Origin of the sequence: Candidatus Planktophila dulcis (assembly GCF_002288225.1) — a bacterium.
GTDB classification, from domain to species: domain Bacteria; phylum Actinomycetota; class Actinomycetes; order Nanopelagicales; family Nanopelagicaceae; genus Planktophila; species Planktophila dulcis.
The window spans coordinates 1,198,309-1,254,232 of the sequence record NZ_CP016777.1; the positions used below are offsets into that span (position 1 = coordinate 1,198,309).

General features: G+C 47.5%; 59 protein-coding genes, 5 tRNA genes and 1 other RNA gene (1 of these 65 cut by a window edge). 23 read left to right on the top strand and 42 right to left on the bottom strand.

The window, feature by feature from the left end; translation table 11 throughout:
* Positions 1 to 96: 96 nt before the first annotated feature.
* From A1sIIA65_RS06190 to A1sIIA65_RS06205, 4 genes are all read left to right on the top strand, one after another.
* A complete protein-coding gene (locus A1sIIA65_RS06190) occupies positions 97 to 774 on the top strand; it encodes an energy-coupling factor ABC transporter permease (RefSeq protein ID WP_095676672.1) in 678 nt (225 codons plus the stop codon).
* A complete protein-coding gene (locus A1sIIA65_RS06195; RefSeq protein WP_095676673.1) occupies positions 771 to 1,076 on the top strand; it encodes a PDGLE domain-containing protein in 306 nt (101 codons plus the stop codon). Before A1sIIA65_RS06190 ends, A1sIIA65_RS06195 begins: the two co-directional genes overlap by 4 nt.
* A 95-nt stretch (positions 1,077 to 1,171) precedes the next feature.
* The gene (cbiQ, locus tag A1sIIA65_RS06200) at positions 1,172 to 1,888 is read left to right on the top strand and encodes a cobalt ECF transporter T component CbiQ (RefSeq protein ID WP_095676674.1); all 717 of its coding nucleotides are present in this window, start codon (positions 1,172 to 1,174) and stop codon (positions 1,886 to 1,888) included.
* Between the two features lie 3 nt (positions 1,889 to 1,891).
* Positions 1,892 to 2,638, top strand: coding sequence for an energy-coupling factor ABC transporter ATP-binding protein (locus tag A1sIIA65_RS06205; protein WP_095676675.1), 747 nt, complete (start codon positions 1,892 to 1,894; stop codon positions 2,636 to 2,638).
* On the opposite strand, the gene A1sIIA65_RS06210 is transcribed toward A1sIIA65_RS06205, so the two are convergent.
* From A1sIIA65_RS06210 to A1sIIA65_RS06220, 3 genes are all read right to left on the bottom strand, one after another.
* A complete protein-coding gene (locus A1sIIA65_RS06210) occupies positions 2,625 to 3,512 on the bottom strand; it encodes a DMT family transporter (RefSeq protein WP_095676876.1) in 888 nt (295 codons plus the stop codon). The genes A1sIIA65_RS06205 and A1sIIA65_RS06210 overlap by 14 nt on opposite strands.
* An 18-nt stretch (positions 3,513 to 3,530) precedes the next feature.
* Positions 3,531 to 3,603 (bottom strand) — tRNA-Lys (locus A1sIIA65_RS06215).
* 29 nt (positions 3,604 to 3,632) lie between these two features.
* Positions 3,633 to 4,598 (bottom strand): L-threonylcarbamoyladenylate synthase, encoded by a 966-nt coding sequence (locus A1sIIA65_RS06220; protein WP_223298520.1) that lies wholly within the window; start codon positions 4,596 to 4,598, stop codon positions 3,633 to 3,635.
* Positions 4,599 to 4,637: 39 nt separating this feature from the next.
* Between A1sIIA65_RS06220 and A1sIIA65_RS06225 the strand changes: the two genes are divergently transcribed.
* From A1sIIA65_RS06225 to A1sIIA65_RS06245, 5 genes are all read left to right on the top strand, one after another.
* On the top strand, positions 4,638 to 5,777 hold the full coding sequence (locus A1sIIA65_RS06225; protein ID WP_095676677.1) for a glycosyltransferase: 1,140 nt from the start codon (positions 4,638 to 4,640) through the stop codon (positions 5,775 to 5,777).
* Positions 5,778 to 5,791: 14 nt separating this feature from the next.
* Positions 5,792 to 6,499, top strand: coding sequence for an SIMPL domain-containing protein (locus A1sIIA65_RS06230; RefSeq protein ID WP_095676678.1), 708 nt, complete (start codon positions 5,792 to 5,794; stop codon positions 6,497 to 6,499).
* A gap of 89 nt (positions 6,500 to 6,588) precedes the next feature.
* Positions 6,589 to 6,661: transfer RNA gene (locus tag A1sIIA65_RS06235), tRNA-Glu, on the top strand.
* A 46-nt stretch (positions 6,662 to 6,707) separates the two neighbouring features.
* Positions 6,708 to 6,781, top strand: a tRNA-Asp gene (locus A1sIIA65_RS06240).
* 65 nt (positions 6,782 to 6,846) lie between these two features.
* Positions 6,847 to 6,920 (top strand) — tRNA-Phe (locus A1sIIA65_RS06245).
* Positions 6,921 to 6,943: 23 nt separating this feature from the next.
* Here the strand turns inward: A1sIIA65_RS06245 and A1sIIA65_RS06250 are convergent.
* The 18 genes from A1sIIA65_RS06250 to fbaA all read right to left on the bottom strand — a co-directional run bounded on the left by A1sIIA65_RS06250 (position 6,944) and on the right by fbaA (position 23,160).
* Positions 6,944 to 7,234 carry a DUF167 domain-containing protein gene (locus tag A1sIIA65_RS06250; protein WP_223298521.1) on the bottom strand — a complete coding sequence of 97 codons (291 nt, stop codon included), beginning with the start codon at positions 7,232 to 7,234 and terminating at the stop codon, positions 6,944 to 6,946.
* 14 nt (positions 7,235 to 7,248) lie between these two features.
* Positions 7,249 to 7,440, bottom strand: coding sequence for a DUF5302 family protein (locus A1sIIA65_RS06255; RefSeq protein ID WP_095530926.1), 192 nt, complete (start codon positions 7,438 to 7,440; stop codon positions 7,249 to 7,251).
* A gap of 9 nt (positions 7,441 to 7,449) precedes the next feature.
* Positions 7,450 to 8,490: an MraY family glycosyltransferase gene (locus A1sIIA65_RS06260; protein ID WP_095676679.1), complete on the bottom strand. Its 1,041-nt coding sequence runs from the start codon at positions 8,488 to 8,490 to the stop codon at positions 7,450 to 7,452.
* Positions 8,491 to 8,505: 15 nt separating this feature from the next.
* The gene (locus A1sIIA65_RS06265; RefSeq protein ID WP_095676680.1) at positions 8,506 to 8,703 is read right to left on the bottom strand and encodes a BldC family transcriptional regulator; all 198 of its coding nucleotides are present in this window, start codon (positions 8,701 to 8,703) and stop codon (positions 8,506 to 8,508) included.
* Between the two features lie 125 nt (positions 8,704 to 8,828).
* Positions 8,829 to 9,644 (bottom strand): DUF8083 family protein, encoded by an 816-nt coding sequence (locus A1sIIA65_RS06270; protein ID WP_095676681.1) that lies wholly within the window; start codon positions 9,642 to 9,644, stop codon positions 8,829 to 8,831.
* Positions 9,641 to 9,817, bottom strand: coding sequence for a DUF3073 domain-containing protein (locus A1sIIA65_RS06275; RefSeq protein ID WP_095676682.1), 177 nt, complete (start codon positions 9,815 to 9,817; stop codon positions 9,641 to 9,643). Before A1sIIA65_RS06275 ends, A1sIIA65_RS06270 begins: the two co-directional genes overlap by 4 nt.
* Before the next feature lie 42 nt (positions 9,818 to 9,859).
* A complete protein-coding gene (locus tag A1sIIA65_RS06280) occupies positions 9,860 to 11,248 on the bottom strand; it encodes a hypothetical protein (RefSeq protein ID WP_095676683.1) in 1,389 nt (462 codons plus the stop codon).
* 5 nt (positions 11,249 to 11,253) lie between these two features.
* Entirely contained in the window at positions 11,254 to 12,312 is a 1,059-nt protein-coding gene (gene purM / locus A1sIIA65_RS06285) for a phosphoribosylformylglycinamidine cyclo-ligase (RefSeq protein ID WP_095676684.1), read from the bottom strand.
* On the bottom strand, positions 12,312 to 13,799 hold the full coding sequence (purF, locus tag A1sIIA65_RS06290; protein ID WP_095676685.1) for an amidophosphoribosyltransferase: 1,488 nt from the start codon (positions 13,797 to 13,799) through the stop codon (positions 12,312 to 12,314). The genes purM and purF overlap by 1 nt, the downstream gene beginning before the upstream one ends.
* On the bottom strand, positions 13,796 to 14,101 hold the full coding sequence (locus A1sIIA65_RS06295) for a sterol carrier family protein (RefSeq protein ID WP_223298522.1): 306 nt from the start codon (positions 14,099 to 14,101) through the stop codon (positions 13,796 to 13,798). The genes purF and A1sIIA65_RS06295 overlap by 4 nt, the downstream gene beginning before the upstream one ends.
* Entirely contained in the window at positions 14,098 to 16,329 is a 2,232-nt protein-coding gene (purL, locus tag A1sIIA65_RS06300) for a phosphoribosylformylglycinamidine synthase subunit PurL (protein ID WP_095676686.1), read from the bottom strand. Before purL ends, A1sIIA65_RS06295 begins: the two co-directional genes overlap by 4 nt.
* The gene (gene purQ, locus A1sIIA65_RS06305) at positions 16,329 to 16,997 is read right to left on the bottom strand and encodes a phosphoribosylformylglycinamidine synthase subunit PurQ (protein ID WP_095676687.1); all 669 of its coding nucleotides are present in this window, start codon (positions 16,995 to 16,997) and stop codon (positions 16,329 to 16,331) included. Before purQ ends, purL begins: the two co-directional genes overlap by 1 nt.
* A gap of 5 nt (positions 16,998 to 17,002) precedes the next feature.
* On the bottom strand, positions 17,003 to 17,248 hold the full coding sequence (gene purS / locus A1sIIA65_RS06310) for a phosphoribosylformylglycinamidine synthase subunit PurS (protein WP_095676688.1): 246 nt from the start codon (positions 17,246 to 17,248) through the stop codon (positions 17,003 to 17,005).
* Between the two features lie 17 nt (positions 17,249 to 17,265).
* Entirely contained in the window at positions 17,266 to 18,147 is an 882-nt protein-coding gene (locus A1sIIA65_RS06315) for a phosphoribosylaminoimidazolesuccinocarboxamide synthase (RefSeq protein WP_095676689.1), read from the bottom strand.
* Positions 18,144 to 19,565, bottom strand: a complete 1,422-nt coding sequence (purB, locus tag A1sIIA65_RS06320) for an adenylosuccinate lyase (RefSeq protein ID WP_095676690.1) — start codon at positions 19,563 to 19,565, stop codon at positions 18,144 to 18,146. Before purB ends, A1sIIA65_RS06315 begins: the two co-directional genes overlap by 4 nt.
* A complete protein-coding gene (gene purD, locus A1sIIA65_RS06325; protein WP_095676691.1) occupies positions 19,566 to 20,810 on the bottom strand; it encodes a phosphoribosylamine--glycine ligase in 1,245 nt (414 codons plus the stop codon).
* Between the two features lie 3 nt (positions 20,811 to 20,813).
* Positions 20,814 to 22,097, bottom strand: a complete 1,284-nt coding sequence (locus tag A1sIIA65_RS06330) for an adenylosuccinate synthase (RefSeq protein ID WP_095676692.1) — start codon at positions 22,095 to 22,097, stop codon at positions 20,814 to 20,816.
* Between the two features lie 28 nt (positions 22,098 to 22,125).
* Complete coding sequence (fbaA, locus tag A1sIIA65_RS06335; RefSeq protein WP_095676693.1) at positions 22,126 to 23,160, bottom strand: class II fructose-bisphosphate aldolase; 1,035 nt, start codon at positions 23,158 to 23,160, stop codon at positions 22,126 to 22,128.
* A 388-nt stretch (positions 23,161 to 23,548) separates the two neighbouring features.
* On the opposite strand from fbaA, the gene acs reads away from it, so the two are divergent.
* On the top strand, positions 23,549 to 25,507 hold the full coding sequence (gene acs, locus A1sIIA65_RS06340) for an acetate--CoA ligase (RefSeq protein WP_095676694.1): 1,959 nt from the start codon (positions 23,549 to 23,551) through the stop codon (positions 25,505 to 25,507).
* On the opposite strand, the gene A1sIIA65_RS06345 is transcribed toward acs, so the two are convergent.
* From A1sIIA65_RS06345 to nth, 3 genes are read right to left on the bottom strand one after another with little or no spacing between them, the layout of a single operon-like run.
* Positions 25,491 to 25,961 (bottom strand): CvpA family protein, encoded by a 471-nt coding sequence (locus A1sIIA65_RS06345; RefSeq protein ID WP_095676695.1) that lies wholly within the window; start codon positions 25,959 to 25,961, stop codon positions 25,491 to 25,493. The two genes, acs and A1sIIA65_RS06345, sit on opposite strands and share 17 nt — an antisense overlap.
* Positions 25,958 to 26,479 carry a TlpA family protein disulfide reductase gene (locus tag A1sIIA65_RS06350; protein WP_095676696.1) on the bottom strand — a complete coding sequence of 174 codons (522 nt, stop codon included), beginning with the start codon at positions 26,477 to 26,479 and terminating at the stop codon, positions 25,958 to 25,960. The genes A1sIIA65_RS06345 and A1sIIA65_RS06350 overlap by 4 nt, the downstream gene beginning before the upstream one ends.
* A complete protein-coding gene (gene nth / locus A1sIIA65_RS06355; protein ID WP_095676697.1) occupies positions 26,476 to 27,174 on the bottom strand; it encodes an endonuclease III in 699 nt (232 codons plus the stop codon). Before nth ends, A1sIIA65_RS06350 begins: the two co-directional genes overlap by 4 nt.
* A gap of 17 nt (positions 27,175 to 27,191) precedes the next feature.
* Here nth and A1sIIA65_RS06360 point away from each other — a divergent pair, with 17 nt between their 5' ends.
* Positions 27,192 to 27,875, top strand: coding sequence for a Crp/Fnr family transcriptional regulator (locus A1sIIA65_RS06360; RefSeq protein ID WP_095676698.1), 684 nt, complete (start codon positions 27,192 to 27,194; stop codon positions 27,873 to 27,875).
* Here A1sIIA65_RS06360 and A1sIIA65_RS06365 read toward each other — a convergent pair whose 3' ends face one another.
* From A1sIIA65_RS06365 to A1sIIA65_RS06370, 3 genes are read right to left on the bottom strand one after another with little or no spacing between them, the layout of a single operon-like run.
* The gene (locus A1sIIA65_RS06365; RefSeq protein ID WP_095676699.1) at positions 27,876 to 28,334 is read right to left on the bottom strand and encodes a RidA family protein; all 459 of its coding nucleotides are present in this window, start codon (positions 28,332 to 28,334) and stop codon (positions 27,876 to 27,878) included.
* Positions 28,334 to 28,486, bottom strand: a complete 153-nt coding sequence (locus tag A1sIIA65_RS07025) for a hypothetical protein (protein ID WP_190277112.1) — start codon at positions 28,484 to 28,486, stop codon at positions 28,334 to 28,336. The genes A1sIIA65_RS06365 and A1sIIA65_RS07025 overlap by 1 nt, the downstream gene beginning before the upstream one ends.
* On the bottom strand, positions 28,486 to 28,941 hold the full coding sequence (locus A1sIIA65_RS06370; RefSeq protein WP_095676700.1) for a GatB/YqeY domain-containing protein: 456 nt from the start codon (positions 28,939 to 28,941) through the stop codon (positions 28,486 to 28,488). Before A1sIIA65_RS06370 ends, A1sIIA65_RS07025 begins: the two co-directional genes overlap by 1 nt.
* Before the next feature lie 14 nt (positions 28,942 to 28,955).
* On the opposite strand from A1sIIA65_RS06370, the gene A1sIIA65_RS06375 reads away from it, so the two are divergent.
* Complete coding sequence (locus tag A1sIIA65_RS06375) at positions 28,956 to 29,777, top strand: metallophosphoesterase (RefSeq protein WP_095676701.1); 822 nt, start codon at positions 28,956 to 28,958, stop codon at positions 29,775 to 29,777.
* On the opposite strand, the gene A1sIIA65_RS06380 is transcribed toward A1sIIA65_RS06375, so the two are convergent.
* Complete coding sequence (locus A1sIIA65_RS06380) at positions 29,761 to 30,498, bottom strand: glycosyltransferase family 2 protein (RefSeq protein WP_095676702.1); 738 nt, start codon at positions 30,496 to 30,498, stop codon at positions 29,761 to 29,763. The genes A1sIIA65_RS06375 and A1sIIA65_RS06380 overlap by 17 nt on opposite strands.
* A gap of 72 nt (positions 30,499 to 30,570) precedes the next feature.
* On the opposite strand from A1sIIA65_RS06380, the gene A1sIIA65_RS06385 reads away from it, so the two are divergent.
* A complete protein-coding gene (locus A1sIIA65_RS06385; RefSeq protein WP_095676703.1) occupies positions 30,571 to 31,896 on the top strand; it encodes a hypothetical protein in 1,326 nt (441 codons plus the stop codon).
* On the opposite strand, the gene gmd is transcribed toward A1sIIA65_RS06385, so the two are convergent.
* The 7 genes from gmd to ffs form a co-directional block, all read right to left on the bottom strand.
* Complete coding sequence (gene gmd, locus A1sIIA65_RS06390) at positions 31,883 to 32,863, bottom strand: GDP-mannose 4,6-dehydratase (protein ID WP_095676704.1); 981 nt, start codon at positions 32,861 to 32,863, stop codon at positions 31,883 to 31,885. The two genes, A1sIIA65_RS06385 and gmd, sit on opposite strands and share 14 nt — an antisense overlap.
* Complete coding sequence (locus A1sIIA65_RS06395; protein ID WP_095676705.1) at positions 32,860 to 33,792, bottom strand: GDP-L-fucose synthase family protein; 933 nt, start codon at positions 33,790 to 33,792, stop codon at positions 32,860 to 32,862. Before A1sIIA65_RS06395 ends, gmd begins: the two co-directional genes overlap by 4 nt.
* Positions 33,793 to 33,811: 19 nt before the next feature.
* Positions 33,812 to 34,906: an aspartate-semialdehyde dehydrogenase gene (locus A1sIIA65_RS06400; protein ID WP_095676706.1), complete on the bottom strand. Its 1,095-nt coding sequence runs from the start codon at positions 34,904 to 34,906 to the stop codon at positions 33,812 to 33,814.
* Positions 34,903 to 36,174, bottom strand: a complete 1,272-nt coding sequence (locus A1sIIA65_RS06405) for an aspartate kinase (RefSeq protein ID WP_095676707.1) — start codon at positions 36,172 to 36,174, stop codon at positions 34,903 to 34,905. The genes A1sIIA65_RS06400 and A1sIIA65_RS06405 overlap by 4 nt, the downstream gene beginning before the upstream one ends.
* A gap of 90 nt (positions 36,175 to 36,264) precedes the next feature.
* Positions 36,265 to 36,858, bottom strand: a complete 594-nt coding sequence (gene recR / locus A1sIIA65_RS06410; protein WP_095676879.1) for a recombination mediator RecR — start codon at positions 36,856 to 36,858, stop codon at positions 36,265 to 36,267.
* A gap of 11 nt (positions 36,859 to 36,869) precedes the next feature.
* Positions 36,870 to 38,618 (bottom strand): DNA polymerase III subunit gamma and tau, encoded by a 1,749-nt coding sequence (locus A1sIIA65_RS06415; protein ID WP_095676708.1) that lies wholly within the window; start codon positions 38,616 to 38,618, stop codon positions 36,870 to 36,872.
* A 67-nt stretch (positions 38,619 to 38,685) separates the two neighbouring features.
* An RNA gene (ffs, locus tag A1sIIA65_RS06420) (signal recognition particle sRNA small type) lies at positions 38,686 to 38,782 on the bottom strand.
* A gap of 72 nt (positions 38,783 to 38,854) precedes the next feature.
* Here ffs and A1sIIA65_RS06425 point away from each other — a divergent pair.
* The 3 genes from A1sIIA65_RS06425 to A1sIIA65_RS06435 all read left to right on the top strand — a co-directional run bounded on the left by A1sIIA65_RS06425 (position 38,855) and on the right by A1sIIA65_RS06435 (position 39,832).
* A tRNA-Ser gene (locus A1sIIA65_RS06425) sits at positions 38,855 to 38,942 on the top strand.
* A 111-nt stretch (positions 38,943 to 39,053) separates the two neighbouring features.
* Positions 39,054 to 39,479, top strand: coding sequence for a hypothetical protein (locus A1sIIA65_RS06430; protein WP_095676709.1), 426 nt, complete (start codon positions 39,054 to 39,056; stop codon positions 39,477 to 39,479).
* Positions 39,480 to 39,493: 14 nt separating this feature from the next.
* Positions 39,494 to 39,832, top strand: a complete 339-nt coding sequence (locus tag A1sIIA65_RS06435) for a hypothetical protein (RefSeq protein ID WP_095676710.1) — start codon at positions 39,494 to 39,496, stop codon at positions 39,830 to 39,832.
* A gap of 343 nt (positions 39,833 to 40,175) precedes the next feature.
* Here A1sIIA65_RS06435 and A1sIIA65_RS06440 read toward each other — a convergent pair whose 3' ends face one another.
* On the bottom strand, positions 40,176 to 41,594 hold the full coding sequence (locus A1sIIA65_RS06440; RefSeq protein WP_095676711.1) for an NAD-dependent succinate-semialdehyde dehydrogenase: 1,419 nt from the start codon (positions 41,592 to 41,594) through the stop codon (positions 40,176 to 40,178).
* Between the two features lie 93 nt (positions 41,595 to 41,687).
* On the opposite strand from A1sIIA65_RS06440, the gene A1sIIA65_RS06445 reads away from it, so the two are divergent.
* Entirely contained in the window at positions 41,688 to 44,027 is a 2,340-nt protein-coding gene (locus A1sIIA65_RS06445) for an amino acid permease (protein ID WP_095676712.1), read from the top strand.
* On the opposite strand, the gene tadA is transcribed toward A1sIIA65_RS06445, so the two are convergent.
* Together tadA and A1sIIA65_RS06455 are read right to left on the bottom strand one after the other, a co-directional pair.
* Positions 44,016 to 44,471, bottom strand: a complete 456-nt coding sequence (gene tadA / locus A1sIIA65_RS06450) for a tRNA adenosine(34) deaminase TadA (protein ID WP_420021973.1) — start codon at positions 44,469 to 44,471, stop codon at positions 44,016 to 44,018. The genes A1sIIA65_RS06445 and tadA overlap by 12 nt on opposite strands.
* A gap of 1 nt (position 44,472) precedes the next feature.
* Positions 44,473 to 44,994, bottom strand: a complete 522-nt coding sequence (locus tag A1sIIA65_RS06455; protein WP_095676714.1) for a tRNA adenosine deaminase-associated protein — start codon at positions 44,992 to 44,994, stop codon at positions 44,473 to 44,475.
* On the opposite strand from A1sIIA65_RS06455, the gene upp reads away from it, so the two are divergent.
* The 3 genes from upp to A1sIIA65_RS06470 are packed head-to-tail and all read left to right on the top strand — an operon-like array spanning position 44,993 to position 47,610.
* Positions 44,993 to 45,631 carry a uracil phosphoribosyltransferase gene (upp, locus tag A1sIIA65_RS06460; RefSeq protein WP_095676715.1) on the top strand — a complete coding sequence of 213 codons (639 nt, stop codon included), beginning with the start codon at positions 44,993 to 44,995 and terminating at the stop codon, positions 45,629 to 45,631. The two genes, A1sIIA65_RS06455 and upp, sit on opposite strands and share 2 nt — an antisense overlap.
* Positions 45,632 to 47,008 (top strand): NAD-dependent malic enzyme, encoded by a 1,377-nt coding sequence (locus A1sIIA65_RS06465; protein ID WP_095676716.1) that lies wholly within the window; start codon positions 45,632 to 45,634, stop codon positions 47,006 to 47,008.
* Positions 47,008 to 47,610, top strand: a complete 603-nt coding sequence (locus tag A1sIIA65_RS06470; RefSeq protein ID WP_095676717.1) for a DedA family protein — start codon at positions 47,008 to 47,010, stop codon at positions 47,608 to 47,610. Before A1sIIA65_RS06465 ends, A1sIIA65_RS06470 begins: the two co-directional genes overlap by 1 nt.
* Here A1sIIA65_RS06470 and A1sIIA65_RS06475 read toward each other — a convergent pair.
* Both A1sIIA65_RS06475 and A1sIIA65_RS06480 read right to left on the bottom strand, forming a co-directional pair.
* Positions 47,555 to 48,514 (bottom strand): DMT family transporter, encoded by a 960-nt coding sequence (locus A1sIIA65_RS06475; RefSeq protein WP_095676718.1) that lies wholly within the window; start codon positions 48,512 to 48,514, stop codon positions 47,555 to 47,557. The genes A1sIIA65_RS06470 and A1sIIA65_RS06475 overlap by 56 nt on opposite strands.
* A 12-nt stretch (positions 48,515 to 48,526) precedes the next feature.
* Positions 48,527 to 50,299, bottom strand: coding sequence for an ABC-F family ATP-binding cassette domain-containing protein (locus A1sIIA65_RS06480; protein WP_095676719.1), 1,773 nt, complete (start codon positions 50,297 to 50,299; stop codon positions 48,527 to 48,529).
* A 24-nt stretch (positions 50,300 to 50,323) separates the two neighbouring features.
* On the opposite strand from A1sIIA65_RS06480, the gene A1sIIA65_RS06485 reads away from it, so the two are divergent.
* Entirely contained in the window at positions 50,324 to 51,598 is a 1,275-nt protein-coding gene (locus A1sIIA65_RS06485; protein ID WP_095676720.1) for a kynureninase, read from the top strand.
* Complete coding sequence (locus A1sIIA65_RS06490; protein WP_095676721.1) at positions 51,595 to 52,389, top strand: tryptophan 2,3-dioxygenase; 795 nt, start codon at positions 51,595 to 51,597, stop codon at positions 52,387 to 52,389. The genes A1sIIA65_RS06485 and A1sIIA65_RS06490 overlap by 4 nt, the downstream gene beginning before the upstream one ends.
* Here the strand turns inward: A1sIIA65_RS06490 and A1sIIA65_RS06495 are convergent.
* Together A1sIIA65_RS06495 and A1sIIA65_RS06500 are read right to left on the bottom strand one after the other, a co-directional pair.
* Positions 52,386 to 52,958: a nitroreductase family protein gene (locus A1sIIA65_RS06495; protein ID WP_095676722.1), complete on the bottom strand. Its 573-nt coding sequence runs from the start codon at positions 52,956 to 52,958 to the stop codon at positions 52,386 to 52,388. The two genes, A1sIIA65_RS06490 and A1sIIA65_RS06495, sit on opposite strands and share 4 nt — an antisense overlap.
* Before the next feature lie 43 nt (positions 52,959 to 53,001).
* On the bottom strand, positions 53,002 to 54,423 hold the full coding sequence (locus tag A1sIIA65_RS06500) for a glycosyltransferase family 28 protein (protein ID WP_095676723.1): 1,422 nt from the start codon (positions 54,421 to 54,423) through the stop codon (positions 53,002 to 53,004).
* Between the two features lie 169 nt (positions 54,424 to 54,592).
* On the opposite strand from A1sIIA65_RS06500, the gene A1sIIA65_RS06505 reads away from it, so the two are divergent.
* Positions 54,593 to 55,924 carry the 5' portion of an aspartate aminotransferase family protein gene (locus tag A1sIIA65_RS06505; protein WP_095676724.1) on the top strand. It continues 75 nt past the right edge of the window, so 1,332 of the gene's 1,407 nt are visible here — the first part of the coding sequence; its start codon is at positions 54,593 to 54,595; the stop codon falls past the right edge of the window.

Below are 55,924 nucleotides of genomic sequence, written 5' to 3' on the forward strand. Positions count from 1 at the left end.
CGCCCCCACGCTCGTGGTTATTTCAACTCGCTTGGGCGTAAATTCTCGGTTAATCTTCTCTTCTTGCGAATCATTTGCATCTAGAAAGGGCTGACCATGCATATTCCTGATGGCTTCATCGACATTCCTACCTCTGTCGCCTTCGCTGGATTAGCTGCAACTGGTGTGGCTATCTCACTCAAGGGGGCTAGATCCTCCCTCGATGAGAAGACCGCTCCACTTGCTGGACTTACAGCAACATTTATCTTTGCTGTGCAGATGCTTAATTTCCCAGTCGCTGCTGGAACAAGTGGCCACTTACTGGGTGGAGCCCTTGCTGCAGTTCTTGTAGGTCCGTGGGCAGCATCGCTGGCACTGACTGTTGTCTTGCTGATGCAAGCCTTGCTCTTTGCTGATGGAGGATTAACCGCACTCGGACTCAACATCTTTAACATGTCCTTAGTCGGAGTGTGGGTTGGTTACCTCATTTTCATCCTCGTTAAGAAATTTCTACCAAAAAATAAGTCTTCAATATCAATCGCTGCTTTTCTTGCAGGATTAATCTCAGTTCCATGTGCTGCCGCAGGATTTGTCCTCCAGTATGCAATCGGCGGAACTGCAACATTCTCTATTTCACAAGTACTCACAGCCATGCTTGGAACCCACTTACTTATAGGAATTGGTGAAGGAGTTATCACAGCACTAGCTGTAGGAGCAGTAATGGCTAGCCGTTCTGATCTTGTCTATGGCTACAAAGGAACTACACATTTACTAGAGACGCGAGTAAATAAATGAAAAAACAAAATAAATTTATTATTGCTGGGTTTGCTCTATCGCTATTGCTAGCAGGGGTTGTCTCGAACTATGCATCCTCTAGCCCAGACGGACTTGAAAAAGTAGCTGAAGATATTGGTTTCCTTGATAAGGCCAAAGAACATACGAATTCAGATGGATTGCTTGCTGACTATGGAGTAAAGGGTGTTAAGAATGAACGGCTTTCCACGGGAGCAGCCGGGGTCATTGGTGTACTCGCCACCGCAGGTGTTTCTTCAGGGCTCTTCTTGATTCTGCGACGCAAGAATGGCGCAAGCAAATAGAGACTTTATCCTCAGAAAAGAGTCAGGTTCACTCTCATGGCCATCACCATGGCCATGATGTAGGTGAAAGGCTTTACATTCATCGCCATTCAGTTGTGCACTCTTTGCCTTCGCATGTAAAAATCCTCGCTGTTCTCTCTTTTGTGTTGGTCGTTGTATCTACCCCCATCACCTACTGGCCTGCCTTTGTGGGATTCCTAATCCTTGTGATTGCCTCCTCGCTAGCTGGAAAGATCTCAGTACTCACACTTTCAAAACGAGCTCTGATTGAAGTGCCTTTCATATTCTTCGCAGTTCTGATGCCTTTCGTTGGAACTGGCGAACGATTTGAACTCGGTCCTTTCAATCTCTATAGAGATGGACTGTTGGCTGGGCTTTCAATTGTTGCCAAAGGAACTTTGGGTGTCTTAAGCGCTGTCATCCTCTCAACAACTACTACTGCTCGCGAGATCTTGCGAGGTCTAGAGCGACTACGGCTGCCACTTATTATGGTTCAGATTGCATCCTTCATGCTTCGATACATCAATGTAATCAGTGATGAGATGGAACGAATGAAGATTGCACGACAATCTCGCGGTTTCGATGCGACAGGAATCAAGCATTGGAAAGTTATCGCTACATCGGCTGCAGCGCTATTTATCCGTTCTTACGAACGCGGGGAACGCGTGCATCTAGCCATGCTCTCTCGTGGATTTGATGGTGAGCTCCCACATACGGAAGTGAAATTTGTCGGTTACTCGACATGGTTGAGAGCACTGAGTATTCCTGCATTTGCACTGCTGATTTCCATCTTCTTTAGAATGAATGGATAAAACATGAGCAACCACCCGAGTTTACTAATCAATAATCTGGCATTTGCTTATCCTGATGGCAATCAAGCTCTCTATGGAGTAAACCTTCGTGTTGAGAAGGGAGAGCGAGTAGCACTCCTTGGGCCTAATGGCGCAGGTAAGACCACTCTTGTTCTGCATATGAACGGAATTCACCAGACTATGCAAGGTGAAGTCTTTATTGCAGGTGAGAAAGTTGATTCCAAAAATAAGGATTCCATAAGAAACATTCGCTCAAAAGTCGGAATCGTATTTCAAGATCCTGATGATCAGTTATTTATGCCAACAGTCGGTGAAGATGTTGCCTTCGGCCCTTACAACATGGGAGTGCGAGGTGATGAGCTAGAGGCAGTCGTTGACTATGCGCTGAAGTTAGTCGGTATGAGTGAGTTTAAGGATCGTCCTCCGCATCACCTCTCCTTTGGACAGCGCAGACGAGTCGCAGTTGCCACAGTTCTTGCGATGAAACCTGAAATCTTGGTTATGGATGAACCTTCATCAAATCTTGATCCGGCTAGCCGCAGAGAGTTGGCGGACATTTTGCGCTCACTCGATGTCACTATCGTGATGGTGACTCATGACCTTCCCTACGCACACGAGCTCTGTGAAAGAGCAGTGATTCTCTCTGGTGGAATCATTGTTGCAGACGATAAAACCGAATCAATATTGAAAAATGAAAAGTTACTTGGTACTCATCGACTTGAGCTGCCATTCGGTTTTACTCTTTCCTAAATCTGATTCGCTCTTGAGCAATCGCTGCACCTAGGAGAACTACCAAAGCGCCAACAGGTTCATGCCATGTGACTTTTTCATTGAGAAAGATCACTCCCACAATGACCGCCACAACCGGGGTCAAATACGTCACGCTACTTGCAATCGCACTTCCGGCTAACTCCATCACTTTGAAGTTCCAGATATAGGCAAAGCCACTGCCAAAAACACCGAGCGCGATCATTCCAAGGACTGGCGTCAGACGATATTCATCTTGAGCTATTCCATCAAAGAGATAGAAAGGCAGAAGTGTTGCCGCAGCTAGCGTCAGCTGTGTTGCAACAATAGATTCTGGTTTGGCCTTATAAGGAATCACATACTTGCGCGTATAGGGAAATGAAATTCCATAACAAGAAACTGCTGCAAGTAATACCAAGATTGCCCAGAGCGGATTATCACCAAGACCACGCCATGCGCCCAGAACAATCAGTACTCCAGTAAATCCGATGATGATCCCAACGAATTGAAAGGTTTTTGGTTTCTCTTCCCTATGAACAATAAGAATTGCAAGCAGCGTCATTAGCGGTGTGACCGCATTGATAATTCCTGCAAGAACTGATGTCACCTCTGTCTGAGCAAGTGCAAAGAGAACTCCAGGAATGACATTGAGCAGCATCGCAACTACCCATAAATGAAGAAGTAACTTCTTATCTGAAATCATCGCAGCGCCTTGGATCTTGGCATAGAGCACCAAAGAGAGCGCACCTAATGCGCAACGGCCAAAGGCAACGCCAAAGGGAGTAAGAAATTCAAGGCCTAATTTAATGAAGATAAAGGAACAGCCCCACACGAAGCCAAGGGCTAGATAGGCAGGAAGCCAAGACTTACTTTTCATATCGTGAAGATACATGTGTGGGCCCAGACAGGCTCGAACTGTCGACCCACGGATTAAAAGTCCGTTGCTCTACCGACTGAGCTATAGGCCCCAACTAATGAACTGGCGCAGTCTACTACCTCAACGCCCACGGCTAGCACGCAGTAATCGGTCCCGAATTGCAACGGAGATATCGTCACCGGAAGGCTGCTTCACAACTACGCGCGATAACGATTGCTCATCAGCACTTCGTAGCGCGGCATATAGCACTCTCGCAAAATCTTCATTGTTTGCAGGAGATGCCAATCGAATGACTCCATCAGGTGTTGGGATTTCAATTGAGGCGATAAAGCCATCACCTTTTTCTGGAGTGATATCAAGAACTACTTGCGCACTTGGTGAGTAATGATTTTCTAGTGAACCACTCACTCTGATTTCAGTTGCATCATAGGAAAGATCAAGTTTAGTTACTTCTTTAATCATCTCTTCCGTAATTGCACCAGGGCGAAGAATCTTTGGGCTTTGTGTTGTGCAATCGATAATGGTGGATTCAACTCCCACCTGTGATGGCCCACCATCGAGAATCAAATCATCCTGTGCTAAATATTGAGAGAGCTCATCGCTAACAGCCTTAGCTGTTGTGGGTGAAACATGGCCAAAGCGATTGGCACTCGGGGCTGCAATGCCTTTGCCACCAATCTTCTTAAACTCATTCAGGAGTGCGAGTGCAATGACATGGTTGGGAACTCGAAGCCCAACTGTTTCTTGTCCCCCAGTGATGAAATCTTGTGCAAGGGGTGAACGCTTGAGAATCAAAGTCATTGGGCCTGGCCAGAATGTGCGAGCAAGCGCGATTGCGTAATCTGGAATCTCATCAGACCACTGCGCTATATCTTGCATATCTCCCACATGAACGATGAGTGGGTGATCGGCAGGGCGTCCCTTTACTTCATAAATCCGTGCCACAGCCTCTGGGTTAGTTGCATCGGCACCAAGTCCATAGACAGTCTCAGTGGGGAAAGCGATGAGAGAGCCTGATTTCAAACTCTGTGCGGCGCGAGCCATCGCATCTGCTGTGCAGTTGGATACGAATTGCCCGCTAGTCATAAGTTCAATTATCCAGCCTTTTTGCGAGAAGATAACCACATGGCCGAGCGCATCAAAGTAATGCAGATTATCGCCCGCATGAATGTGGGTGGACCGGCCGTCATCGTGGCAGAGCTAATGCGCGGAATAGATTCCTCTCGCTTTGAGCAGATTCTTATTACTGGTTATTGCGATGAAACAGAAGCTGACTTCCTCGATGAAGTTGCCACCGATATCAAAGCAACGCGTATTGCAGGTCTTGGTCGCTCTGTCTCTCCCATTGCAGATTTCACAGCCTTCTTAGGACTCATTAAAACCATCAAGACTTTTAAGCCTGATGTGATCCATACTCACACAGCAAAAGCTGGCGTGCTCGGTCGGTTGGCATCGATCATTGCAGGACGTGGCGCTGTTCGTATTCACACCTTCCATGGCCATCTCTTGCATGGATATTTCGCAGGGTGGAAAACACAGCTTGTAGTTTTAATTGAGAAATTCTTTGCAAAGCGCACACATCACCTCATTGCAATTGGCACACAAGTTCAGCGCGAACTCATTGCCGCAGGCATAGGTACTGCAAGCCAATACAGTGTCTTCTTTCCAGGACTACCTGAGCCTCACACTGCAAGCAAGGCTGAGATTCGCAAAAACCTCGAATTAGATCCGGCCACTATCTACTGCGCATTCGTTGGTCGCCTTACACAGATTAAGCGCCCCGATCGACTCTTAGATGTTGCAGCTGCGATGGTTAAGCGCGAAGTTCCTATTCACTTTCTTATCGCTGGTGAAGGTGAACTCTTTGAAAGTTCTAAGGCGCGAGCAGCTGCAGAGCACTTGCCAGTGAAATTCTTGGGATGGCGCAAAGATATTGATGATCTGCTTGCTGCAAGTGATATTGCAATACTGACAAGTGATAACGAAGGTATCCCACTGACGTTGATTCAAGCAGCTCAAGCTGGGCTACCTATCGTGGCCCCTGCTGTGGGATCTATTTCAGATATCGTTGAAAACGATAAAACCGGTTTTCTCACCTCACCCCAACCGGGTGCGATGGCTAGTGCTTTAAGCGCACTTGCAACAGATTCAGCACTTCGAAATCGCCTTGGCTCTGCTGGAAAAGTTCGAGCACATAAGTACTTCTCACTGGAGAGAATGCTCAGAGATCACACAGAGATCTATAACCGTAGCCACAAGAAGTAAGAGATAATAGGTTTATGACAACTCGTAAACGCATCTCCCTCATTGCCCTTCTCTCCATTGCTGTGGCAGGTGTGATCTCACCTTCTGCTCATGCAGCAGCCACTCGCTACATCACAGTCTCGGCGCAAGGCACAGTCAAAGTTGTCCCAGATGCAGTGCGCATTAACGCAACTGCCACATCCGTTGCTGCAACAAGCAAAGAAGCACTCGCTGCCACTGCAAAGACTGCAACCGCCGTGCGGGCTGCGTTGAAAACAGCAAAGATTGATACGAAAGATATTGCAACTCAGAGCGTTAGCGTCTATCCAGAGTACAAATACACCAACGATGGCGGCTCTACTCTGACTGGCTACCGTGGATCACAATCCTTCACCATTACCGTGCGAGCTGCAGATACTGCTGGATCACTCGTTGATGCACTTGTTGCAGCAGGTGGAGATAACTTGCAGATCAATGGAGCAACTCCGTTTGTTCTTGATTCCACAAAGTCACTAGAAGCTGCTCGTGCTGCTGCAGTAAAGAGTGCGAAAGCAAAGGCAACATCGTATGCAAAGTTGATGGGTGTAAAGCTTGGCAAAGTGAATTACCTCGTTGAAAACTCTGCTCCAACAAATTACACACCTGTGATGGCTGTTGCTAAAGCAGAATCAGATGCAACGGTGATTGATTTAGGTCAGCAAGATGTGAGCATCTCTGTCACTGTGCAGTGGTCGCTGCTCTAAAAGAAGCCATTTTCATCCCTCTATCTAGGGGCTTTTTCACCGAGTTTGGTCGTGCACGCTTAAGAAGGTACGATTTGCGAGCCTCAAACGTCCCCATCGTCTAGGGGCCTAGGACATCGCCCTTTCACGGCGGTAACACGGGTTCGAATCCCGTTGGGGGCACGCTTCGAAAGAAGAGAAAAATGGTCGAACGCATGTAAATGTGTAAGGCCCGGTAGCGCAGTTGGTTAGCGCGCCGCCCTGTCACGGCGGAGGTCGCGGGTTCAAGTCCCGTCCGGGTCGCGAAAGAAGAGAGTGTCCACACGCTCTCTTCTTTTTTAACTACAGCAGGATCACAACTACATATTGGCTCGGTAGCTCAGTTGGTACGAGCGCGCGACTGAAAATCGTGAGGTCGACAGTTCGATCCTGTCCCGAGCCACAAGTAATAGACCGAGAAGTGATTTACAAAAGTGTGGGCTCGCCCATCAGCTCTTCAAGCTTTGCTTGGAGAGTTTTTTCATCTCCCTCTACCAAGAGCCTCTTATCGCGTCCAAGTTCACCAAAGACGATGGTGAAATCACGAGCACGCAGATTAAATGCATTCGCTAACTCTTTGATCACTGCTTGATTTGCCTTGCCATCAATTGCTGGGGCTTGAACAGCAACTACTAACCGTGGGGGCTCTCCAACACTTCCGCCAACTTTATTTCGCGAAGTATTGGGACGAACTCTAATTTCTAGAAGAAAGGGCACTACCTAAAGAAAATTTAGCCTGCAGAGCCAGAACCTGAAGGTCCTGCCTTGCGCTGAACTTGTGGAGCGCCACCGCTGCGTTGTCCGCCGCGAATCTTTGAACCACCTTCAGAATGTGTTTGAGTGCCTGGAGCGCCCTTCTTATTCTTCTTTGCTTCAAGGGCAGCAAGCATTCTTGCTTTTACATCATCATTCTTATCAGCCATGGTGTGAGTCTACCCCTCAGATGGAATTCGTAAGAAATAGACGAGCTTTGCCAGCCAGAGCGCTGCTCCAACGATAATCAATGGAACTCCATAGGTATCAGGCCAGGTATAGATAGAGATAGCGATCAAGCCATAGAAGGCTGCAAGTCCCCACAGGGTGAAAGCTGTTATTCGACGATTAAGACCTTTGCGCATCAATCGATGAGATAGGTGATCGCGTCCACCTTGGAAAGGTGAGATGCCTCGATAAAGGCGTGAAATAACGGCGACAGTGGTGTCCAAGATTGGGGTTGCCATCAGAAAGAGTGGAATCGCAAGTGACTTATAAGAAGGAACAACACCAGGGCTGAGGCGAATCGTTAATACAGAGATGATGATGCCAAGGAAGAGCGAACCCGCATCTCCCATATAGATCTTTGCAGGATGGCGGTTCCAGATGAGAAATCCTGCTGTGGCACCTGCTGTCACAATCGCAAGTGCGCTGACCAATATCTGCTGGCGGTCATAGGCAATAAAGAAGAGGAAGAAGGTAATAACGGCGACAGTTCCTGCTGCCCCTCCATCGTGATTATCAAAGAAGTTAATCGAATTACAGACTCCCACAATCCATAACACGGTGATGAAGTAATTCAGGAGATGGTTATTAAAGGCAAAGCCCATAGTGTCTGTGACAGTCAAAATGACTGCAACGATAATTCCGGTGAAGGTCTGTGCAACAAGGCGTGGCCAAGGCTCCAGGCCTTTCAGGTCATCCCAGAGACCCATCCCTGAGATTGCCATTGCCGGAACTAAGACAAAGCTTGCCAACTTAAAAGTTTGCACGGAGAAATCAACTGCAAGAAGTGAGCCATAGGATGCTGCAACGATTCCCACCGCAATAGCCACGCCACCTAAATAAGGAACGGGCTCTTTCTGTGCTTTGCGCGCAAGAGTGGGCGCATCAACTGCATCAAGGCGCAGAGCGAGTTGGCGAATCGGTGGGGTAATGAGGCCAACAAAAATCAGAGTGAGGAAACCCAGTAAGAAAAATTGCTCGATGGAATAATTCATGGTGTTACAGAAAGATTAGTTCTGTGCCTTGAAGTAATTTGTGCGAAGTTCATCAACTTCAGATTTACGATATCTGCGGTGACCACCTAATGTGCGGATGGAGGTGAGCTTTCCTGCCTTTGCCCAACGAGTTACTGTCTTGGGATCGACTCCGAATAAATCAGCGACTTCACGAGGAGTCAGCAAAACTTCTGCATCAGGCAGACGATTCATATGCTCTCCCACAAAGTTCGCTCATTGGAGTGTGGACTGAAATGTCCGTTTTGCTCCGTAATGACGGGAAGTATTCCCCACCACTACCGCTGATGGCAATACCGCAGCAGATGAATAAATGAGCGCTAGATAGCTGATTCGAAGGCCTGAACGCCGCGCCAACGGCTCACAAGACGCTCATATCCCTGTCCTGCAACTGATCCATCCCCTGCCGAGAGTCCAGACAAGCTAAATGCCACATCTTCAATAGATGAATCTTCATTAATTCCATCAAGGCCTGCTGCGCGCAGTGATGAATCGAGATAGGCAGCTAACCCACCGTAATCGAGTTCCACCAGTGATTGGGGATGAAAGAGTTCAAGCCAATCAATCATATTTTCAATCTCTTGCTCGACAGGGCCTTGCCCAAATGCACCTAACACAATTTCGTGGGATGCAAGTGAGCGCTCACGCGCCTTTGCCATCGTGGTGCGAGCAAAAGAATAAGGTCCATCATCATCTTCTCCACGCACTCGCTCATCGGGAGTGAAGATGGAGAACCAGCGTGGAGGAATAATCCAATTTTCGGTAATGATGTGGGGAACGCGATCTTCCAATAAATCAACGCCGGTGGTAATTACCTCTTCGAGTGATGGTGGAATAAAAAATGGAGTAATCGATGATGGAAGTGATTCCTTGAAATCATCCAGTGCTGCCCAGCAACGAGTTGCAGTCGACCATGGTGAGACATAACGAATGCCATTGATGTCGAGAACATGTGCTCCATCAGGGCGAACTGCTGGTGGTTCAGGAAAAACTAAACGGCGGAGTGCGAGCGCCTGCTCCTCTTTGCGTGAATCGATATTTGCATCAATATTCTGCCAACGAATTCGGTCGACAGGTTCAAATGCAGAAAGTGGTTCGTAGATACGAAGGGATGCAACGTACGGGGTTGGTCTCACGCTCGTGGGATGTAATTACCTTCAGCAAAGGGATCGTCATCATCCTGATTCTGCTGATTAGGAACATCACCGTGGAGTTCCTTGGTGAGGCGATCGAGATCCATCTCTTGAGAGTTGTACTTCAAATCGCGAGCAACCTTGGTTTGTTTTGCTTTTGCACGGCCGCGACCCATGGGCGACCTCCTTACGAATAGCTAATGTGTCAGACGCGTAGGTTATCGCGCCTGGCCACTTGACTCCAAAGCAACGGCAAATGAGCCTGTTTTGAGCCTATGGCGCAGGGCGAAGTAGCCCATGACCTGCAGGAAGACGCTCAGGGTCATCGTAGGGATGCGAAAGCGGTGGTCCCCGATCGTTCCCATGGCCACAAGCCAGGAGATCACGACAGGAATGAATGAGGCGTAGGCCAAATTGGCGTAGATGCCCTTCATAGAGCGCAGCCAGAAGAATCCCATGAAGAAGAGTGAGATACAGCCGATTACCCAGAAGAATGAAATTCCGCGCCCTACTGATTTATAGACCAAATCATTTCCAGATTGGCTGCCCTTAGCAATATTCACAATCGGATTGACCTTAAGCCATGGATTTCGTGCCATTGTTCCGTTACCCAGTGGACCTGACCACGGCGTCCAATAGAACCAAGCCTTATTGATGAAGAGACGAATTGATTTACCAGGGTGGGTGGCATACCACTTGATCACACACTTAACAACATCGTTATCAGTTGTCGCTGTTGCAGGTGGTGTTGGTTCGCATGGAATATCAGGACCAGTACGAGCATAACCACCTTGGGTTTCATCCCCTGCACCGATGCGCATCGTCACGCCAAGGTTTGTTGAGATGACAGCCTTATCAATGGATTTGATATTGCGTTGCATCATGATGGCAGGAGCAAGTGTCATCACGCCAATGACTCCAACAAGAATAAGTGCCTGTGCTTTGCGACCTTTGGTGATGAGCGCCCAGAATGCTGCAATAACGAGTGAGGTGAGAATCCAACGTGGCTGCATAAAGGATGCAAGTGCTGAGAAGAACCCAACTGAGAGCACACGCAGAACAAATTGGCGGTCATGGGCACTCTGACATGATTTCATAATCAAGCCAACGACCATCAACATACAAGCTGCAATAGGGCTTTCATATCCAACTGCAAGCGAGCTCAGTGAAAGCGTTGGATTAAATGCAAGAGCCAATCCAATAAGGAACATATATGGCTGCAAACGAGTGCCACGCAGCTGCTTCACAAAGTAATAGCTGGCATAGGCATAGAAAATAGTTTGGGTAAATGCAATGAGGTAAATAACGTGGGCCAATGAAATCTTTGTAAGAATCCAGATAAGAATTGGATAACCGGCAGGCCAGTAGGACAAGATGCTCTTATCGCTGAAATAACCTTGCTGAAGTAGGCCATCGACGCCACTTAAGTAATTCTCACCATCTGCGCCAAGCCATCCACCTAGCACTCCGCCATCGGTGCCTTTGATATTGGCCATGATGATCAGTTTGATGAAGAAGGCAAAGACAGGAATGCCAATCAGGTAGAAGTTAATCTTCTTCGCAGATGTTGCCTGCTTCTTCTGTGCGAGCTTGGACTTACTTGCCATGAAATTTACCCCTTGTAGTCAGATACCAAGTATGAACGAGCGGCGTCCTTATCTCCAGAAGGCTCAACGACACCAGCAACCCAAGCTGACATTCCACGAGCTGCAAGAGAGCGAAGGACTAGATCTGCAACAGATGGGTCCACCACTGCCGACATTCCAATACCGCAATTCCAGGTGCGCTCCATATCTTCTTGTGGCACTGAAGCAACTTCTGCCAAGAATTTAGTGGCTTGTGGAAGTGCCCATGTGGATCGGTCGTACTTTGCTGTGAGCCCTGCTGGAATAACGCGAGCGGTGTTATCTGCAAGTCCCCCACCGGTGATGTGGCTGAAAGTGCGTAACTTTTCACCTTGCGCCTTTATCAGCGCTAAACAATCAAGTGAGTAAATCTCTGTTGGAGTAAGAAGGATTTCACCGAGTGATTGTGAAAACCCTTCGTAGGTCTTTGCGAGATCAAGTTTCTGTGAGGCAAGGATGTGGCGAATGAGCGAGTATCCATTTGCATGGAATCCACTTGCTGGCATTGCGATGATCAGATCGCCCGCTTTCACGCGATGTGCTCCAAGCTGCTTATCAGCATCGACTGCACCAGTTGCTGCCCCTGCAATATCAAATTCATCTTCATCTAGTAAACCTGGATGCTCTGCAGTTTCTCCACCGACGAGTGCGGTTCCTGCCTTGACGCATCCACGTGCAATTCCAGCAACGATATCTGCAATGCGCTCAGGGATAACTTTTCCAACCGCGATGTAATCAGTCATAAAGAGTGGTTCTGCCCCACATACCACAAGGTCATCGACAACCATCGCAACAAGATCTTCACCGATGGTGTCGTACTTGCCCATCGCTCGTGCAATCTCTGTCTTAGTTCCCACTCCATCAGTTGATGTTGCAAGCAGCGGTTGCTTCATCTCCTTCAGTGCTGATGCATCAAAGAGCCCTGCAAATCCACCGATGCCACCCATGACTTCAGGTCGGGATGCGCGAGCAATCGATGCCTTCATCAGCTCTACTGCGCGATCTCCTGCATCAATATCAACGCCAGAATCTTTATATGTTGCCATTACTTATGAACCTTATCGGTGTGAATATCGGTAACTTCAAGGCGCATCTTGCCTTCAGACATATCTGTAGGAATAGCGATGGGATAAACACCTGAGAAGCATGCGCGACAGAGTTTAGATTCTTCAACATTTGTCGCTTCAATCAAACCTTCTTCAGAGACATAGGCCAATGAATCGGCGCCGATGGAGCGGCGAATCTCTTCCACCTCTAGACCGCTTGCAATAAGTTCTGCGCGAGTTGCAAAGTCGATTCCATAGAAACATGGCCACTTCACAGGAGGAGATGAAATACGAACGTGAATCTCAAGTGCTCCTGCCTCACGCAACATACGAACTAGCGCGCGCTGTGTATTGCCGCGGACGATCGAGTCATCAACAACGATGATGCGCTTGCCCTCAATGATCTCGCGAAGTGGATTGAGCTTTAAGCGAATACCAAGCTGGCGAATTGTCTGTGATGGTTGAATGAAGGTGCGCCCCACATAGGAATTCTTCACAAGGCCCAACCCATACGGAATTCCTGATTGCTTTGCATAACCAATAGCTGCAGGAGTTCCAGATTCAGGAACAGGAATAACAAGATCTGCATCAACAGGTGCTTCAATCGCTAAACGCTGACCAATACGACCGCGCACAGCGTGAATGCTCTGTCCTGCAATCGTTGTATCGGGGCGAGCGAGATAGACATATTCAAAGATGCATCCCTTTGGCTCCGGCTTTGCCCACATCTCAGATCGAATTCCATCTTCATTAATTGCTAGAAATTCACCAGGTTCGACTTCACGCACAAATGCAGCACCGACGATGTCGAGCGCCGCAGATTCAGATGCAACTACCCATCCTCGTTCAAGCTTTCCGATTACAAGCGGGCGCACACCATGGCGATCACGCGCTGCATACAAAGTGTGTTCATCCATAAAGACGAGTGAGAAGGCACCCTCTAGTTTTGGCAGAACTGCCATTGCACTTGCTTCAACATTTTTCTCATCCTGCAGACCAATGAGCGCTGTCATGATTTCAGTATCTGTTGTTGCACCGCGATCATTTTTTGGCACATCTACTTCAAGTTTCTGGACTAACTCAGCAAGATCTCCGGTGTTAGTGAGATTCCCATTATGGGCAAGAGCGAGAGTTCCATATTTTGTGGGGCGAAGAGTTGGTTGTGCATTGACCCATGTGCTGGATCCCGTTGTGCTGTAGCGACAGTGACCGATTGCAAGATTGCCGACAAGGGATGCTAGATCTGTTTCGGTAAATACTTGAGAGACAAGGCCCATATCTTTATAGACCAAGATGCGTTCGCCATCAGATGTTGCGATACCTGCTGATTCTTGGCCGCGGTGTTGCAGTGCATAAAGACCATAGAAGGTTAACTTTGCGACTTCTTCACCCGGTGCCCACACACCAAAGACTCCACATGCATCTTGTGGACCTTTATCGTCTTCAAGAACATTGTGATTTAACAATCCATCGGGGCGACGGCTCATGGGGTCATCCTAAGCGGTAGTAGTTCGGTTAAATCAGCGCGCACACCTGATGCAACTATGAGGCCTTCTGCCATTGCATCCGCCCAGCTTTTCTCACCACGAGCTAGTGCTAGCCAAGTCTGCGCATCCATCTCAATCACATTAGGAGGAGTTCCACGGGTATGCGTTGGTCCTTCTCCGCATTGCACGGCAGCATAAGGAGGAATACGGACTTCAATGGCGCGACCAGGTGAGCGCTGCGTCAGCAGAGCAAGAGTCTGCTTCACTTCTGCAAGTACTTCAGGATCGCGCATTGACATCATCCAAAGAGTTTCGGGAACGTTTCGGAATGAGCTTTACGAAGTTCAACAAGTGAAATTTTCGCATCGTTAATTACGAGTGAATCTCCCCCTGTTGTTCCAATCTTTGTGAGTGCAATCTTCTGTGATGCAGCCTCACTCGTAAGAGCTGCGGTTTGCGCAGGATCGATTGCCACGACAACGCGTCCTGGAGTTTCACTCAAGAGAGAAAGTCCAACGTTGTCGAGTTGCACAGTTGCACCAATGTTGTGACGCAAGACCATTTCAGTCAGAGTTGCTGATAATCCACCCTGGCTCAAATCGTGAGCTGCTGTGAAAATCTTCTTCGTGCGACCTGCGACCAATAAATCAATCAGACGCATTTCACGTTGAAGATCTGCAACCGGTGCAATTCCGCCACGTTGGTTATGCATATATGCCCATTCACTACCTGCAAGGTCATTCTCTGTTTCACCTAGGAGATAGAGATCAAGACCTGCGCGATCAAATGACATCGGTGTGCGAGTGCGAACATCATCGATGACACCAAGAACACCAATGACTGGTGTTGGAAGGATTGCAACCGCACCTGTCTGGTTATAGAAGGAGACGTTGCCACCTGTAACAGGTAGGCCCATCTCTAGACACCCATCAGCAAGGCCACGCACTGTCTCTGCGAACTGCCACATAACCCCTGGATCTTCAGGAGAACCAAAGTTCAGACAGTTAGTAACTGCCAACGGCTTTGCACCAGCTGTTGCAATGTTTCGAGCAGCCTCAGCTAACGCCAACTTCGCACCTTCATAAGGATTCAGGTATGACCAGTTCGCATTGGCATCGGTTGCAATTGCAACGCCCAGATGTGTCTTTTCATCAATACGAACCATTCCAGAATCATCAGGCTGTGATTGAATCGAATTACCTTGAACATATCGATCGTATTGATCTGTCACCCATGACTTATCTGCAAGGTTGGGAGTTGCTGCAAGCTTCAGAACTGTTGCTTTGATTTCATCAGCAGTAGATGGAAGCGGAATATTGATTACTTCTTTTGCAACTGCATCGATATATGCAGGCTGTGCAAGTGGTCGGTTATAGACCGGACCATCGTGGGCCACAGTGCGAGGTGGAACATCAACAATGAGTTCACCATTCCATGTAATTTCAAGGTGATTGCCATCAGTGACTTCACCAATCACAGTGACGGTGACATCCCACTTCTCACAGATTTCAAGAAAGCGTGCAATCTTGCTTGGTTCAACAATTGCGCACATACGCTCTTGTGATTCAGACATCAAGATCTCTTCTGGTGAAAGTGATGGATCTCGTAGCGGAACCTTGTCCAACTGCACCTTCATGCCACCTGAACCACCTGATGCAAGCTCTGATGTTGCACAAGAAAGTCCAGCACCGCCAAGATCTTGAATACCAACAACGAGATCTTCAGCAAAGATTTCAAGTGAGCATTCAATCAAAACCTTCTCTACAAATGGATCGCCAACCTGAACTGCTGGACGCTTTGCAGGTCCCTTAGATTCAAATGTCTCTGATGCAAGTACAGATACGCCACCGATTCCATCGCCACCGGTCTTTGCACCGTAGAGAACAACGAGGTTTCCAGCACCAGCTGCCTTTGCAAGCTTGATATCGCTATGTTTCATAACGCCAATACAGAGCGCATTTACAAGGGGATTTCCGAGATAAGTCTGATCAAAGACAACTTCGCCACCAATATTTGGCAAGCCAAGACAGTTTCCATAACCACCAACGCCAGCAACGATGCCTGGCAATACGCGACGTGTATCTGGCGCATCTGCAGGTCCAAAGCGAAGTGGATCCATCACTGCAATCGGACGTGCACCCATTGTCAAAATGTCACGAACAATTCCACCAACACCCGTTGCAGCACCTTGATATGGCTCGATAAATGATGGGTGGTTGTGCGATTCAATCTTGAAAGTTACGGCATATCCCTGACCGACATCGACAACACCAGCATTTTCACCAATACCAACAAGGAGTGCATCAGTCTTTACTGCCTTATCCCCAAATTGCTTGAGGTGAACTTTGGATGATTTGTATGAACAGTGCTCAGACCACATCACTGAATACATTGCGAGCTCTGATGAAGTTGGACGACGACCAAGGATTTCCTTGATACGTGCATATTCATCCGGCTTCAAACCAAGTTCTGCAAAGGGTTGTGATGCATCTGGATTTGCTTGCGCTGTTGCAACGGTGTCAAGTGACATTACTTCACCATCGCTTTTAGGACAGATGTGAAGAATCCAAGACCATCAGCAGATGGACCAGTGAGTGAATCGATTGCATGCTCTGGGTGTGGCATCAAGCCAACAATGTTTCCGCGCTCATTGGTAATTCCCGCAATCAAATTGCGTGAGCCATTGGGATTCTCTCCCACATATCGAGCAATGATGCGACCTTCACCCTCTAACATCGCAAGGGTTTCGTCATCGCACATATATGCGCCTTCACCATTTTTTAGTGGAATGACAATCTCTTGACCTTGAGAAAACGAAGAAGTCCACGCTGTATTGGTATTTTCAATACTGATCTTCTGATCACGACATAGGAAGTGAAGTTCATGATTACGAGTAAGGGCACCTGGAATCAAGTGAGCTTCTGCAAGGACCTGAAAGCCGTTACAGATGCCTAGTAGAGGCATGCCACCCTGGGCAGCCTTAATGATGGGCTCCATCACTGGAGAAAAGCGTGAGATAGCACCACAACGAAGATAGTCACCGTAGGAGAAGCCACCAGGGAGGATGACTGCATCTACACCGTGAAGATCTGCATCGTTATGCCAGAGAGCTACTGATTCACCACCGGCATGGCGAACTGCGCGAGCAGCATCTCGATCATCGAGAGTGCCTGGAAAAGTTACAACACCAATTTTCATACTTACTACTTCTCCACTCGCACTGTGAAGTTTTCAATGACTGGGTTTGAAAGAAGCTTCTCGGCAGCCTTTTCAACATCGGCTAATTGTGCAGGAGTTGGATCGCCATCAACCTCAATCTCAAATCGCTTTCCTTGGCGAACATCCTTAGCAAAGGTGAATCCAAGTCGAGGAAGCGCTGCAGCAACTGCCTTTCCTTGTGGGTCGAGAATTTCGGGCTTTAACATCACATCAACCACGATCTTTGCCATTTCTTATCTCCCTGTTGTTAGAACTTGCTGCCGGTAATTCGTTCAAATGCTTGCTCATATCGCGCCGCAGTTTTTTCTACTATCTCTGCAGGCAATTCTGGAGGTGTGGACTTCTTATCCCATCCACTGGAAGTCAACCAATCGCGGACAAATTGTTTATCAAATGATGGTTGTGATTTTCCAGGAGCCCAACCATCTGCCTCCCAGAAACGTGAAGAGTCAGGAGTCAGTGCTTCATCACCCAGCGTGATTTCACCTGCCATATTGATTCCAAATTCAAATTTAGTATCTGCCAAAATGATTCCGCGGCTTCGAGAAAAGTCAGCAGCTGTGTCATAGAGCCTGATAGTTAAGTCGCGAAGCTCTTCTGCTTGATCTGCGCCAACAATCTTTGCCGCACTCTCAAAATCAATATTGATGTCATGATCGCCGATTTCAGCTTTTGTGGCGGGCGTGAAGATGCTGGCTGGAAGCTGGGAACCATCTAATAACCCAGCTGGGAGTGCATTTCCACAGACTGCTTGGTTGCTCATGTATTCAGTGAGCCCGCTGCCTGTGAGATATCCACGAGCAACACATTCAATGGCAAACATCTCAAGAGGTTGAACAATGACTGCGCGATCTGCAACAGATGCCGGAACATCATCACTAATGATGTGATTTGGGACGATATCTGCAAGAAGTTCAAACCAGAAGAGTGAGAGCTGAGTAAGGATTGCGCCCTTATTGGGAATAGTTGTTGGCAATACCCAATCAAAGGCTGAGATGCGATCGGATGCGACGAGAAGAATTTCGCCAGATTCGTTTGTATAAAGGTCTCGTACTTTTCCTGTGCGCAGGTGTTTCCAGCCATCGATTGATGGTGCTGGCGGTGCGCCAGCTGCGCCGAAGCCGCTCACCGGATAGAGGCTGGTTTGTACTGCGCTGCGGCAGGGTGCGCGGATGTAATCGCATCGATGCGACTGACAACTCGGGCTACTTGTTGGCGAGCATCGCCAGTAAATTCAATAGGGTTACCAATCAGCGCATCTAGTTCTGCGCGCTTAAATGGAATGCGATCATCGCCAGCTAATGCATCAAGGAAGTTATTTGTTTTGCCTTCGCGCATACCAAGGGCAGCAGCAACTGCATGTTCCTTAATCACTTCATGTGCAACTTCGCGACCAACACCTGCTTTCACAGATGCCATCAAAATCTTTGTTGTTGCTAAAAATGGCAAGTAACGCTCAAGCTCTGCAGAGATCACTGCAGGGAATGCTCCAAATTCATTAAGAACTGTGAGCATCGTTTCAAGTAAGCCATCCATTGCATAGAAAGCATCAGGAAGTGCAACGCGGCGAACAACGCTGCATGAGACATCGCCTTCATTCCATTGATTGCCAGCGAGTTCAGAGACCATCGATGCATAGCCACGCAAAATAACGGTGAGGCCATTGACGCGCTCACATGAGCGTGTATTCATCTTATGTGGCATGGCAGATGAACCAACTTGGCCTGCTTTAAATCCTTCAGTGACAAGTTCAGCACCTGCCATCAAGCGAATCGATGTTGCAAGAGATGATGGTGAAGCAGCTAACTGAACAAGAGTGGTGAGCACTTCATAATCCAGCGAACGTGGATAAACCTGACCGGTTGAATCGAGAACGCGATCAAAGCCGAGCTCTTTTGCAATCGCTGATTCAAGTAATTGGTGTGCATCAGTAGAACCAAGCAAATCAATCGAATCTTGCGCAGTTCCTACTGGTCCCTTGATTCCGCGCATTGGGTAGCGACCCTGTAATGATGCAAGACGTTCGTATGCATAGAGAAGTTCTTCGGCTGCAGATGCAAAGCGCTTGCCAAGAGTTGTGATCTGGGCTGGGACATTATGTGAGCGACCAGCGATTGGCTGATCTGAATACTGCGCAGCTTTCACACCTAGGGCTGCAAGAAGTGCCACAGTCTTATCGTGAACAATTGCAAGACCATCGCGCACTTGAAGTGCTTCAATATTTTCTGTCAGATCACGGCTAGTCATTCCTGCATGGATTGCTTCATGTCCTGCCAGTGCGTTGAACTCTTCGATGCGGGCTTTGACATCGTGACGTGTGACTTTTTCACGTGCATCAATGGAAGCTAAATCAACTTTTGTTAATACCTTTTCATAATCCTTAATGACAGCATCAGAGATTGGGTGACCGAGCTTTGATTGAGCACGAGCAACTGCAAGCCATAGCTTGCGCTCTGCGATAATTTTCTGTTCTGGCGCAAAGACTTGGCGCATCTCATTCGATGCATAACGATCGGCTAATACGCTCACTGGTGCATTCTCCCCCATTTAATTGCCCTTCTCAGCGACCGACGCATTGAGCGCGATATCAGAGCGGTAGAACGAACCTTCTAGTTCAATCTGTGAGATTGAGCGATATGCGCGGTCGCGAGCTTCAGTCAGATCTGAACCGGTTCCAGTCACAGTCAAGACTCGACCTCCTGTTGAAAGTAGTGAGCCACCATTGAGGGCTGTGCCCGCATGGAAAACCTGTGACTTATCAATTGTGGGAATCGATGAAATAACAGCGCCTGTCTTGGGTGATTCTGGATAACCCTGCGCAGCAAGAACCACAGTGACTGCACTTTCATCGCGCCACTGCAGAACTGCATCATCTAAATTATCTGTCGCTGCGTTATAGAGAAGAGTTGCAAGCGGTGTCATCAGACGTGGAATCAACACCTGTGTCTCAGGATCACCAAAGCGCGCATTAAATTCAATGACTCGGATTCCTTCATCGGTGAGTGCTAAACCTGCATAGAGCAGACCAACAAATGGTGTGCCACGGGCAGCCATCTCAGCAATCATCGGTGCTAATACTTTTTCATATGTCTCTTCAACAATGTCATCAGGTGCCCATGGAAGTGGTGAGTAAGCACCCATGCCACCGGTGTTGGGACCTTCATCGCCATCATATGCGCGCTTGAAATCTTGGGCTGGTTGCATAGGCAGAACATTGCGTCCATCAGAAATTCCAAAGAGTGAAATCTCAGGGCCATCAAGATATTCCTCAATCACAACTCGTGAACAGCTCAGCGCATGATCTAGTGCCACTTGGCGATCATGCGTAACAACAACACCCTTGCCTGCAGCAAGTCCGTCATCTTTAACGACATAGGGAGCACCGAATATATCGAGCGCCTTTTCAATCTCTGATTGTTCAGTGCATGTGAAGCTGTGTGCAGTTGGAACACCAGCATCGCGCATCACACCTTTGGCAAAATCTTTTGATCCCTCTAATTGAGCAGCTGCCTTGGATGGACCAAAGACAGCAAAACCTGCTTCACGCAACACATCAGCAACGCCATTGACCAAAGGCACTTCAGGGCCTATCACAACAAGATCAACAGCTAATTGTTGTGCGAGTGTGAGGATTGCGCTGTTATCTGTGATTGCAACGGGATGAAGAGTTGCAAGGGATGCAATACCTGGATTACCAGGAGCTGCATGTAGTTCTGTACAACTTTTATCTGCTTTGAGTCCTAGTGCGAGTGCGTGTTCGCGACCACCGCTTCCGACTAGGAGGATTTTCATGGCTTAGATGAAATCCTTGACGACAATTGTCTGTGTGCGCCCGGGCCCAACGCCGATAGCGCTCATCGGAGCACCTGAAATCTTTTCAAGGAAGGTGATGTAATCCTGTGCATTCTTAGGAAGATCACTGAGCTTCTTAGCACCTGAAATATCTTCCTTCCAACCTGGCAAGTACTCATAGATTGGCTTTGCGTGGTGGAAATCAGATTGTGAAGCAGGTAGTTCTTCAACGCGCTTTCCATCAATCTCATATGCAACACATACTGGAATCTGATCCCAGCCAGTTAGAACATCGAGCTTAGTAAGGAAGAAATCTGTAAGTCCGTTAACGCGTACTGCATAGCGTGCAATAGGTGCGTCATACCAACCACAGCGACGAGCACGCCCAGTGGTCACACCAACTTCTCCACCGATGGTGCGAAGTTTCTCGCCATCTTCATCAAAGAGCTCAGTTGGGAATGGGCCTGAACCAACGCGAGTTGTGTAGGCCTTAACAATTCCGATCACGCGATCAATCTTTGTTGGACCGATTCCAGAGCCAGTACATGCACCACCTGCTGTTGGATTAGATGATGTAACGAATGGATAAGTACCGTGATCGACATCCAGGAGTGTTCCCTGAGAACCTTCGAGTAGTACGCGCTTTCCAGCCTTTAACGCGTTATCAAGCAAAAGCACTGTATCTGCAACGTATGGGCGCAAGATTTCTGCATATCCAAGGTATTCAGCAAGAACATCTTCAACTTCAATATCTTTACGATTAAAGACCTTGATAAGTACCTGGTTCTTATCGCGTAGTGCACCTTCGATCTTCTGACGCAAGATCGATGGATCAAAGAGATCTTGCACGCGAATACCGATGCGGTTGATCTTGTCAGCATAAGCAGGTCCGATTCCGCGACCTGTTGTGCCAATCTTTGATTTACCAAGGAAGCGCTCTGAAACTTTATCAATGGTGCGGTGATACGGAGTAATCAAGTGAGCGTTGGTTGAGATAACCAACTTACTGCAATCGATACCGCGCTCTGTTAAACCCTTGATTTCTTCCAGCAATACACCTGGGTCGATAACAACACCATTTGCGATCACAGGAATAACGTTGGGGGAGAGAATTCCTGATGGAAGTAAGTGAAGTGCATACTTCTGATCTCCGATAACAACTGTGTGTCCTGCGTTGTTGCCGCCTTGATAGCGAACTACATAATCAACGCGATCGCCGAGCAAATCGGTAGCTTTACCCTTGCCTTCGTCGCCCCACTGAGCGCCAAGAAGTACTAATGCAGGCATGGATAAAGCCTCTCCGACTCGTTGTTAATTACTTAAGTAGTGATGTGCCAGTTGAACGAAGATCTTCACAAGCAACGCCAACACGTGCAGCGATTCCTGCTTCAGCAGCCTTACCCCACGCACGTGGATCGTAAGCCTTCTTATTTCCCACTTCGCCATCGATCTTAAGAACGCCGTCGTAGTTCTTGAACATATGCTCAACAACTGGGCGAGTAAATGCATACTGAGTATCTGTATCGATATTCATCTTGATAACACCGTAATCAAGTGACTCGCGGATTTCTGTAAGAAGTGAGCCTGAACCACCGTGGAATACGAGATCCATTGGCTTGCTTCCTGCAGGAAGACCAAGCTTTTTAGCTACAGCTTCTTGGAGAGTTGCAAGAATCTTTGGCTGAAGAACAACGTTTCCTGGCTTATAAACACCGTGAACGTTTCCGAATGTTGCTGCCACCATGTAGCGAGCATTGGCATCGTGTCCAAGAGTTTCGATTGTAAGAAGTGCATCTTCAGGAGTTGAGTAGAGCTTCGCATCGTGCTTTGCCTCGATGCCATCTTCTTCTCCACCGACAACGCCGATTTCGATTTCAAGAACTGTGCGAGCTGCAACTGACTTATCTAGAAGTTCGCGAGCAACCTTCATGTTCTCTGGCATATCAACTGCTGATCCATCCCACATATGTGAGCTAAATAGTGGTTGCTTACCTTCCTTAACGCGCTGCGCACCGATTTCAAGAAGTGGACGCATGAAACCGTCGAGCTTCTCCTTGGGGCAGTGATCTGTGTGAATACCGATATTGACGTTGTAATTCTTTGCAACAACGTGTGCAAATTCTGCGAGCGCTACTGCACCATCAACCATGTGCTTAACAGTTGAACCTGAAGCGTATTCAGCGCCGCCCCATGAGAATTGAATGATTCCATCTGACTCTGCTTCTGCGAATCCACGGATTGCACCAATGATGGTCTGCGAAGATGAAACGTTGATTGCTGGGTATGCAAATGCTCCGGCCTTAGCGCGGTCCAACATTGCTGCATAAACTTCAGGGGTTGCTATTGGCATTGTGACTCCCAAGTCAGTGACTAGAACTGGTGTAAACGCTCTTGACGCACCGTTGGGTCTAAGTGAGGCTTACGCCTAATCCAACCACCTACCTCCGCGTATGAAAAATCGGCACACTCAATACGCGAGAGGAAGGGGTCTTTCCCAGGCTATGGGTGGAGGGTCTTCTGCAGGAAGGCGATCAGGCCGGCGATGAGGGCTGGATTACTCAACACCTTGAGCAAGATGGCCAGGAAAGCTGCGATTGTCATTTTTCTCCTTTCGAAATGTTCATATGTGTGAAGGTGCGCATTATTGGCAGATTAAGAAATAGAGAAATGAGCATTTGCACTCATTGTTGATAACTAATCCCTTTAAAAAGAACTCCTTCAACGGTAATCTGCTTCGCATGGCTAATGACTCAATCGAAAATCTCTCTACAGAGACCCGCACCTTTGCGCCAAGTGCGGCATTTACTGCCCAGGCAAATGCACAGGCAGCTCTCTACGGTGAGGCGGAGAAAGATCGATTAGCGTTCTGGGATAAGCAAGCAGAAGCTTTAATCTGGGAGAAGAAGTGGGATAAGACCCTTGAGTGGGAATCTCCTTATGCCAAATGGTTTGTTGGTGGAAAACTCAATGCAACAGTCTCAGCACTTGATCGCCATATTGCAGAAGGCAATGGCAACCGCACAGCTTTTCACTTTGAAGGCGAACCAGGCGATACTCGAACAATTTCTTACACACAATTACTAGCCGATGTCAGCAAAGCGGCCAACGCTCTAACATCAATTGGAATTAGTTCTGGTGATCGAGTTGCCATCTATATGCCACTAATCCCTGAAGCAGTTGTTGCGATGCTTGCCTGTGCACGTATCGGTGCTATTCACTCCGTTGTCTTCGGTGGATTCTCTGCTGACGCACTCCTGTCTCGTATTCAAGATGCTGATGCAAAGTTAGTTATCACTGCAGACGGTGGATTTAGAAAGGGTGCAGCCTTTGCACTCAAGCCAGCAGTGGATGATGCTCTTAAGGGCAAGACCAACGTTGCTCACGTACTGGTTGTAAAGCGCACAGGACAAGAGACTGCCTGGGTTGAAGGTCGTGATCTCTGGTGGCACGATCTCGTTGACCCACAAGCTTCAACGCACACACCTGAATTCTTCGATAGTGAGCACCCACTCTTTATCTTGTATACATCAGGTACAACAGCTAAACCCAAGGGAATTTTCCACACAACAGCTGGTTATTTAACCCAGGCTGCATACACACATAAAGTTGTCTTTGATATCAAACCAAGTAGCGATGTCTACTGGTGCACAGCAGATGTTGGTTGGATTACTGGCCACTCCTACATGGTTTATGGCCCACTGATTAATGGTTCAACACAAGTGATCTATGAAGGTACGCCTGATACTCCCCACAAGGGACGCATGTTCGAAATCATCGAAAAATATGGCGTCACTATTTTGTATACAGCTCCCACTCTGATTCGCACATGGATGAAGTGGGGAGATGAATTTCCTAATAAATGTAATCTCTCAACGCTTCGTCTTCTTGGCTCTGTTGGTGAACCGATTAACCCTGAAGCATGGATGTGGTATCGCCAAGTAATTGGTGGAGATAGATGTCCTATCGTCGACACATGGTGGCAGACAGAAACTGGCGCCATCATGATTTCACCGCTGCCAGGAGTTACCGCAACTAAACCAGGTTCTGCAATGAAGGCACTTCCTGGAATTAGCGCACAGGTTGTCGATGACAAAGGTGTTGCAGTACCGAATGGACATGGTGGTTTTCTTATTCTTGATAAGCCATGGCCATCGATGTTGCGCGGTGTGTGGGGCGAAGATGAACGCTATAAAGAGACTTACTGGTCACGCTTTCCTGGCATCTACTTTGCGGGAGATGGTGCAAAGCTCGATGGCGATGGCGCAATCTGGTTGATGGGCCGCGTTGATGATGTGATGAACATTTCTGGCCACCGCATCTCAACGACAGAAGTTGAATCTGCGCTGGTCTCCCATGAAGCAGTTGCAGAAGCAGCTGTCGTGGGTGCTGCAGATGCGCTCACAGGTCAAGGCATTGTTGCCTTCGTTATCTTGCGTGGTGGCGTTGCACATGCTGATGGTGATCACTTGATAAAAGAGCTACGCGATCACGTTGCCAAAGAAATTGGTGCCATCGCAAAGCCACGTCAGATAATGGTTGTGAACGAACTTCCTAAGACTCGAAGCGGCAAAATCATGCGCCGTTTACTTAAAGATGTTGCTGAAAACCGAGCTGTGGGAGATGCAACAACATTGGCAGATCCCAATGTGATGAAGCTGATCTCAGAAGGCTTGAAGTCTTCTAAAGACGAGGATTAGCCAGCGCCTTCTCAACTTCTTGACGAATATCTGCAATCACAGCAGGTGCATGCTTGCTCACCTGTAGGTAGAACTTACTTTCAGAGACCGCGTTCTGCCCAGCACTCCATGGCGCCCATAGCAAGATAGTTCCTATGACGTAGAAGGCAATGACGTACTTACCAACTTCAAGTGCTGCACCGAGCAAGGAATCAAGAAATTTCAGTGGACCGCGGATAAGAGTGAACTTCAATGTTTTTGCAATCTGAGTTCCAACCCAGGCTGCAACGTATGCACCCACAACGATTGCTGCAATAAGCCAGCCACTCTGGTCATATTTCACAACTAAATACATTGCGCCCACACCACCTGCGATAAAGAAAGCTGTGCGAAAGATTGTGGTGAGTAAGCCATTCTTATAACCGTTAAAGAAGGCACCTACTGCGATGAAGGCAATGATGAGATCAAAGATCATTTCACTCCTAAGTACTTAATCACTGATAACTCGATTTCCTCAAGAGATTTGAAAGGTCCATATTTCTTGTGGACCACCTTTCCAGATGCATCGATAAACCATGTCACAGGCACGCCCATGCCAAATTTTCCACGTGTTGAGCCATCTGCGTCATAAAGAATGGGCCAAGACATTCCATTGGACTCCACAAATTTCCTCACCACGGCCATGTTCTTCTCTTCCACCGCAATGCCAATAATTGGCACAGATCCTTGCTTTGCTATGTAATGCGCAAAGTGAGGCAACTCTTGGCGACATGGAGCACACCATGTTCCCCACACATTAATCAGCGCAGGTCCCACAATCGAATCAGCAGCCACTCCTTTCGATCCATCAAGGCAATCAAGTGCTGCACCTTCACTTGCCACGGTCTTAATATCGGCGCAGCTGACCACTTCACCTTTCACGGGAATAGGTTGCGTGAGTGAACATCCCGTAAGAGTGATAGCAGAGAGTGCGATAACAAGGAGCTTCTTCATCGGAAGTCCTTATCTGTCTTTACCAATAGCTTTGCCTTCTCTTTATCCATCTCACCAATGCCAACCGATGGACATATCTTTGCAACAGGACATGCACCGCATGCAGGCTTACGTGAATGACACACGCGCCTTCCATGCCAGATCATTCTCTGCGAAAGGTTGGTCCACTCTTTCTGCGGAATCAGTGCACCTACTTCATGTTCAACTTTGACGGGATCCATAGATGTGGTCCATTCAAATCTGCGTGAGAGTCGACCAAAGTGTGTGTCCACAGTAATTCCAGGAATATCAAATGCATGACCTAAAACAACGTTGGCAGTTTTTCTTCCCACACCTGGCAGAGTAATAAGGTCATCGAGATTTCCTGGAACTTTTCCATCAAATTCTTCTACTAACTTACTTCCAAGGCCTTTAAGGTGACGCGCTTTTGCATGATAGAAACCTGTTGAGAAGATATATTCTTCAATCTCTGCAAGAGGTGCCTTTGCATAATCTTTCGCCTTCTTATACTTCTTGAAGAGCGCTGGGGTAATAGTGTTAACTCTCTTATCTGTGCACTGCGCTGAGAGAACTACAGCCACAATAAGCTCAAGCGGATTCTTAAAATCTAATTCACAGCGGATCTCAGGGTAGGTCTTGGTCAAAATGCGATAGATAGCCCGAGCCTCTTTACGATTTTCGTTCTGGGCGACCATACGAGTAAACTACCCACGTGCCCCAAGAAGATGAAGTCGTAAGTCGCGCCCCACTCTTTACCGCCCTCGATGATGCCCAATCGGCATCACTTCGAGCCTCTATGGACTCTGTGAAAATTTCCAAGGGTGGAATCCTCTTTAAAGAAGGCGATGAAGGCGAACATGTCTATGTCATCGTGGGTGGAAAGCTCAAGCTGGGAACAGCAAGTGGTGATGGCCGCGAAAATCTTCTCTCGATCCTTGGACCAGGTGAAATGTTTGGCGAGCTCTCTCTCTTTGATCCAGGACCACGCACCTCAACTGCAACAGCAGTCACTGATGCAAAGCTCTTATCTCTAAGCCATGAGAAGTTAATCCCTTGGCTTAAGGGAAATCCGGAAGTTTCACTCCACCTTCTTGCTCGTCTTGCCCAGCGTCTTCGCCGCACGAATGAAGCAGTGGGCGATCTCGTCTTCTCAGATGTTCCAGGACGCGTTGCAAAAGCACTTATTGATTTGGGCACACGCTTTGGCAAGAAGACAGATGATGGACTCTTTGTTCACCACGACCTCACACAAGAAGAGCTAGCTCAACTCGTTGGCGCATCCCGCGAGACAGTTAATAAGGCTCTCGCTGATTTTGCAGGTCGCGGTTGGCTCAAGCTTGATGGTCGCGCAGTATTAATTACAGATCTTGAACGCCTAGAAAAGCGCGGTAAGTAATTACTTAACTTCTACAGTTAACTCAACCTCAACAGGTGCGTTAAGAGGAAGTTCAGCAACACCGAGTGCACTACGTGCGGCAATTCCAGCTTCTCCCCAGATATGCATAAAGAGCTCTGAAGCTCCATTTGCAACTGCAGGTTGTGCTGTAAATCCTGGAGCACCGTTCACATAACAAACCACGCGAACAACTTTCACAATCGAATCAATCGGTGCAACTAGCTCAACTGCAGCGAGTGCATTCAGTGCACAAATTTCAGCAAGTGCTTTTGCTTCATCGGCGGTGAGATCAGAACCGACTTTGCCTTCACGCACAATCTTTCCATCCACCATAGGAAGCTGACCTGCAGTAAAGACTAGGTTTCCGGTGCGAGTTGCAGGAACGTAAGCAGCAATAGGCTTGGATGTAATAGGAAGTGTTAATCCCTTTTCGGCAAGCTTTGCGCGAACATCAGTCATTACTTAACCTCACGCTTCATATAGGCAACGAGCTGCTCGCCACCTGGTGCTGGAATCACTGTGACAAGATCCCATCCATCAGAACCCCATGTATCAAGAATCTGCTTTGTTGCATGTGAAAGAAGTGGAACTGTTGCATATTCGAATTTCATTAGTTGCTCCCTAGCGCTGCTTTGACGAGTGATGAAACGAGTGCTCCATCTGCTTTTCCTGCAATCTGTGGCTTGATAGCGCCCATGACCTTGCCCATATCGCCAGGTCCTGATGCACCAGTTGATGCAACTGCTGCTGCGATCATCTTCTTAATATCTTCTTCGGAAAGTTGAGCAGGCAAATACTTAGCAATAACTTCGCCTTCAGCTTTTTCTTCAGCTGCCTTATCGGGGCGATTTGCCTTTGCAAACTCTTCTGCTGCTTCGCGACGCTTCTTTGCCTCACGTGAGAGAACAGTGATGATCTCATCATCGGAGAGCACGCGTGCCTCTTTGCCAGAAACCTCTTCGTTGGTGATTGCAGTCAACACCATACGGATCGTGCCTGATACAACCTTGTTGCTACTGCGAATTGCCTCGGTGAGGTCGCTCTTAAGTGTCTCTTTAAGTCCCATGGCTGTATCTTCTCATGCCTATGACATACGTTCTCCGCGAGGCTGAGATGCCTATCTTGCCACCAGGCCATGAGGATATTCGCATCCTGCATTTTTCAGACCTGCACCTAACGCCTGCGCGAAAGAATGAGATCGCAGATATCAAGTCATTTATTTCACTCAAGCCTGATCTTGTCATTAGCACCGGTGATTTCTTGGCGCATAAGAACGCTGTGCCAGTTGCCCTTGATGCACTCGATGGATTACTTCATATTCCTGGCCTCTTCGTCTTTGGCTCCAATGATTACTACGAACCAATCCCTAAAAATCCTTTGAAGTACTTGCTCCCCAATCACGGCAAGCGCAAACATGGACCAGAGCTACCCTGGCAAGAACTCGATTCCGGATTACAAGCTCGCGGATGGAAGAACATCAACACATCCCGCACCACACTCACTATTAAGAAAACAATCATTGAAGCGCGTGGCACAGATGATGCACATCTTGAATTTGATGATTACTCACTCGTTGCTGGTGAAGCTGGTAAATGTCACGTTGCAATCGGTGTTACGCACGCACCTTATTTACGTATCATCGAAGGGATGAAGAACGATAACCTCGATGCAATCTTTGCCGGCCACACACATGGTGGCCAAGTACGTCTTCCATGGCCTGGTGGATCAAAGGCACTTACAACCAATTGCGACCTTCCGAATTGGCGAGCACGCGGACTCACTGTTGTGAAAAGTGAACCACTTCTAAATGTCTCAGCCGGAATGGGAACAGGACCGTTCTCACGAATCAGAGTTGCAAGTCCACCAGAAGTTTCACTGGTGACACTTACTGCAGCTTTCTAGATTTCTTCTTTTGGCCTGGAAGATTGTAAAAAACGATACAAAATATTGCTCTGAATCCATCTTTTGCGTGGATTTTTTTACCTTCTTCATAAGTACGTCCAAAATAGCTTATTGAGACTTCAAAGAATCGTAATTTTTTAGCAGCTAATTTGGCTGTCATCTCAGGCTCCACGCCGAAACGCTTTTCCTTTAAATCTAGATTCTGGAAATGTGAAGACTTCATCGCTTTAAAACAAGTTTCCATGTCTGACAAATTTAGGTTTGTAAATGCATTGGAGAGCAATGTCAAAAATTGATTCCCTAAGAAATGCCAAAAATAGAGAACGCGTCTAACTTCACCTGTTTGGAATCTTGATCCATAAACCACATCCGCGTGGCCGCTTATTAGTGGAGCAAGAATCTTGGAGTACTGCGTGGGGTCATATTCCAAATCAGCATCTTGAATCAAAACGTATGGAAATTTGATGTTTTGAGAGGCGCTCTTTATAGCTGCTCCCTTACCCATATTTCTTGGGTGAGTAATGATTTCAACCTTTGGATTCTGGCCTATCTTCAAAAGAATCTGAGGCGTGCCGTCACTGGAGGCATCATCAACAATAATGAGCTGGCCGACTTGAGGTTGCGCGAGAACACGAGTCACGATTTGTTCAAGAGTTGATTCTTCATTAAAAGCCGGCATGACAACACTCAAAATTTCAGTTTTCCCCAGACCGGCATCCATTGAAGTCACATCTAAAGAATACCTTGCTAAATCTTCTCTCAAAAGTAGACTTGCTGAATGCTGAGGATTTCAATGTCTGGAAAAATCAAAGACTTCATCATCCTCATCCTCATCGTATTCGTAGTGGTTGGAATTTTCCCTGGAACAGGTGGAGAGGGTGCTCAGCGAGAAATTCCAGCACTCGATGAAAAACGTGACTGGTGGAATTTTTCGACTGCTGCTTTATATGGACTTTGGCCGGATGGGTATTATCCCTGGACTTTTTCACTCACTATTGCACAGCTAGTCATTTATGTATTAGGCGTGTGGCTGATCCATCGTGAACTTCAATTAAGTCAGAATAGAAAAGTATTTGACTTTATTGCATTAATCGGTGGAGTTTTTGTTTTTCAGCTATGGAGAGACTCGACACTTCTAGCTATTGAGACTCTATCTTTAGGACTACTCGTTGGGGTGAAGGCGATCCCTAGTTTTAAACAAGTGATTAGGTTTACTTCAGCTTTTCTCATTTCACTAATCGGATGTCTCTTTAAACCGGTCTTCGCGCCTCTTGTACTTCTAATATTCTTGTTGGTCTTAATATCGAAATTAAAGAGCAGAAAACTAATAGCTATTTTATCAATTCTTGCATTTATTTTTGCAATTCTTCCAATTGGATTAGACAAAATCTTGTCGAACAACTTTCAACTGCGTAAGAGTTACCCAGAACAACAAGTTTTCATATACGACCTTTCGAAACTATATTGCTGGGGCTATTCCCCCGAAGTTACCTCTAGCGCAAAAACACTTTTAAGCGGTATTTTGGAAAACAAAAATGACTATGAGTCTGTCTGTGCTTCCTTGTCTCCAACTGGTTGGGATAGTTTGCATGTTCAGATTCCGGAGGTGAACTCATCTCCCGCGCTAAGAATAATTGAAGCCGGAGAGGAAAGAACCCTGAATGAATTGAAATCAGGGTGGGCGAGAACCATTTTGGCTCATCCCATGGAATGGCTAATGACTAAATCTTCTGATGCAACGCAGGTTCTTTTCATGGCAAACGCGTTCCATATGCCTGGACTCTACGCGAATTCAACAGGTCTGTTCACTTCCGTTGGGGACCAAGTAATTAGGATAATTCTTGTGCCATTTCACATTTTGGATAAGATTCGAGTTTTTACTCTTGCGTTTACTCTAATCTTTGGGTTATTTATGATCTATCGAAATCGTTCAAGTTCTCTGTTCTCTAAGTCAAAGGAGCAGATATTATTCAAATTTCTACTAATAAATTTTGCGATCACGAGTTTCGCAACTGTTGCATTCATTGCCAATAATGGTAGGTATGTCTTACCGTACCTTTTAATGTCTTACTTTTACTTGATTATTTCTTGTGACCGAGAAAAAGTTAAATCCCTCTAGCAATATCGGCATCAACCATAAGTTCTGCAAGCTCTTTCCAATGAGTTGTAGCTTTCCAATTAAGGGCCTTTGTTGCCTTTGATGGATCACCGATAAGTGCATCAACTTCTGTCGGACGGATGTACTTCTTATCTGTCTCAACATGGTCAGCCCAATTAAGTCCTGCGCGTGAAAACGCTGCTTCTGCAAAGTCTTTCACTGTAGCTCCAACGCCGGTTGCAACAACGTAATCAGATGGCTTATCTTGCTGAAGCATCAACCACATTGACTCGACATACTCTTTTGCATAACCCCAGTCGCGTACTGCATCAAGGTTTCCAAGGAATAGTTTGTCTTGCTTGCCCGCCTTGATGGCAGCAACTGCGCGTGTAATTTTGCGAGTAACGAATGTTTCACCGCGACGAGGTGATTCGTGATTAAAGAGAATTCCGTTTGTTGCATGAAGTCCATAGCCATCGCGGTAGTTGACTGTGCACCAGTAGGCCATCAACTTTGCAGCTGCATACGGCGATTGTGGACGAAATACTGAATTCTCATTCTGTGGTGGTGGAGTTGAACCAAAGAGTTCCGATGTTGATGCTTGATAGAAACGGATATCAAGGTCAGCTGAGCGAATCGCTTCAAGAAGACCCACGGCACCGACTGCATCAACTTGACCTGTGTATTGAGGCATGGTGAAAGAGACCTGAACGTGTGACTGTGCACCGAGGTTATAAACCTCAGTTGGTTTGATTTCACGGATGAGGTTGGTAAGTCCAACACCATCAATCAAATCTCCGTAGTGCAAGAAGAGCTTTGGGTTCTTCTCATGTGGGTCTTGGTAGATGTGATCGATGCGAGATGTATTAAATGTTGAGGAACGACGGATTAGGCCGTGTACTTCATAACCCTTAGCAAGCAAGAACTCTGCAAGGTATGAACCATCTTGGCCGGTAACACCAGTAATTAGTGCAACTTTTCTACTCATCGTCTAGCCACTCCCTTTGCAGATGCATCTTTATACCAAGCGATAGTTGATGCAATTCCATCGCGGAGAGAAATCTTCGGTGCCCAACCTAGCGATTTTGCCTTCGAAACATCAAGGACCTTGCGTGGAGTTCCATCGGGTTTTGTTGAATCCCATGCAATTTGACCCTTAAAGCCAGCTAATTCAGCGACTAGCTCTGCAAGTTCTTTAATTGTCAGGTCTTCACCACTGCCGATATTTAGATGTTGAGAAGAGTCATACGTTGATCCAAGATGCACAACTGCTGCTGCCAAATCATCAACATGGAGGAACTCACGCTTTGGTGAACCGGTCCCCCATAGAGTCTCTGTTGCAACGTTGTTCTGTGTTGCCTCAACAAAGCGGCGGATAAATGCAGGAAGAACGTGTGAGCCTTGTAGTTCAAAGTTGTCGTTTGGGCCATAGAGATTTGTTGGCATAAGTGAGATCCATGTGCGGCCATACTCTTTACGGAAAGATTTAATCAGTTCGATTCCGGCAATCTTTGCAATTGCATAGGCAGAGTTTGTCTCCTCCAGTGGACCAGTCAGCAAATACTCTTCTTTGATTGGCTGTGCGCAATCGCGTGGATAAATACAACTGGAACCAAGGAAGATGAACTTCTCAACATCGGCAGCATGCGCTGCCTCCATCAGATTGCTCTGGATGCGCACATTATCTGAAAGGAACTCAACCGGAAATGCGTTATTGGCACCGATTCCGCCAACCTTGGCAGCTGCATCGACAACCAGTGTTGGCTTAGTTTTCTTTAAGAAGGCCGTCGTTGCATCGCGATCAAGCAGGTCAACTACTGTGCGATTAACTGCAATGACCTCAGCACCTGTTGCCTGATAGGCGCGCACGATTGCAGAGCCCGCAAGACCTGTTCCGCCTGCGACAACGATTGTCATGGTTGCAGTCTAGTTGCGGTTAGCGTGTGAATTCAGCAGCAACGAGTTCTGCAATTTGTGCAGTATTTAACGCAGCTCCCTTGCGTAAGTTATCTCCGCATACAAAGAGGTCAATCGCCTTTGGATTATCCAAAGACTGACGAACGCGGCCAACCCATGTTGGATCTGTTCCAACAACATCAGCCGGAGTTGGGTACTCCTTCTTCTCTGGATTGTCATAGAGAAGAACGCCTTCAGCCTTCTTCAGCGCATTCTGTGCAGCTTTACGGGTAACAACCTTTGAGAAAGCAGCGTGGACTGTGAGTGAGTGAGTTGTAATCACCGGAACGCGAACACAGGTAACAGCAACTTTAAGTTTTGGCATTCCAAGAATCTTGCGTGATTCATTACGAACTTTGAGCTCTTCGGATGAGTAACCATCTTCTTTGAGTGAACCTGCCCATGGGACAACATTCATTGCAAGAGGAGCTGGGAATGGACCAAGATCTGTAATGACTTCTCGAAGATCTTTAGCAACAGATCCCAGGTTCTTGCCTGCAACCTTTGAAATCTGATCATGCAAAGCATCAATGCCAGGTTGTCCGGCACCTGATGCTGCCTGGTAGGAAGAGACAACAAGTTCCTTTAGACCAAACTTCTTATCAAGTGCGCCCATTGCAACAATCATCGAAAGAGTTGTGCAGTTTGGGTTAGAGATAATTCCCTTAGGACGCTTCTTAATGTCCTTTGGATTAACTTCAGGAACAACCAAGGGAACTTTCTTATCCATACGAAATGCACCTGAGTTATCAACAACAACTGCCCCACGCTGTGCTGCAATCGGTGCCCACTCAGCAGAGATCTCATCTGGAACATCGAACATTGCAATATCAATTCCATCGAAAGCTTCAGGAGAAAGTGCAACAACTGTGAGTTCTTCACCGCGACAGGTCAACTTCTTACCTGCGCTACGAGCAGATGCAATCAGACGAATCTCGCCATAAACATTCTTACGCTTGCTCAAGATGTCGAGCATGACTGTGCCGACCGCACCTGTTGCACCAACTACAGCAAGGGATGGAAGTTTCTTTGCAGCCTTTACTTTCTTAGCTGGCTTTGCACTCTTCTTTGTCATCGACCTGTTCCTCCATATACAACTGCTTCAATCTGATCAGCATCTAGGCCAAAAGCTGAGTGTGCGGCCTTTGCTGCGCGCTCAACATCAGCCTCTCGAACGATGACAGAGATGCGGATTTCAGAGGTTGAAATCATCTCGATATTCACGCCTGCATCAGCCATAGATGCAAAGAAGGTAGCTGTCACGCCTGGGTGTGAACGCATTCCTGCGCCGACGAGTGAAAGCTTTCCAATGGTGTCGTCATAAATTATTGATGCAAATCCAACTTCACCTTGAATGCGCTGTAAGACACCAGTTGCCTTCTGTCCTTCAGCTTTTGGAACAGTAAAAGAAATATCGGTAAGGCCAGTAGCGGCTGCAGATACGTTCTGCACAATCATGTCGACGTTGATGTCGTTATCGGCAATCGCTTGGAAGATGCGCGCTGCAATACCCGTGCGGTCTGGAACACCCACGATCGTGACCTTTGCCTCTGACTTATCGTGCGCTACGCCAGAGATGATTGCTTGCTCCATGGTGCCTCCTTCAGGATGGTTTTCAACCACCCAGGTTCCTTCGTTAGGTGAGAAAGATGAACGGACGTGAATCGGTAAATTGAAACGGCGTGCATATTCAACGCAGCGCAAGTGAAGAACCTTTGCACCTGCTGCAGCAAGTTCTAACATCTCTTCATAAGTAACAGTCTTAAGTTTGCGAGCAGCTGGAACAACGCGAGGATCTGCAGAAAATACTCCGTCGACATCTGTGTAAATCTCACAGACATCAGCATCAAGGGCTGCAGCGAGTGCGACTGCAGTTGTGTCAGATCCACCACGACCTAAGGTTGTGATGTCCTTTGTATCCTGCGAAATTCCTTGGAAGCCAGCAACGATTGCAATTGCACCGCTATCGATTGCTTCGCGAATACGTCCTGGTGTCACATCGATGATGCGCGCTTTGCCATGGACAGAATCTGTAATCACTCCAGCTTGGGATCCAGTAAAGGACAACGCTTCAAAACCTAAATTGTTAATTGCCATGGCAAGCACTGCCATAGAAATTCGCTCACCGGCTGTGAGCAACATGTCGAGCTCACGCCCCTGTGGAATTGGAGTCACAGCATTGGCAAGCTCGATCAATTCATCAGTGGTATCGCCCATGGCGCTGACAACAACAACGACCTGATTGCCGGCCTTCTTTGTTGCAACGATGCGGGCGGCAACGCGCTTCATGCCCTCGGCATCAGCGACGGAGGAACCGCCAAACTTCTGAACAATCAGACCCATGGGCTAAGTGTGAAGCACGAGAAAAGATGGCGCTAGCCATTAATTGGAAAATCCTAATATATGAGACGGCCCACCGCCCATATAGTGAGACTAAAGGGTGGTACGTCCCTCAAATGCTCGACCGAGCGTGACTTCATCGGCATATTCCAGATCTCCGCCGACAGGTAGTCCTGATGCAAGGCGTGAGACGTTGATGCCCATCGGCTTAATCAGGCGAGCTAGATAGGTAGCTGTCGCCTCTCCCTCAAGGTTGGGATCGGTGGCCAAGATGATTTCAGTAATCGTTGAATCAGCTAAACGCTGCATCAATTCACGAATGCGTAGCTGATCAGGGCCAATTCCATCGATAGGACTGATCGCTCCTCCAAGCACGTGATACTTGCCGCGAAATTCTCGTGTACGTTCGATGGCAATCACATCTTTACTCTCTTCAACAACACAGATCTTTGTGCCATCGCGTCGTGGATCACGACAGATGCGACATTCAGCCTCCTCTGAGACATTGCCACATTGCGTGCAGAACTTCACTCGCTCTTTCACGGTGCGCACTGCCTCAACAAGACTTGCTGCAATCTCTGAATCTGATTGCAAGATATGAAATGCGATGCGCTGAGCAGACTTTGGTCCGATTCCAGGCAGGCGCCCTAAAGCATCAATCAGATCTTGAATCGCACCTTCATACATTCCGGTAGACATTAGTCGTGGTTCGTTTCGCTAATGACAGTTGCACCGAGTTCGGCTGCAAGGAGTGCGGCCCCCGAAAGCTGTGTGGCATCTGTTGGCGCTTCCGATGTTCTGACTGCGCGCGCTTCGGGAGTAGCAGTTGTATCGATACTCGGATCGACAGTTACTTCAATCTTGCGATCAAGGCCTACAACTTCAATAAATGCTTGTCGCAAAATCTCATCCGATTCACTGCGCACAAATGAATCACGGGCACCAGCATTAACAATGCCAATCGTGATGATCTTCTCATCCACACCAAGGATCTGTGCACTGGCTGAAAGCAGTGACCAGGTAAGGCGGCGGCGCTTCTTCACATTCTCAATCACATCTGGCCATAAGCGGCGAAGGCCTGCAACATCCATGGAATCAATACGTCGCTCAGGTGCTGCAGGTGCTTTCTCTTCCTTAACAACTGCGGCAACAACTTCTTCCTTTGCCTTAGCTGCCTTTGTAGGCACTTCACGCTTTGCCTCAGCTGTTACTGGGCTGATGTAATCAGCAGGATCTGCAGCTGGTGCCTTTGCAGCAGGTGCTGCAGCACGTGGTTGAGGAGCAATGGATTCAACGCGTTCTAAGCGTTCAATACGTGCAAGAAGTCCTGCCTCGCTGGAATCTCCCATAGGCAAGAGGATGCGTCCGCAGATGAGTTCAAGAATTAAACGAGGAGCAGTGGCACCACGCATCTGTGTAAGACCTTCAGCTGCAATATCTGCAGCGCGTGAAAGAGATGCTTGCCCGATGCTCTTTGCTTGAACGCGCATACGTTCGAGTTGATCATCAGGTAGCTCACGCAAAATACTGTTGGCATTAGTTGCCTCTAACGCATCCACAATCATCAGATCACGCAGACGTTCAAGTAAATCTTGTGTGAAGCGACGTGGGTCATGCCCTGATTCAATAACGCGATCAACTGTCTTAAAGAGCGTTGCACCATCACGAGCAGAGATTGCATCCATCGCATCATCAAGGAGTGCGCCATCAGTAAAGCCAAGTAGCTGAATTGCAATTTCATAGCTGACGCCATCTTTTCCAGCACCAGCGAGAAGCTGGCCAAGGACAGAGAGCGCATCACGCACAGAGCCCCCAGATGCTCGTACTACAAGTGGAATAACGCCCTTAGCGACTTTGACGCCTTCTGATTCGCAGACCTTCTCAAGATGTGTTCCAAGGATTCCAGGTGGTACTAAACGAAATGGATAGTGGTGTGTTCGAGAGCGAATAGTTGAAATCAACTTCTCTGGCTCTGTTGTAGCAAAGATAAAGATGACGTGTGCTGGTGGCTCTTCAACTACTTTAAGGAGTGCATTAGCAGCACCCGGCCCAAGCTGGTGAGCCTCATCGATAATGTAAATCTTATACTTGCTCTGCACTGGTGCAAAGAATGCTTTATCGCGAAGATCGCGGGCATCATCAACTAATCCGTGTGTAGCTGCATCGAGTTCGATGACATCGATAGAACCTGGGCCATTGGCAACGAGATCAGAACACGATTGGCACTTGCCACATGGATTAGGTGTTGGGCCCTTTTCACAGTTGAGTGAGCGCGCCATGATGCGAGCGCTAGAAGTCTTGCCGCAACCGCGTGGACCGCTAAAGAGATATGCGTGATGAGTTTTACCTGATTCAAGCGCGTTAGATAAAGGAACAGTGACATGTTCTTGCCCGATGACATCTGCAAATACAGAGGGGCGATACTTTCGATATAACGCTAACGACATCTTTATCTACTCTCGTTAAGGCCGCGATTCAATTCACTTCTAATTGACCGAGACTTACTTATTCACTTCTAGGGACCTCCGGTGCACCCGCCAGAGCGTACCTACCCTTGCTGTATTCCTACCCTGGGGGAGTTCGGCACGGTGACGTCGCACCGGAGATCTGAGCCAATCTTATGTGTCAGGGCTGACGCTACGCACCGCTACCCTTGGGGCGTTAAGGCTCGCGCCTTAGCGCTGGAGGATTCGCATAGCGGCCGAGTGCGCACGCTTGGAAAGCGTGTATAGGGAAACCTATCGAGGGTTCAAATCCCTCATCCTCCGCCAGAATGACTGTGGATAACCCAATTCAGATTCTCTGAGATTTTGAAATTCTCGGGCATGGATAAATTTCTTCACATACGAACAGCCTCGATTTCCTTAATCTGTGCTCTCTTTATGTCATCTTCATCTCAAGCAAATGGCGTTGGAACGGTTGTTACTCTGCCCAAAACAAAGTGCTTCATCGAAGTCCAAAATGCTCATATCTCAACTTCAATCTTTGAGCAGCAGGGTCGTTTAGCAGTGAAAGTGAATGCGACTTCAAAATGTAATGTTCCACAAAGTAAAGTCGTCTTGACGGTCAAAATATTTAAAGAAGGTTTCGGTGCTCCGCATCTTGTAGCCCAGCGAAGCACCCGAGCCGATGACCCAAAATCGCAAGGCTTCCTGGTGAAAAATCAATTCACATTTGCTTACTGTAAGAACACAGCAAAATCTAAGTATTACGGTGTGGCTTCAGCTCGAGCAACCATTCGAGGAAAGCGCTATTTAACACCGCCGGTCTGGTCTGAGAAAACTCTTGAACTCCAATGCGGCACCTGAGTTAGACTTTGTTCATGAGTGAAAACCTAGACAACTTCATGAGCGATGCGGATTTGGCGTGGGAACGTTCTTACTTCTCTCTGATGGCGGATTTAAAGAGAAAGAATTTGTCGAGGTACGAAGATCTAGCGGTTAGATTATCGGCTGGGGGCGAAGAGATACTCGAACTACCAACTAGAACTTACAAAATTTCAGTGGACAGAAACGGTTGTGGATATAGCTGTAGAGAAGAAGTAGGGATGGACTTTCAAAGATTGGGATGGACGAAACTCCCCCAAAATCCCTCCGAAAGAATTACTGCCATTACAGATGTGTTGGCTGAATGTGAAGCAAGAGCTCAGATAGACGTCTGAGTAATGTATTGAATCTCAACGCCTAGGTACTTAGTCTGCGAAAGGCTATAGCTTACGAAGCGATGGATGTAGTCGTAATCGTTGGCAGCGATAGATGCTTATTAGACATCAAGCTTGAATACCCGCACTCGTCGCAGAGAATCATTGGACCGTTTTCTGCATTCATGACTAGTTCGAGGTCTTGAGAACGACACAAGAAGCACTCTGGTAGAGAGTTAATTTGTGACATGACAACCCCTTCCTATTGCATTGATTCGGCTGGGGAAGCAGCTAAATCATCCGCCGAGGCGCTGGGCTACTGGTGAGTTGAGAGTGAATGTTCGGTAAATAACAGTTGAAGAATTTAGATCTCAACGCCTATGTATTTAGTCTGCAAGAACTCGTGAACTCCGTCGAAGCCACCTTCGCGACCAAGTCCTGATTGCTTCACGCCACCAAATGGCGCTGCAGGATCTGAGAGAAGTCCGCGGTTGATACCAACCATGCCAGCTTCAATTCCTTCAGCAAAGCGAATTGCGCGCTTGAGATCTTCTGAATACACGTAACTAATAAGTCCGTATTCAGTGTCATTGGCCATCTTCAAAGCTTCTTCATCTGTATCAAAGAGAACTACAGGAGCCACAGGCCCAAAGACTTCATTGGCAAGGATTTCATCATCTTTCGAAACTTCAAGAACTGTTGCAGGATAGAAAGCGCCAGCACCTTCAGGAGTTGTTCCACCGAGGTGAACCTTTGCACCTCCTGCTTTAGCTGCATCAACAAGTTCTGCAATCTTGTTACGTTCCTTCATAGAAACACTTGCACCAAGTTGCGTGCCAGCTTCACGACCAACGCCCATTTTTAGCGATGCCATCGCCTTCGTAAATTCTGCGATGAACTTATCGCCGATAGAGCGTGCAACATAGATGCGATTTGCTGCGGTGCATGCTGCTCCTCCATTGCGCATCTTTGCCATCATCAAACCTTTAACTGCCTCTTCGATATTGGCATCATCGAGAACAACAAATGGTGCATTGCCACCGAGCTCCATAGAGCAGCGGATTACTTGATCGGCTGCTTCCTTCAGAAGAATTTTTCCAACAAATGTTGAACCAGTAAATGAAAGATTCTTTACTCGTGAATCGTGAAGCACTTTGCTAATACCAGGACCAGTTTGTGCAGGAAGAATGACGTTGAGAACTCCCTTAGGAAGTCCGCAGCGTTCCAGGATGTCAACGATGGCCAGAGCTGTCAGTGGAGTTTCACCTGCAGGTTTGAGAATCATTGTGCAGCCGGCAGCAACTGCTGGACCAATCTTGCGTGTAGCCATACCTGCAGGGAAGTTCCATGGAGTAATAAGCAGTGAGACGCCAATAGGTTGGTGAGTGACAAGGATGCGCTTATCTCCAGATGGAGCCATACGGAAATCACCAGAGATGCGAACAGTCTCTTCAGCAAACCAACGGAAGAATTCTGCTGCGTAATTAACTTCTGCCTTGGCATCCGGTAGCGCCTTGCCATTTTCCTTAGAGATCAGCTCTGCTAGGTAATCAGCTTCAGTAATCATCATTTCAAATGCTTTGCGCAAGATTTCACTGCGAACGCGAGGTGCGGTTTTGGCCCATGAGGCGGCGGCGCGGTCAGCGGCATCAACAGCTGCGAGGTTCTGTTCATCGCTTGAAGTAGCAACTTTGGCGATAACTGAGCCATCGCTGGGATCGATAACGTCCAAAGTCCCGCTTCCATCGACCCATTGACCATCTATATATAACTGTGTGCGCATAGGATTAGCATACTTACGAGAATTCAACGGGTCACCTAAAATGGTTACCTAGGCAGCGGTGATGCTCTAGATGCAACGCCAAAGGGAGTAGTTGTGGCTAAGTCTTGGACTGATGATGCACCCCAGCCTGTCGCACTTCAGGATCACGCACACGTAAAAGATCCCTTCTCCTACAAGGTCAAGCGATTCTTCTTAGGTGGTGCGCTCAACCGTCACTCACTCGGTCATCAGAGACTGAGTAAGCGTTATGCCCTTGGAATTCTGTCATCCGACTGTATTTCATCATCTGCATACGGTTCTGAACAGATTCTGATTGCACTCTTGCCAGCATTTGGTCTTGCAGCCTTTGCCATCTTGATGCCGATGACCGCAATTGTCTTAGCGATTCTCGTCATCATCACTTTGTCATATCGAAATGTCATCGATGTCTACACCAAGACCGGTGGCGCATATATTGTCTCGCGCGATAACTTCGGTCCAGTAGTTGCACAGATTGCAGCTGTTGCACTGATGCTTGATTACATCGTCACATTAGCTATTCAGTCAGCAGCTGGTGTTGCTGCAATTATTTCAACGTTCCCTTCTCTTGAACCATACAAAATGCCTATGATCTTTGCAGTCATCATCTTGTTGACCTACGGAAATCTGCGTGGAGTAAAAGAAGCTGGAAAGGCTTTTGCTTTCCCTACTTACTTCTTCGTCGGCTGCATGTTCATTGTCTTTGGCATGGGTCTCTATCGCTTAGCAAATGGAACACTTCCTGTGCTCGATACCGATCTACCTGGAGCAATTCCTCTCGGACAAGAACAGGGGCTGCTTACCTTTGCAGCAATCTTTATTCTGCTTCGCGCCTTTGCAAATGGTGGATCATCACTGACTGGTCTTGAAGCAATCTCTGATGGTGTTGCTCTCTTTAAGACACCTGAGCATGTCAACGCCAAGCGCACATTGGTTGTTATGAGTTGCCTTCTTGGAATCCTCGTCCTTGGTGTCTCCTACTTTGCGCATCACATCCACGCGATGCCATATGAGTCGGGTGTTCCAACTGTTATCTCTCAGATTGCAAAAGCAGCAGTAGGAACTGGAACTTTTGGAACAGTCATGTTCATCATGGTTCAGCTTGCAACAATGCTTATTCTCTTCGCTGGTGCAAACACCACATATAGCGCATTCCCATTGCTGGTGAACTTCGTGGCCGCAGATGGATATCTTCCGCGCCAATTAACAAAGCGTGGGCACCGTTTAGCTTTCTCAAATGGAATTCTCTTACTTGCAGGAGGTGGATTACTTCTTGTCATCATCACTGCAGGATCTGTCGAACACCTCGTTGCCTTCTATGCACTCGGTGTCTTTACAGGATTTACCTTGGCTGGATTTGGTATGACTCGATATTACTTGCGGACTAAACCATCACAATGGAGAGTTAAGGTCTTTATCAATGCACTTGCAGGCTCTATCTCACTATTAATCGTCATCATCTTCTCCGTCGTGAAGTTCACTCAAGGTGCTTGGCTAGTTCTTGTTACAGCTCCTATCTTGGTTGCAACACTTTTACGTTTACGTCGCCAATACACTCGCGAACAGGAAGCTCTCTCGGTTAAGAGTTTTGAAGAGCGCGCAACATCGATGGCCCGCCATGATGTCACTATCTTTGTAGATAGCGTTGATATCGCCACAGTCGGTGCTGTTCGTTATGCACGAAGCCTTAAGCCACATAAGGTCAAGGCTGTTCACTTTGTTATCGATGATCGTCGTGCTGAGGCAATTCAAAAGGCGTGGGCAGAATCTGAGGCGCTGGAAGATGTGCAGTTAGATCTGATTGATTGCCCAGATCGCCGCATTGCAAATTCAGCACTTGACTATGCAATTCGTAAGACTGAAAAGCCTGATATTGAATTAACAATTCTGCTTCCTCGTCGTTCTTACTCACGATTCTTAGGTCGCCTGCTACACGATCAAACGGCTGAAGAAATTGCTGCACCAATCTCGCAGTTGCAGCGAGTTGTTGCAACGATTGTTCCTTTTGACGTCAATCGCATTACTTCTCGTGGAGATTTGCATATCCGTCACGAGCAGGAAACGTTAAGAAGTGTGAGCACTCAGGAGAAGATCAAGCCAACACAAGTTGCCCCACAAGTCTTTGCACCCGTTACTCACTACGCAGAAGATGTCACTCCTATCGGAAAAATAGAGTGGCGTAAGCGTTCTAAGGTGCATGGTCGCGTTACCTCCATTGCAACTGCTCCACGTGGTTCTGCGCCGATGCTGCAGGTGGAAGTCTGGGATGAAACTGGCGGAATCACTCTTAACTTCCTAGGCCGTCGTGAGATTGCAGGACTTGAAGTCGGTATGGAGATGCGTGCTGAAGGTATGGTTGGAGAAGAAGAAGGTCAGCTGACTATCTTGAATCCATCATACGAACTACTTGTCTGAGAAGAACTCTTTCAATAGCGCTGCGCACTCATTCTCAAGCACACCTGAAGTCACCTCAACTTTAAAGATAGAACGTGGGTCTCTCAGAACATCCCATACAGATCCCACAGCGCCTGCCTTCTCATCCCATGCGCCAAAGATGAGGTGAGAGATTCGTGATTGAGCGATTGCTCCAGCACACATCGCACATGGCTCAAGAGTGACAATAAGTGTGCAACCATCAAGGCGAGAGTTCTGTAGTCGTGCTGCAGCGTTGCGGATGGCAACTACTTCAGCATGTGCAGTTGGATCGTTATTAGCTTCACGCTCATTTGAGCCTTTACCGATTACCACTCCATCTTTATTGATAACGATGGCACCAACAGGAACATCACCAGTTACAAATGCAGATCGAGCAATAACAAGTGCTTCATTCATAAACTCTTCAGGCGTGCGAGATGAAATCTTAGGACTCCAATAACTCAGTCAGTTGCTCGCTAAATCCTAAGCGATTAGCAATTGCTTCAATCTGTTCATCGGGAAATAAATCTGCATCATCACAGAGAGTTGAAAGTTCCATGCTGTGAAGACCAAGGTCAGAGAAGATGTCGACATCACCTGCTGGAAGTGGTTCATCCTCTTCATCCGGTTGATCAAGATCGGCTAGCTCAAGAAATTCTGCTGCAACTTCATAATCGATTGCACAACTAACATCACTGATAAAGAATTTAACATGTGTACCCAATACGCGAATAGCTAAGAAGAATTCATCATCGATAGTTATGAGAGCAACTGCCCCGCCATTTGTCTGTTGTTTTTTGAGGCGGTCAATAATGTGAGTTAGGTCATCTGGGTCAGGTAGAGATGCGATAGACCAGCGTCCATCTTCATGCCACGCCTCAATCGCGAAGTCCTGGGTTTGCTCTGACACATCTCCCATATTGGCACTCATTGAAGTGGAAAGAAAGCCCTGTAAGGTAGATGACATGAAAGTTCACGTTGCAAATCACCCACTGATCTCTCACAAACTTACTGTTTTACGTGATGAAAGAACGGATTCTCCGACCTTCCGACTTCTCGTCGAAGAGCTCGTGACACTGCTTGCATACGAGGCAACCCGCGAAGTGCGTACCAAGACTGTGAACATCAAGACTCCCGTGACTTCGACAACAGGATTAGTTATGGCTGAACCGCGACCAGTCGTCGTTCCCATCTTGCGTGCAGGACTTGGAATGTTAGAGGGAATGACAAAGTTGCTCCCGACAGCTCAAGTTGGATTCTTAGGAATGGTTCGTAACGAAGAAACACTTAAGGCAACCACATATGCCAATCGACTTCCTGAAAATCTCTCTGGTCGTCAATGCTTTATTCTCGATCCGATGCTCGCAACCGGCGGCACTTTGGTCATGGCCATTAATTACTTGATTGAACGTGGCGCCGATGAGATCACAGCGATCTGTTTGCTTGCAGCTCCTGAAGGAATCAAAGTTCTCGAAGATGAATTTAAGAATGCTGGGATTCCAATTACTCTGGTGACTGGTTCACTCGATGAGAAACTCAATGAAAAGGGTTATATCGTTCCCGGTCTTGGCGATGCAGGCGATCGTCTCTACGGTGTTGTGTAAATGGCATCAACTTCCCCTGGATACGGAATCACAATCCGTGTTGAAGGTTCTCCTGAGCTCCAACCAGTTGCGCTCATAACAACCACCATTACCAATGCAGGGGCGACTATTACCGCCCTCGACGTCGTTGAATCACTCCTTGAGAAGGTAGTCATTGACGTTACATGCGACACCATTGATGCCGATCACGCTCAAGAAATTCATGATGCACTATCAGCTCACAATGGGCTTACTGTTCGTAAAGTCAGCGATCGAACATTCTTACTCCACCTCGGTGGAAAGATTGAGGTAACTTCCAAAGTTCCTCTAAAGACTCGTGATGACCTCTCTCGCGCATACACACCTGGTGTTGCTCGTATTTCACAAGCAATCGTCGATGATCCATCAGATGTTCGCCGCCTGACAATGAAGCGCAATACGGTGGCTGTTGTTACCGATGGTTCAGCAGTACTAGGCCTAGGAAATATCGGCCCTTCGGCCGCCCTTCCTGTCATGGAAGGAAAAGCTGCACTCTTTAAGCGCTTTGCCAATGTTGATGCATGGCCAGTCTGTCTTGATACACAAGATGTCGATGAAATCGTTCGCACGGTCCAACTCATCGCACCTGTCTATGGCGGCATCAACCTTGAAGATATCTCAGCACCGCGCTGCTTTGAAGTAGAACGTCGCCTGCGCGAACTTCTTGATATCCCTGTCTTCCACGATGATCAACATGGAACTGCCATTGTTGTTCTTGCAGCTCTGCGCAATGCGCTCAAGCTAGTGAAGAAAGATATGTCGAAGGTCAGAATCATCATGAGCGGTGCAGGAGCAGCAGGTACTGCTATTGCTCGCCTTCTGGTCTTAAGTGGTGCCACCAACATCATCGCATTTGATAAAGATGGTGTTATCTCAAAAGATTCTCAATCTGAAGATCCCATGCGTGATTGGTTTATTGAGAACTCAAATAAAGCGAACTTCAAAGGAAGCGTCCACGAAGCGTTGGCAGGAGCTGACATCTTTATTGGTGTGAGCGCACCAAATGTTCTCAAAGAAGCAGATATCGCATCTATGGCTGCAGGTTCCATCGTCTTTGCACTTGCCAACCCAGATCCTGAAATCGATCCAGTTATTGCTCGTAAATATGCTGCAGTTGTTGCAACAGGGCGTAGCGATCACCCAAATCAAATTAACAACGTTCTTGCCTTCCCTGGAATCTTCCGCGGACTACTCGATGCAAACGCTCACAAGATCACAGATAAGTTGCTCGTTGCCGCAGCTGAAGCGATTGCAGATTGCGTGAGCCCATCACAGCTCAACACATCATTTATTGTTCCTAGTGTCTTTGATCCCAATGTAGTAATACAGGTTGCTGCAGCAGTAAAGAAGTCGGTGTAATGGAACTCGTTGCATCCTTTGATGAGCAGTTCACCGCTCTTGCTCCCTTTCTTTTCTATGTAATTATCGGTGCCATTGTTTTCATTGAAACTGGACTTCTCTTTGGCTTCTTCCTACCCGGTGATTCAGTCCTCTTTAGCGCTGGTTTAGTAGCTGCAGCTCAAGGCGATATCAATATCGCAATATTGGTACTAATCATCTTGGCTGCTGCATTCTTTGGTGATCAAGTTGGCTTTGTCATCGGCCGCGTTGTCGGTCGTCCTTACCTTGATAAGCACACATCACCTCGCATGCGCAGAATGATTGAGCGCTCTGAACGCTTCTATGAGAAAACTGGATGGTGGGCAGTCGTTGCTGCACGCTTCTTCCCGTGGATTCGCACCTTTGTTCCGCCTATTGCAGGTGCATCAATGATGAATTACTACAAATTCCTATCAGCCAACATAATCGGTGCTGTGCTGTGGGGAGCTGGAATTACCTTGGCTGGTTACTACGCTGCAACACTGCCGTGGGTTAAGACTTCCTCTTATGCAATAGCCGCATTCTTTATTTGTGGGTCAATCGTTTCCGGCCTTGTGAATTATTCACGCCGCCAACGATAACTCCCACATAGGTCATAGCAATTCCTGTCACCAAATACATAGATACCTGCACGCCATATGTTGGTGAGTAGAGATCAATCAAGAGTGAACCCACTAATTGACCGCCCACGCTAAAGAGTGTGAATGTGAGAACGCCAAGATGTTGAACAATTGTTGATGTGAAAGCAATATAGATAACTCCGATGACACCACCTGTGTAAATCCACCAAGGACCTGCTGGAAGTGGAACAAGTTCTTCTGAGTTGATAAGTACCAAGATACTTAAGAAAATCACAAGAAATGTCGTTCCCATAATGAAGTTGAGTAGCGATGTGGTGAAACTTTGATGTGAATACTCATTGATCTGACCATTCATTGCACGCTGCACGCCAACAATCGCACCTGCAACACATCCCATAAAGACTGCAATGAGTGAGAGATTTCGTGCATCGATACGGTCATAGACCGAGATAAAGACTGCAAAGACAGTGAAGAATGCGGCGGCAATACGACGAGGTGTGATGTGTTTCTTTCCGCCACCTGTAAGCCCGATGCGATCGACAACAAGGGAGGCTGCTGTTTGACCCGCAATAGATGCAACAGAGTAGATAGCAACGCCAATAAGAGGCACGATGTGAGTCTGCACAGCAACGAAGCTGCCCCCGAGAGCGCCTGCAAAGAGAGTCCACTTGGGTAGCTCTTTACGCGCCACCGCCCCGCGCAAATTACGAGCACCTTCTTTAATGGAAGGCGTGAAGAGGGCGATGATTGAAATGATTATCAAACCTGACCCAAATGAAACCAGCGCTGCTTCAACGCCATTTCCAATCAGATGTGAAAGTTCGCCATTAGCGCGCGCCTGAAGAGCAATCATGACTCCAGAGATTGCTGCCAGAAAATCTAGGCGCTGATTCTTGGTGGACATAGGTAAATCCTATTAACTTTCCAGCGCCAGAGTGATCTCTAGCCATTCTTCTTCGCGAGTAAGTAATTCACTCTGCACCTTCTCAATTTCACCAGCAATTGCAATCAAACGTTCTGGATTGAAGCCTTCGTTCTCTTGCTCCTTCAGCAGTTCTGCAAGACGCTCCTTACCCTTTGCTACCTGTCGCTCAACGCGCGTTAGATCCTTCTTCAATTGACGTTTTTCTGCAGCACTAGATGTGGATGAGAACTTTCCACCAGATGCAGCTGCAGATGCAATTGATGCAACGCGCTGTTCAAGATATTGATCCACACCGCGCGGCAAATCACGAAGATGTTTATCGCCCAGTAACCCCCAAAATCGATCGCAGACGCGCTCTAGGAAATATCTATCGTGAGAAATCACAATCAAGGTGCCACCATAGCTGTCGAGTAAATCTTCTAACTCTGTAAGAGTCTCAATATCAAAATCATTGGTGGGCTCATCAAGGAGCAATACGTTCGGTGAATCCATCAGTAATCGTGTGAGCTGCAGACGGCGACGTTCTCCACCTGATAAATCTCCCACCGGTGTCCACTGCGCATCACGATCAAAGCCAAGGCGTTCACAGAGTTGAGATGCTGAAAGTGTTTTTCCTTTACCAATCTCCACATGTGTTGCAATATTTTCTACCGCTTCAAGTAAGCGCCATGTGGGGTCAAGTTCATCAAGGTGCTGTGTCAGAAAGGCAATCTTGACGGTAATTCCTGTAACAAGCTTGCCTGCTGCTGGTTGCAACTGACCTGCCAAAGTGCGCATCAGAGTTGTCTTTCCAGCACCGTTAATGCCCACAATGCCAATGCGATCTCCTGGACCTATGTTCCATGTCAGGTTATCAATCAGCTCTTTATCGCCAGCTTTGATCAGCGCATGATGAAGTTCAAAGACAGTATTACCAAGTCGGTTGAGAGCAAACTTTAAGAGCTCTGTTGAATCACGTGGTGCTGGCTCTGCTGAAATCAATTCATTGGCTGCATCAACACGAAACTTAGGTTTTGTTGTTCGCGCAGGTGCTCCGCGGCGCAGCCACGCAAGCTCTTTGCGAATCAAGTTATTACGACGAGCATCCATTGCATTGGATTGGCGAGCTCGCTCTGCCTTAGCTAAAACAAATGCTGAATACCCGCCGTCATACTCTTCTACCTTGCCAAGGACTACTTCCCACGTACGCTCGGTTACTTCATCGAGGAACCAGCGATCGTGCGTCACAACTAGTACTGCTAAATCTCTTCGGTTCTTTAAGTGGGATGCAAGCCAGGCAACGCCTTCAACATCGAGGTGGTTTGTTGGTTCATCCAGCAGAATCAAATCAAGATCGTCAATGAGTAATTTAGCTAATCCAACACGGCGCTTTTCTCCACCAGAAAGAGATGCAAATGTGCGATCAAAGATATGGTCATCAAAGCTTCCAAAGAGGCCGGTAAAGATTTCACGGATACGAGGATCACTTGCCCATTCATGTTTCTCGCGATGGGCGATAACTACATCGCCCACAGTTGCATGAGGGGCAGCACTATCTATTTGAGAGAGAATGCCAATCTTTGAAGCATTCGACTTTGTTACTCGACCTGCATCAGGCTCTTCTACGCCTGCAATAATTTTCATGAGCGTGGATTTACCAGCTCCATTGCGTCCAACAATTCCGATGCGATCGCCTTCTGAAACACCGAGTGATACTCGCTCCAGAAGTGGGCGGATATCAAAGGCTTTAGAGACCTCTTCGATATTCACTACATTGCGCGCCACGGTAGGAGAGCGTACCTTTGAACTATGAAGGTCACTGACCGCGCATATGCGTTAGAGCTCGATAAGAATGACCCTCTTGCTCCCTATCGCAGCAAATTTGTTATTACCGACCCCAATCTCTGTTATCTCGATGGGAATTCACTCGGTCGCCTGCCCCATGCAACTGTGAAAGCTGTCAGCGACTTCGTCTCCCACGAATGGGGCAATGAAGTTGTAACAGGGTGGAGCCACTGGATTGATGAGGCACAAGTTGCAGGAGATCTCTTAGGTCGGGCAGCTCTCGGTGCAGCAGCCGGTCAAGTACTTGTCTGTGACACAACATCGGTCAACTTCTATCAACTCTGTCTTGCAGCAATTAAGGCACGCCCTGGGCGAAAGACAGTTATCACCGACGCTGCAAACTTTCCCACCGATCGATACATCCTTGCTGGTATTGCAGAGCAACTTGGCCTCAACCTTGTCATTATTGATAATGAAGACCCAGTAGTTGCTGAGAATGAATTAATCACAGCAGAACTTCTTGAGAAATATATGTCTGAAGATGTTGCCCTCGTAACTCTTGAGGTAATTCAATATCGATCAGGTGCTCGTTCAGATATTGAATCCATTACAGATCTAGCACGCTCCTACGGTGCATTTGTTCTTTGGGATGCAAGCCATGCAACAGGTGCCATTGAGATGAACTTTGACGAGCACGGCGTAGACCTCGCAATTGGTTGCACCTATAAATATGGAAATTCAGGTCCAGGTTCACCTGCCTGGCTCTATGTGAGTAAGCGCGTGCAGAAGGAGCTTCAGGTTCCTATCCAAGGATGGTTCGGGAATGAAGATCAATTTGGAATGGGTCCTGAATTTGAGAAGGCGAAAGGCATACGAGGATTTCAGATTGCTAGCCCATCGATTATTGGAATTCGCGGTGTGCAGATCGCTTTTGAGATGATTGCTGAAGCAGGAATAGATGTCATTGCATCAAAGGCAGCAATTGGAACACAGATGATGATCGATCTCTATGACGAGTGGCTTGAACCCCTTGGTTACACGCTTCTAACATCACGTAATCCCAAAGAGCGTGGTGGGCATATCTCTATCGGCCATCCAGATGCTGCAAAAATCTGCGTTGCACTTCGTAAATTTGCCAACGTCATTCCAGATTTCCGCACACCGAGTGCTATCCGCTTAGCTATATCTCCCCTTCCAACTTCATATGTTGAAGTCTGGGATGGTTTCCAGCGCATCCGCGATCTCACTGAGAGCCGTCAATACGAAGAGATCCAAGGATCGGATTCACGAGTCACATGAGCGATAACTATGAATCAGCACTGACATACACTTCTTATTTAGCAGTTGATGATCTACTCAAACTTCAGAAGCCTCTCTCTGATGGACCTGAGCATGATGAGATGCTCTTTATCATCATCCACCAAACATATGAACTCTGGTTTAAGCAACTCATCCATGAATTCCAACAGGCGCAGCGCGCACTTGAATCTGGCGATACGCACTACGCCCTCTCTATTCTCGGACGTATTCGCACCATCATGAAGGTCTGTGTTGCTCAAGTTGATATCTTGGAGACGATGACGCCACTGCAATTCAATGCCTTCCGCGGTTATCTCTCATCTTCTAGCGGTTTTCAATCAGCACAATTTAGAAAGGTGGAGGCAATTCTTGGCCGCCGCGATAGTCGCATGGCTGGCCACCTACCTCCTGATATCCAGGCAGAGATTAAAGAGATTACTTCTGGTAATTCAATTTGGGATTCTTTCTTGGATTACCTCACTAAACGTGGGTATTCACTACCTGCCGATGTTGTGGGGCGCAACAAGGAAGTTGCTTACGAATCTAATGCAGCTGTGCAAGATGTTCTACTGACAGTGCATCAAACAGATCCCGAGAGTGCGATGGTCTCTGAGCGCCTTGTTGATATCGATGAAGGTATTCAAGAGTGGCGCTATCGCCATGTGAAGATGGTTGAGCGCACGATTGGCCACAAGATGGGAACTGGTGGATCAAGCGGAGTGGAATACCTTGCAAGCACGCTCTTTAACCCAGTCTTTAAAGACTTATGGGAGATTCGCTCTCGCTTCTAAGCAGGCAGCCCTTTAATCACTAGCTCTGATAGAGCAAGACGTTCGCGCTTTGCAGTTTCTCTTTCAAGAAGTGGTCCTGCAAGTTTTTCAGGTGCATCCTGTGTTCCGACTGCAATCACAACAACAGGAATGAGTTCTGGGGCAATGGAGAGCACTTCTTGTGCCACTGCCTTATCAAATCCAGTCATCTGGTGGGCAATTAATCCGCGGTGGTGGGCTTCAATAACAAGCTGAGCAACTGCCAGACCGCAGTCATATTGGTAATCAGCATGGATAGAACCATCGCCGCGAACTGTCTTTCCTGCCACCAAAATCAGAGATGAAGAGTTCTTAGCCCATGACTTATTGAAATCACCGAGTGAAGAGAGAATCTGAGAGAAGACTTCATCGCCACGCTTTCCCACAAAGAAGCGCCATGGCTGTCCATTAAATGCAGAAGCTGCCCAACGTGCTGCTTCGAGGATCGCTGTGAGATCTTCGTTGTTGATTGACGCAGTTTCGTTAAATGAACGAGGGCTGCGACGGGTTGCGATGATTTCGTGAACGGGAACTGAAGTCTCTGCTTTCATAACGCGTACTTTATTGCCTGCTTAGGTTCACCGCACTTTGAAATTACTGCTTCTTCGTATTGATCACTTCAATCTTTTCGCCATAGGCAGCTTCTGCAATCTCTTTGCGGCGCTTAATATAGGCATCAGATGCACCAGTGATGAGATGTTCAAAACGTTGTTCACCTTTAATGAGTGGGTGTAGCTCTGTGGCCGTGTTCTGAGATCCCCATATTGGAGGTTCTTGACGAGTCACCTGCACAACAATATGTGGGTTGATAAAGCGATAGAGGAGTGCAAGGCGACGAAGTCCCATATATGCAACGTGGCGCATGCCACGATTGATGTGTTCTTGAATGCGCAACTGGTTATAACGTAACCATGAGGGACGAATAGGTTCTTCTCTCACAGCTAATTCATACAAAATCTTTGCAATCTCTGCCCCACCTGTTGGATCAGGTAGCTCTGCACATTTCTTACTCAATCGTGCACGCACATCAGCATCTTGTAACTTCTTAACCGTTGCAGTGACATCACCAAGGTCTGCTTGGTTAGCGCGCAAGGCAAATCCCATGTCATGGCACCACTGCGCGCGCGCTTCTTGATCATCTGTTCCTCGAATATTGGAGACAAAGACTGTGGGAACCTGAGCTGGCAAGAGCTCGTGGACTCCGTTGTAACCAGTTGCGCAGACGCTGGCATCGAAGGCGTGAAGCACTCGAGCAAGTGGGAAGTGGCGCACGACGCGGATATCAAGGCCAGCAGGTGCAAGAGACTTTCCATCTTTATCCAGTGGTTGCTTGGTGAGGATGACTTGCAGATCTTTCCATCCGAGCAAGCCTGAGAGAGCTGCAGTCATCTTCTCATTCACATCGCTATCGCCAGTTCCGAGTTGAACAAGAACTGCTGGGCGGTTGAGATCAAGGCCTAGAACTTTGCGAGCCTCATCGCGCGATAGCGCAGTATCTTTTTGAAAGAGTGAGACAGAAGATGTAAGCCGCGCATCTTTACGTTCTGCAGTTGGCCCAAAGTCATATGCACGAGCAAAGTCGCCTGGCTCGACGATGTAATCCATCATCTGTGATTGCAAACCTAAAACAAAACGTTGTGGCTTCTTCTGCCATAAACCGCGTCGTACCCAGACTAATGCCAACTTTGGATGTGAAACTTTTGCAGCGATAACTCCTGGATAAGGAACAACACCATCGAATGACATGACGCGAGCGCCCGTCTCATCAACGAGAGCAAGTAAACGATCTCGTAAGTATTCATCCCATTTTTCACGAGACATCCACATGCGATCACGACCTGGGATGTATTCACAACGAATTCCCATAAATTCTGGAATCTCTGCAATACCGCCCGCCATCGAAACAATAATGGGATTTGCATATTCTTTAAGAGCCAACGCAATTGCACTTGCACGTGCAAGGTGTCCCATTCCCACGCCATTGCTGGTCGCAAGAATAATTGTTGGTTTTTCCATAAGGCTCAAAGGTTATCAACCCTTTACGCGTAAGCCACGCGGGAAAATCCCTATTAGTTGCAAACTTTTTTGCCTTCAGAGATACTTATCTCGCGTTAATTCGCAACCTTAAAGGAGAGTACTTCTCAAACAGTTTCTAAATCAGAAACATTTGCCGTACAGCTTTACAATGACTACACAAGCAGCGATTAGATCGCAACACAGTGCAACACATCGTTATGTACCAACAACATCAACACCAATATCACCCGAAAAGGTTGCCGCAGTCCTAGCAGCCGAATGGGACCTCTTCACCAAGAGCACCCATGGCTCTGCAGCTGAGAGCAAGCGAGCATTTAACTCACTGCCTCTAGGTGTCACATCTAGCTTCCAGCACTGGGATCCATACCCAATCTCCATCGTCTCCGCCAAGGGCGCATATATGACCGATGTCGATGGGCGTCAGCTCCTTGACCTGTCTATGGGCTTTGGCGCAATGCTCGCTGGCCACCTCAACCCAATTGTGGTGGAAGAAGTGCAGTCAGCGCTCACCCAGGGAATGCTCTTTGTCACCCCTTCACCTACCTCTACCGATGCTGCAGAGAGAATCTGTAAGCGCTTTGGTATCGATCAGGTTCGATTCACCAACTCAGGCACTGAATCAACGATGTATGCAGTTCGCGTTGCTCGCTCTGCCACCGGGAGAATGGGAATTCTCAAAGTTGAAGGCGGATATCACGGCAGCTATGACCCATTCGTTGTCTCTGCAAAACCTCCACTGAATAAGGCAGGCAAGGCAGGCAAGCCAACTCCTTACATCGAACCTAACTTGGTTCCAGGAGATATCTACGTTGTTCCATTTAACAACATCCCTGCTTTAGAGAAAATGTTTAGGAAGAATGCAAAGAAGATTGCGTGCTTTATCGTTGAACCAGTTCTTGAAAACCTTGCAATCATTCTTCCTGATTCTGGTTACCTTGAACGTGTTCGCGAACTTTGCGATCAATACGATGTTGTCCTTATCTTTGATGAGGTAAAAACAGGACTAACAGCAGGAGCACACGGTGCATCTGCTCGTTTAGGTGTGAAGCCAGACCTTATTACCCTTGCTAAATCAATCGGTGGTGGACTTCCACTTGCTGCCTTCGGCGGTAAGAAGAAGTACATGGACTTCGTTACCAACGGCAAGATGGCTCACTTCGGTACCTTTAACGGTAATCCCCTTGCAATGGCAGGTGTTCGAGCAATCGATCGCATCTGTTCAGATGAAGTTCTCGAAATTGCAGAGGATTTCAACCTTCAGGCACTTACTCGCATCGGTGAAATCATTGATGAGTACCAGCTTCCGGCACATACAGTCGGCTTCGGTATCAAGGGCTGCGTTACTTGGTCAACAACACCAGTGCGCAACTACCGCGATTACAAGGCAACTGACTTTGGTGTTGCTGAAGCACACTGGCTCTTTGCCCTTAACCGCGGCATCATCACTCCTCCAGGACTTGATGAGCAATGGTTAATCTCT

Bases quoted from the DNA above. Each gene is read 5' to 3' on its own strand.
- A1sIIA65_RS06280 (WP_095676683.1), bottom strand. From the start codon at position 11,248: ATGGCAAGTAAGTCCAAGCTCGCACAGAAGAAGCAGGCAACATCTGCG.
- A1sIIA65_RS06380 (WP_095676702.1), bottom strand. From the start codon at position 30,498: ATGGATGCCGGTCTGGGGAAAACTGAAATTTTGAGTGTTGTCATGCCG.
- A1sIIA65_RS06350 (WP_095676696.1), bottom strand. From the start codon at position 26,479: ATGAAGAAGCTCCTTGTTATCGCACTCTCTGCTATCACTCTTACGGGA.
- A1sIIA65_RS06490 (WP_095676721.1), top strand. From the start codon at position 51,595: ATGAGCGATAACTATGAATCAGCACTGACATACACTTCTTATTTAGCA.
- A1sIIA65_RS06400 (WP_095676706.1), bottom strand. From the start codon at position 34,906: ATGACAAAGAAGAGTGCAAAGCCAGCTAAGAAAGTAAAGGCTGCAAAG.
- purF (WP_095676685.1), bottom strand. From the start codon at position 13,799: ATGAGCCGTCGCCCCGATGGATTGTTAAATCACAATGTTCTTGAAGAC.
- A1sIIA65_RS06375 (WP_095676701.1), top strand. From the start codon at position 28,956: ATGCCTATGACATACGTTCTCCGCGAGGCTGAGATGCCTATCTTGCCA.
- A1sIIA65_RS06275 (WP_095676682.1), bottom strand. From the start codon at position 9,817: ATGGGTCGCGGCCGTGCAAAAGCAAAACAAACCAAGGTTGCTCGCGAT.
- purS (WP_095676688.1), bottom strand. From the start codon at position 17,248: ATGGCAAAGATCGTGGTTGATGTGATGTTAAAGCCCGAAATTCTCGAC.
- purQ (WP_095676687.1), bottom strand. From the start codon at position 16,997: ATGAAAATTGGTGTTGTAACTTTTCCAGGCACTCTCGATGATCGAGAT.
- A1sIIA65_RS06435 (WP_095676710.1), top strand. From the start codon at position 39,494: ATGAGTGAAAACCTAGACAACTTCATGAGCGATGCGGATTTGGCGTGG.
- A1sIIA65_RS06500 (WP_095676723.1), bottom strand. From the start codon at position 54,423: ATGGAAAAACCAACAATTATTCTTGCGACCAGCAATGGCGTGGGAATG.
- fbaA (WP_095676693.1), bottom strand. From the start codon at position 23,160: ATGCCAATAGCAACCCCTGAAGTTTATGCAGCAATGTTGGACCGCGCT.
- upp (WP_095676715.1), top strand. From the start codon at position 44,993: ATGAAAGTTCACGTTGCAAATCACCCACTGATCTCTCACAAACTTACT.
- A1sIIA65_RS07025 (WP_190277112.1), bottom strand. From the start codon at position 28,486: ATGAAATTCGAATATGCAACAGTTCCACTTCTTTCACATGCAACAAAG.
- nth (WP_095676697.1), bottom strand. From the start codon at position 27,174: ATGGTCGCCCAGAACGAAAATCGTAAAGAGGCTCGGGCTATCTATCGC.
- A1sIIA65_RS06220 (WP_223298520.1), bottom strand. From the start codon at position 4,598: ATGACTAGCGGGCAATTCGTATCCAACTGCACAGCAGATGCGATGGCT.
- A1sIIA65_RS06465 (WP_095676716.1), top strand. From the start codon at position 45,632: ATGGCATCAACTTCCCCTGGATACGGAATCACAATCCGTGTTGAAGGT.
- purM (WP_095676684.1), bottom strand. From the start codon at position 12,312: ATGGCAACATATAAAGATTCTGGCGTTGATATTGATGCAGGAGATCGC.
- recR (WP_095676879.1), bottom strand. From the start codon at position 36,858: ATGTATGAAGGTGCGATTCAAGATCTGATTGATGCTTTAGGGCGCCTG.
- A1sIIA65_RS06210 (WP_095676876.1), bottom strand. From the start codon at position 3,512: ATGAAAAGTAAGTCTTGGCTTCCTGCCTATCTAGCCCTTGGCTTCGTG.
- A1sIIA65_RS06440 (WP_095676711.1), bottom strand. From the start codon at position 41,594: ATGCGCACACAGTTATATATAGATGGTCAATGGGTCGATGGAAGCGGG.
- A1sIIA65_RS06405 (WP_095676707.1), bottom strand. From the start codon at position 36,174: ATGGGTCTGATTGTTCAGAAGTTTGGCGGTTCCTCCGTCGCTGATGCC.
- A1sIIA65_RS06295 (WP_223298522.1), bottom strand. From the start codon at position 14,101: ATGATGTCAATGCGCGATCCTGAAGTACTTGCAGAAGTGAAGCAGACT.
- A1sIIA65_RS06265 (WP_095676680.1), bottom strand. From the start codon at position 8,703: ATGAATCGTCTGCCTGATGCAGAAGTTTTGCTGACTCCTCGTGAAGTC.
- A1sIIA65_RS06430 (WP_095676709.1), top strand. From the start codon at position 39,054: ATGTCATCTTCATCTCAAGCAAATGGCGTTGGAACGGTTGTTACTCTG.
- A1sIIA65_RS06470 (WP_095676717.1), top strand. From the start codon at position 47,008: ATGGAACTCGTTGCATCCTTTGATGAGCAGTTCACCGCTCTTGCTCCC.
- purL (WP_095676686.1), bottom strand. From the start codon at position 16,329: ATGTCACTTGACACCGTTGCAACAGCGCAAGCAAATCCAGATGCATCA.
- A1sIIA65_RS06330 (WP_095676692.1), bottom strand. From the start codon at position 22,097: ATGCCTGCATTAGTACTTCTTGGCGCTCAGTGGGGCGACGAAGGCAAG.
- A1sIIA65_RS06385 (WP_095676703.1), top strand. From the start codon at position 30,571: ATGTCTGGAAAAATCAAAGACTTCATCATCCTCATCCTCATCGTATTC.
- A1sIIA65_RS06370 (WP_095676700.1), bottom strand. From the start codon at position 28,941: ATGGGACTTAAAGAGACACTTAAGAGCGACCTCACCGAGGCAATTCGC.
- purB (WP_095676690.1), bottom strand. From the start codon at position 19,565: ATGGGGGAGAATGCACCAGTGAGCGTATTAGCCGATCGTTATGCATCG.
- gmd (WP_095676704.1), bottom strand. From the start codon at position 32,863: ATGAGTAGAAAAGTTGCACTAATTACTGGTGTTACCGGCCAAGATGGT.
- A1sIIA65_RS06495 (WP_095676722.1), bottom strand. From the start codon at position 52,958: ATGAAAGCAGAGACTTCAGTTCCCGTTCACGAAATCATCGCAACCCGT.
- purD (WP_095676691.1), bottom strand. From the start codon at position 20,810: ATGAAAATCCTCCTAGTCGGAAGCGGTGGTCGCGAACACGCACTCGCA.
- A1sIIA65_RS06260 (WP_095676679.1), bottom strand. From the start codon at position 8,490: ATGAATTATTCCATCGAGCAATTTTTCTTACTGGGTTTCCTCACTCTG.
- A1sIIA65_RS06475 (WP_095676718.1), bottom strand. From the start codon at position 48,514: ATGTCCACCAAGAATCAGCGCCTAGATTTTCTGGCAGCAATCTCTGGA.
- A1sIIA65_RS06415 (WP_095676708.1), bottom strand. From the start codon at position 38,618: ATGTCGTTAGCGTTATATCGAAAGTATCGCCCCTCTGTATTTGCAGAT.
- A1sIIA65_RS06205 (WP_095676675.1), top strand. From the start codon at position 1,892: ATGAGCAACCACCCGAGTTTACTAATCAATAATCTGGCATTTGCTTAT.
- A1sIIA65_RS06395 (WP_095676705.1), bottom strand. From the start codon at position 33,792: ATGACAATCGTTGTCGCAGGCGGAACAGGTCTTGCGGGCTCTGCAATC.
- A1sIIA65_RS06255 (WP_095530926.1), bottom strand. From the start codon at position 7,440: ATGGCTGATAAGAATGATGATGTAAAAGCAAGAATGCTTGCTGCCCTT.
- A1sIIA65_RS06485 (WP_095676720.1), top strand. From the start codon at position 50,324: ATGAAGGTCACTGACCGCGCATATGCGTTAGAGCTCGATAAGAATGAC.
- A1sIIA65_RS06225 (WP_095676677.1), top strand. From the start codon at position 4,638: ATGGCCGAGCGCATCAAAGTAATGCAGATTATCGCCCGCATGAATGTG.
- A1sIIA65_RS06345 (WP_095676695.1), bottom strand. From the start codon at position 25,961: ATGATCTTTGATCTCATCATTGCCTTCATCGCAGTAGGTGCCTTCTTT.
- acs (WP_095676694.1), top strand. From the start codon at position 23,549: ATGGCTAATGACTCAATCGAAAATCTCTCTACAGAGACCCGCACCTTT.
- A1sIIA65_RS06230 (WP_095676678.1), top strand. From the start codon at position 5,792: ATGACAACTCGTAAACGCATCTCCCTCATTGCCCTTCTCTCCATTGCT.
- A1sIIA65_RS06190 (WP_095676672.1), top strand. From the start codon at position 97: ATGCATATTCCTGATGGCTTCATCGACATTCCTACCTCTGTCGCCTTC.
- A1sIIA65_RS06195 (WP_095676673.1), top strand. From the start codon at position 771: ATGAAAAAACAAAATAAATTTATTATTGCTGGGTTTGCTCTATCGCTA.
- A1sIIA65_RS06365 (WP_095676699.1), bottom strand. From the start codon at position 28,334: ATGACTGATGTTCGCGCAAAGCTTGCCGAAAAGGGATTAACACTTCCT.
- A1sIIA65_RS06455 (WP_095676714.1), bottom strand. From the start codon at position 44,994: ATGTCATCTACCTTACAGGGCTTTCTTTCCACTTCAATGAGTGCCAAT.